General features: G+C 60.1%; 48 protein-coding genes and 2 pseudogenes (1 of these 50 cut by a window edge). 26 read left to right on the forward strand and 24 right to left on the reverse strand.

Features of this window, described 5'->3' with window-relative positions:
* Positions 1 to 346, forward strand: a pseudogene (locus ATI02_RS15655) (glutathione S-transferase family protein); it begins 281 nt to the left of the window's first position.
* Positions 347 to 391: 45 nt separating this feature from the next.
* Positions 392 to 2,422, forward strand: a complete 2,031-nt coding sequence (locus ATI02_RS15660) for a pyridoxamine 5'-phosphate oxidase family protein (protein WP_100846729.1) — start codon at positions 392 to 394, stop codon at positions 2,420 to 2,422.
* Positions 2,423 to 2,559: 137 nt separating this feature from the next.
* On the opposite strand, the gene ATI02_RS15670 is transcribed toward ATI02_RS15660, so the two are convergent.
* The 8 genes from ATI02_RS15670 to ATI02_RS15705 are packed head-to-tail and all read right to left on the reverse strand — an operon-like array spanning position 2,560 to position 11,548.
* Positions 2,560 to 3,690, reverse strand: coding sequence for a glycosyltransferase family 4 protein (locus tag ATI02_RS15670; RefSeq protein WP_100846730.1), 1,131 nt, complete (start codon positions 3,688 to 3,690; stop codon positions 2,560 to 2,562).
* On the reverse strand, positions 3,691 to 4,821 hold the full coding sequence (locus ATI02_RS15675; RefSeq protein WP_100846731.1) for a glycosyltransferase family 4 protein: 1,131 nt from the start codon (positions 4,819 to 4,821) through the stop codon (positions 3,691 to 3,693). It lies immediately after the preceding gene.
* The gene (locus tag ATI02_RS15680) at positions 4,805 to 6,172 is read right to left on the reverse strand and encodes a glycosyltransferase family 4 protein (RefSeq protein WP_100846732.1); all 1,368 of its coding nucleotides are present in this window, start codon (positions 6,170 to 6,172) and stop codon (positions 4,805 to 4,807) included. Before ATI02_RS15680 ends, ATI02_RS15675 begins: the two co-directional genes overlap by 17 nt.
* Complete coding sequence (locus ATI02_RS15685; RefSeq protein WP_100846733.1) at positions 6,169 to 7,422, reverse strand: ABC transporter ATP-binding protein; 1,254 nt, start codon at positions 7,420 to 7,422, stop codon at positions 6,169 to 6,171. The genes ATI02_RS15680 and ATI02_RS15685 overlap by 4 nt, the downstream gene beginning before the upstream one ends.
* Entirely contained in the window at positions 7,422 to 8,219 is a 798-nt protein-coding gene (locus ATI02_RS15690; protein ID WP_100846734.1) for an ABC transporter permease, read from the reverse strand. Before ATI02_RS15690 ends, ATI02_RS15685 begins: the two co-directional genes overlap by 1 nt.
* On the reverse strand, positions 8,220 to 9,662 hold the full coding sequence (locus ATI02_RS15695) for a mannose-1-phosphate guanylyltransferase/mannose-6-phosphate isomerase (RefSeq protein ID WP_100846735.1): 1,443 nt from the start codon (positions 9,660 to 9,662) through the stop codon (positions 8,220 to 8,222). It abuts the gene before it with no gap.
* Between the two features lie 3 nt (positions 9,663 to 9,665).
* Complete coding sequence (locus ATI02_RS15700) at positions 9,666 to 10,637, reverse strand: GDP-mannose 4,6-dehydratase (protein ID WP_100846736.1); 972 nt, start codon at positions 10,635 to 10,637, stop codon at positions 9,666 to 9,668.
* Positions 10,634 to 11,548 carry a GDP-mannose 4,6-dehydratase gene (locus ATI02_RS15705; protein ID WP_100846737.1) on the reverse strand — a complete coding sequence of 305 codons (915 nt, stop codon included), beginning with the start codon at positions 11,546 to 11,548 and terminating at the stop codon, positions 10,634 to 10,636. The genes ATI02_RS15700 and ATI02_RS15705 overlap by 4 nt, the downstream gene beginning before the upstream one ends.
* A gap of 414 nt (positions 11,549 to 11,962) precedes the next feature.
* Here ATI02_RS15705 and ATI02_RS15710 point away from each other — a divergent pair, with 414 nt between their 5' ends.
* The 6 genes from ATI02_RS15710 to ATI02_RS15735 all read left to right on the forward strand — a co-directional run bounded on the left by ATI02_RS15710 (position 11,963) and on the right by ATI02_RS15735 (position 20,332).
* Positions 11,963 to 13,543 carry a glycosyltransferase family 4 protein gene (locus ATI02_RS15710; RefSeq protein ID WP_238156318.1) on the forward strand — a complete coding sequence of 527 codons (1,581 nt, stop codon included), beginning with the start codon at positions 11,963 to 11,965 and terminating at the stop codon, positions 13,541 to 13,543.
* Positions 13,537 to 14,841, forward strand: a complete 1,305-nt coding sequence (locus ATI02_RS15715; protein WP_100846739.1) for a glycosyltransferase — start codon at positions 13,537 to 13,539, stop codon at positions 14,839 to 14,841. The genes ATI02_RS15710 and ATI02_RS15715 overlap by 7 nt, the downstream gene beginning before the upstream one ends.
* Entirely contained in the window at positions 14,838 to 15,767 is a 930-nt protein-coding gene (locus tag ATI02_RS15720) for a class I SAM-dependent methyltransferase (RefSeq protein WP_100846740.1), read from the forward strand. Before ATI02_RS15715 ends, ATI02_RS15720 begins: the two co-directional genes overlap by 4 nt.
* Positions 15,757 to 16,911, forward strand: coding sequence for an acyltransferase family protein (locus ATI02_RS15725; protein WP_100846741.1), 1,155 nt, complete (start codon positions 15,757 to 15,759; stop codon positions 16,909 to 16,911). Before ATI02_RS15720 ends, ATI02_RS15725 begins: the two co-directional genes overlap by 11 nt.
* Before the next feature lie 111 nt (positions 16,912 to 17,022).
* The gene (locus tag ATI02_RS15730; RefSeq protein ID WP_100846742.1) at positions 17,023 to 18,207 is read left to right on the forward strand and encodes a DUF3142 domain-containing protein; all 1,185 of its coding nucleotides are present in this window, start codon (positions 17,023 to 17,025) and stop codon (positions 18,205 to 18,207) included.
* On the forward strand, positions 18,194 to 20,332 hold the full coding sequence (locus ATI02_RS15735) for a hypothetical protein (RefSeq protein ID WP_100846743.1): 2,139 nt from the start codon (positions 18,194 to 18,196) through the stop codon (positions 20,330 to 20,332). The genes ATI02_RS15730 and ATI02_RS15735 overlap by 14 nt, the downstream gene beginning before the upstream one ends.
* Here ATI02_RS15735 and ATI02_RS15740 read toward each other — a convergent pair.
* On the reverse strand, positions 20,329 to 20,958 hold the full coding sequence (locus ATI02_RS15740) for a LysE family translocator (RefSeq protein WP_095188696.1): 630 nt from the start codon (positions 20,956 to 20,958) through the stop codon (positions 20,329 to 20,331). The genes ATI02_RS15735 and ATI02_RS15740 overlap by 4 nt on opposite strands.
* A gap of 144 nt (positions 20,959 to 21,102) precedes the next feature.
* Between ATI02_RS15740 and ATI02_RS15745 the strand changes: the two genes are divergently transcribed.
* A complete protein-coding gene (locus ATI02_RS15745) occupies positions 21,103 to 21,576 on the forward strand; it encodes an Lrp/AsnC family transcriptional regulator (RefSeq protein WP_100846744.1) in 474 nt (157 codons plus the stop codon).
* A gap of 94 nt (positions 21,577 to 21,670) precedes the next feature.
* Here ATI02_RS15745 and lpdA read toward each other — a convergent pair.
* A pseudogene (gene lpdA / locus ATI02_RS15750) lies at positions 21,671 to 23,063 on the reverse strand (dihydrolipoyl dehydrogenase).
* A gap of 211 nt (positions 23,064 to 23,274) precedes the next feature.
* On the opposite strand from lpdA, the gene ATI02_RS15755 reads away from it, so the two are divergent.
* The 8 genes from ATI02_RS15755 (at position 23,275) to cfaB (ending at position 32,554) form a co-directional block, all read left to right on the forward strand.
* Entirely contained in the window at positions 23,275 to 25,236 is a 1,962-nt protein-coding gene (locus tag ATI02_RS15755; protein ID WP_100846745.1) for a protease modulator HflK, read from the forward strand.
* On the forward strand, positions 25,233 to 26,270 hold the full coding sequence (hflC, locus tag ATI02_RS15760; RefSeq protein WP_100846746.1) for a protease modulator HflC: 1,038 nt from the start codon (positions 25,233 to 25,235) through the stop codon (positions 26,268 to 26,270). Before ATI02_RS15755 ends, hflC begins: the two co-directional genes overlap by 4 nt.
* A complete protein-coding gene (gene hflK / locus ATI02_RS15765) occupies positions 26,267 to 27,325 on the forward strand; it encodes a protease modulator HflK (protein ID WP_100846747.1) in 1,059 nt (352 codons plus the stop codon). The genes hflC and hflK overlap by 4 nt, the downstream gene beginning before the upstream one ends.
* Entirely contained in the window at positions 27,322 to 29,229 is a 1,908-nt protein-coding gene (locus tag ATI02_RS15770) for a heavy metal translocating P-type ATPase (protein ID WP_100846748.1), read from the forward strand. Before hflK ends, ATI02_RS15770 begins: the two co-directional genes overlap by 4 nt.
* Positions 29,230 to 29,340: 111 nt before the next feature.
* Positions 29,341 to 29,592 carry a BufA2 family periplasmic bufferin-type metallophore gene (bufA2, locus tag ATI02_RS15775; RefSeq protein WP_095188690.1) on the forward strand — a complete coding sequence of 84 codons (252 nt, stop codon included), beginning with the start codon at positions 29,341 to 29,343 and terminating at the stop codon, positions 29,590 to 29,592.
* Positions 29,593 to 29,657: 65 nt separating this feature from the next.
* On the forward strand, positions 29,658 to 30,503 hold the full coding sequence (gene bufB, locus ATI02_RS15780; RefSeq protein WP_095188689.1) for an MNIO family bufferin maturase: 846 nt from the start codon (positions 29,658 to 29,660) through the stop codon (positions 30,501 to 30,503).
* Positions 30,494 to 31,282 carry an HvfC/BufC N-terminal domain-containing protein gene (locus tag ATI02_RS15785; RefSeq protein ID WP_095188688.1) on the forward strand — a complete coding sequence of 263 codons (789 nt, stop codon included), beginning with the start codon at positions 30,494 to 30,496 and terminating at the stop codon, positions 31,280 to 31,282. Before bufB ends, ATI02_RS15785 begins: the two co-directional genes overlap by 10 nt.
* Positions 31,283 to 31,366: 84 nt before the next feature.
* On the forward strand, positions 31,367 to 32,554 hold the full coding sequence (gene cfaB, locus ATI02_RS15790; protein ID WP_100846749.1) for a C17 cyclopropane fatty acid synthase CfaB: 1,188 nt from the start codon (positions 31,367 to 31,369) through the stop codon (positions 32,552 to 32,554).
* 31 nt (positions 32,555 to 32,585) lie between these two features.
* Here the strand turns inward: cfaB and cls are convergent, their stop codons facing one another.
* Positions 32,586 to 34,025 carry a cardiolipin synthase gene (gene cls / locus ATI02_RS15795; RefSeq protein WP_100846750.1) on the reverse strand — a complete coding sequence of 480 codons (1,440 nt, stop codon included), beginning with the start codon at positions 34,023 to 34,025 and terminating at the stop codon, positions 32,586 to 32,588.
* 132 nt (positions 34,026 to 34,157) lie between these two features.
* On the opposite strand from cls, the gene ATI02_RS15800 reads away from it, so the two are divergent.
* Positions 34,158 to 34,676 carry a DUF3617 domain-containing protein gene (locus tag ATI02_RS15800; protein WP_100846751.1) on the forward strand — a complete coding sequence of 173 codons (519 nt, stop codon included), beginning with the start codon at positions 34,158 to 34,160 and terminating at the stop codon, positions 34,674 to 34,676.
* Positions 34,677 to 34,794: 118 nt separating this feature from the next.
* Here ATI02_RS15800 and ATI02_RS15805 read toward each other — a convergent pair whose 3' ends face one another.
* The 6 genes from ATI02_RS15805 to folE2 are packed head-to-tail and all read right to left on the reverse strand — an operon-like array spanning position 34,795 to position 40,001.
* Positions 34,795 to 36,126, reverse strand: a complete 1,332-nt coding sequence (locus ATI02_RS15805; protein ID WP_100846752.1) for a dihydroorotase — start codon at positions 36,124 to 36,126, stop codon at positions 34,795 to 34,797.
* Between the two features lie 3 nt (positions 36,127 to 36,129).
* Positions 36,130 to 36,690 carry a gamma carbonic anhydrase family protein gene (locus ATI02_RS15810; protein ID WP_025112617.1) on the reverse strand — a complete coding sequence of 187 codons (561 nt, stop codon included), beginning with the start codon at positions 36,688 to 36,690 and terminating at the stop codon, positions 36,130 to 36,132.
* On the reverse strand, positions 36,687 to 37,562 hold the full coding sequence (locus ATI02_RS15815; RefSeq protein WP_100846753.1) for a metal ABC transporter substrate-binding protein: 876 nt from the start codon (positions 37,560 to 37,562) through the stop codon (positions 36,687 to 36,689). The genes ATI02_RS15810 and ATI02_RS15815 overlap by 4 nt, the downstream gene beginning before the upstream one ends.
* 11 nt (positions 37,563 to 37,573) lie before the next feature.
* The gene (locus tag ATI02_RS15820; protein WP_095188682.1) at positions 37,574 to 38,440 is read right to left on the reverse strand and encodes a metal ABC transporter permease; all 867 of its coding nucleotides are present in this window, start codon (positions 38,438 to 38,440) and stop codon (positions 37,574 to 37,576) included.
* A complete protein-coding gene (locus ATI02_RS15825; RefSeq protein ID WP_095188681.1) occupies positions 38,440 to 39,108 on the reverse strand; it encodes a metal ABC transporter ATP-binding protein in 669 nt (222 codons plus the stop codon). The genes ATI02_RS15820 and ATI02_RS15825 overlap by 1 nt, the downstream gene beginning before the upstream one ends.
* Positions 39,105 to 40,001 carry a GTP cyclohydrolase FolE2 gene (gene folE2, locus ATI02_RS15830; RefSeq protein WP_100846754.1) on the reverse strand — a complete coding sequence of 299 codons (897 nt, stop codon included), beginning with the start codon at positions 39,999 to 40,001 and terminating at the stop codon, positions 39,105 to 39,107. Before folE2 ends, ATI02_RS15825 begins: the two co-directional genes overlap by 4 nt.
* An 84-nt stretch (positions 40,002 to 40,085) precedes the next feature.
* Between folE2 and ATI02_RS15835 the strand changes: the two genes are divergently transcribed.
* Positions 40,086 to 41,288, forward strand: coding sequence for an N-acetylmuramoyl-L-alanine amidase (locus ATI02_RS15835; protein ID WP_100846755.1), 1,203 nt, complete (start codon positions 40,086 to 40,088; stop codon positions 41,286 to 41,288).
* Here ATI02_RS15835 and ATI02_RS15840 read toward each other — a convergent pair.
* Positions 41,285 to 41,662: a glutamine synthetase gene (locus tag ATI02_RS15840; RefSeq protein WP_095188679.1), complete on the reverse strand. Its 378-nt coding sequence runs from the start codon at positions 41,660 to 41,662 to the stop codon at positions 41,285 to 41,287. The two genes, ATI02_RS15835 and ATI02_RS15840, sit on opposite strands and share 4 nt — an antisense overlap.
* 222 nt (positions 41,663 to 41,884) lie before the next feature.
* Here ATI02_RS15840 and zigA point away from each other — a divergent pair, with 222 nt between their 5' ends.
* Positions 41,885 to 43,090, forward strand: coding sequence for a zinc metallochaperone GTPase ZigA (gene zigA, locus ATI02_RS15845; RefSeq protein WP_100846756.1), 1,206 nt, complete (start codon positions 41,885 to 41,887; stop codon positions 43,088 to 43,090).
* Positions 43,090 to 43,740, forward strand: a complete 651-nt coding sequence (locus tag ATI02_RS15850) for a DUF1826 domain-containing protein (RefSeq protein WP_095188677.1) — start codon at positions 43,090 to 43,092, stop codon at positions 43,738 to 43,740. The genes zigA and ATI02_RS15850 overlap by 1 nt, the downstream gene beginning before the upstream one ends.
* A gap of 4 nt (positions 43,741 to 43,744) precedes the next feature.
* On the opposite strand, the gene ATI02_RS15855 is transcribed toward ATI02_RS15850, so the two are convergent.
* On the reverse strand, positions 43,745 to 44,101 hold the full coding sequence (locus tag ATI02_RS15855) for an NADH:ubiquinone oxidoreductase (RefSeq protein ID WP_100846757.1): 357 nt from the start codon (positions 44,099 to 44,101) through the stop codon (positions 43,745 to 43,747).
* Positions 44,102 to 44,128: 27 nt separating this feature from the next.
* Between ATI02_RS15855 and ATI02_RS15860 the strand changes: the two genes are divergently transcribed.
* A complete protein-coding gene (locus ATI02_RS15860) occupies positions 44,129 to 45,094 on the forward strand; it encodes a CobW family GTP-binding protein (RefSeq protein ID WP_100846758.1) in 966 nt (321 codons plus the stop codon).
* 68 nt (positions 45,095 to 45,162) lie between these two features.
* Here ATI02_RS15860 and ATI02_RS15865 read toward each other — a convergent pair whose 3' ends face one another.
* A complete protein-coding gene (locus ATI02_RS15865) occupies positions 45,163 to 45,576 on the reverse strand; it encodes a DUF3301 domain-containing protein (RefSeq protein ID WP_095188674.1) in 414 nt (137 codons plus the stop codon).
* A 117-nt stretch (positions 45,577 to 45,693) separates the two neighbouring features.
* Between ATI02_RS15865 and pdxY the strand changes: the two genes are divergently transcribed.
* The gene (gene pdxY, locus ATI02_RS15870) at positions 45,694 to 46,566 is read left to right on the forward strand and encodes a pyridoxal kinase PdxY (RefSeq protein WP_095188673.1); all 873 of its coding nucleotides are present in this window, start codon (positions 45,694 to 45,696) and stop codon (positions 46,564 to 46,566) included.
* Between the two features lie 134 nt (positions 46,567 to 46,700).
* Here the strand turns inward: pdxY and ATI02_RS15875 are convergent, their stop codons facing one another.
* Positions 46,701 to 47,183, reverse strand: coding sequence for an acyl-CoA thioesterase (locus ATI02_RS15875; protein ID WP_003229693.1), 483 nt, complete (start codon positions 47,181 to 47,183; stop codon positions 46,701 to 46,703).
* Positions 47,184 to 47,465: 282 nt separating this feature from the next.
* On the opposite strand from ATI02_RS15875, the gene ATI02_RS15880 reads away from it, so the two are divergent.
* Positions 47,466 to 49,229: a cation:proton antiporter gene (locus ATI02_RS15880; RefSeq protein ID WP_100846759.1), complete on the forward strand. Its 1,764-nt coding sequence runs from the start codon at positions 47,466 to 47,468 to the stop codon at positions 49,227 to 49,229.
* Positions 49,230 to 49,250: 21 nt separating this feature from the next.
* Here the strand turns inward: ATI02_RS15880 and ATI02_RS15885 are convergent, their stop codons facing one another.
* The 3 genes from ATI02_RS15885 to uvrD form a co-directional block, all read right to left on the reverse strand.
* The gene (locus tag ATI02_RS15885; protein ID WP_095188671.1) at positions 49,251 to 49,658 is read right to left on the reverse strand and encodes an SMI1/KNR4 family protein; all 408 of its coding nucleotides are present in this window, start codon (positions 49,656 to 49,658) and stop codon (positions 49,251 to 49,253) included.
* A gap of 138 nt (positions 49,659 to 49,796) precedes the next feature.
* Positions 49,797 to 50,672 carry a Tim44 domain-containing protein gene (locus ATI02_RS15890; RefSeq protein ID WP_095188670.1) on the reverse strand — a complete coding sequence of 292 codons (876 nt, stop codon included), beginning with the start codon at positions 50,670 to 50,672 and terminating at the stop codon, positions 49,797 to 49,799.
* Between the two features lie 297 nt (positions 50,673 to 50,969).
* Positions 50,970 to 53,153, reverse strand: coding sequence for a DNA helicase II (gene uvrD, locus ATI02_RS15895; RefSeq protein ID WP_095188669.1), 2,184 nt, complete (start codon positions 53,151 to 53,153; stop codon positions 50,970 to 50,972).
* 256 nt (positions 53,154 to 53,409) lie between these two features.
* Between uvrD and ATI02_RS15905 the strand changes: the two genes are divergently transcribed.
* Complete coding sequence (locus ATI02_RS15905) at positions 53,410 to 56,283, forward strand: putative bifunctional diguanylate cyclase/phosphodiesterase (RefSeq protein ID WP_100846761.1); 2,874 nt, start codon at positions 53,410 to 53,412, stop codon at positions 56,281 to 56,283.
* Between the two features lie 127 nt (positions 56,284 to 56,410).
* Positions 56,411 to 57,277 carry a transcriptional regulator HexR gene (hexR, locus tag ATI02_RS15910; protein WP_007962240.1) on the forward strand — a complete coding sequence of 289 codons (867 nt, stop codon included), beginning with the start codon at positions 56,411 to 56,413 and terminating at the stop codon, positions 57,275 to 57,277.
* Positions 57,278 to 57,471 lie beyond the last annotated feature (194 nt).

Below are 57,471 nucleotides of genomic sequence, written 5' to 3' on the forward strand. Positions count from 1 at the left end.
GGTACAGCGCTGATTGTCGGCAGCGGCCGGGCCGATTGCCTTTGGCCCGGCGGCGGCGCGGTTGATCACGGTGTTCGGGGCGAAACTCAATGCTGAAGAAGTGATTGCCCGTGCGCACAACCTGCTCAAGGTGATGGAAGTCGAGCTGGGTAACACGCCGTATCTGGCGGGCAGCGAGCCGACCATCGCCGACGTGTCGGCCTACAGCTACATCGCCCACGCGCCGGAAGGCAACGTGTCGCTGGATGACTACCGCAACGTGCGCGCCTGGCTGGCTCGGGTTGAAGCACTGCCCGGTTTTGTCGGCATGCCGCGCACCGTCGCCGGTCTGCAAACTTCAGTCTGATGCTCGCAATCCACACTGCGCCGTAGGGGCAGAGGAGAGGTCGTGATGGAACGTTCACCGTGGCACGCTGGCGAGCAACAGTTGCAGGCGCACGTGGGTGTGGCCGAACGCATGGAGGCCTTCGGGCGTAAGGTGATTCGCACCTGGATGCCAGACCAGCACCGTGAGTTCTATCAGCAATTGCCTTTCCTGCTGTATGGCGCAGTCGATGCGGACGGGCGACCTTGGGCCAGTGTGCTCGAAGGCGCACCGGGGTTTGCTCATTCGCCCGATCCCGAACATCTGCACTTCGCCAGTCAGGTCGCAGCGGACGACCCGGCGCAACTGCGCAATGGCGAGCCGATCGGTTTGCTCGGCATCGAGTTGCACACACGCCGGCGCAATCGGCTTAACGGCCATGTCGGCAATCTCAGCGCTCAGGGCTTCGACGTGAGTGTGGATCAGGCCTTCGGCAACTGCCCGCAATACATCCAACTGCGCCAGTTTCAAAGAGTGCCGCTGACGGATCCGCAGACGCGCCCGGCTGAACATCTGAATGCGCTCGACGAGGCGGCCACCGCACTGATAACTGGGGCCGATACTTTCTTCGTCGCCAGCTATGTCGATACCGACGGCGAGCGTGCGGTGGATGTTTCCCATCGCGGTGGTCAGGCCGGTTTCGTACGGGTGGAAGGCAATCGTCTGACCATCCCCGATTTCGCCGGCAATCTGCATTTCAACACCCTCGGCAATCTGCTGCTCAACCCCAAGGCCGGATTGCTGTTCATCGACTTTTCCACAGGCGATGTGCTGCAACTCAGCGGGCGCACCGAGATCCTTCTCGACGACCCACAGATCGAAGCGTTTCAAGGGGCTGAGCGCTTGTGGACTTTCGAGGTGGAGCAACTGGTGCGGCGCCCGGCAGCGTTGGCGTTGCGCTGGCGCTTCGACGGCATGTCGCCGACCAGTCTGTTGACCGGCAACTGGGCCGAGGCGAGCGCACGCTTGCAGGCGCAGGCACTGGGCAACCAATGGCGGCCGCTGCGGGTGGCGAAGATTGAGGAAGAGAGCCGCAGCATCCGTTCCATCTATCTCGAGCCCGCCGATGGCGCCGGTTTGCCGGTGTTTCTCGCCGGTCAGCATTTACCGCTGCGCTTCACGATCGATGGCGAGGTGCATATCCGCACTTACAGCCTGTCGAGCGCGCCATCGGATGGTTTTTACCGGATCAGTGTGAAGCGCGATGGACGCGTGTCAAACCATCTGCACGAGCAGATCCAGGTGGGTGACGTGCTGGAGGCGCGGGCGCCGCAAGGGCATTTCACCGTAGCGCCGCTGGAGCGCCGGCCGCTGGTGCTGTTGGCGGCCGGGGTCGGTATCACGCCGATCCTGTCGATGCTGCGTGAGGTGGTTTATCAGGGCCTGCGCACGCGCAGGATTCGTCCGACGTGGTTGCTGCAAAGTTCGCGCAGCCTGGCCGATCAGCCTTTTCGCAAGGAGCTGGATCGTCTGTTGGAAAGCGCTGGTGATGCCGTGCGGGTCTTGCGTTTGTTAAGTCAGCCGGAAGCGGATGCACATGAAGGCGAGGACTTCGACCTTCAGGGGCGTATCGATGACGCGGTGCTGAGGAATCTGCTGGAGGTCGAGGATTACGATCAGATCGACTTTGTGCTTTGTGGCCCCGGCGCTTTCACCCAAGGCCTGTACGACAGCCTGCGTGAACTAGATGTGCGCGATGCACAGATTCACGCCGAGACCTTCGGCCCTTCGACCCTGAAGCGGCGTGCCGATGCGGACGCGATCGTCATCGAGCAACCACCGGCCGCCACCCAATCGGTGCCGGTGGTGTTCGAACGTTCAGCCAAGGAAGCACGCTGGCAACCGGACGGCGGCAGTTTGCTTGAGCTGGCGGAAAGTCGCGGATTGCGTCCGGAGTTCAGTTGCCGCGGTGGTTCGTGCGGCACTTGCAAGACGCGGCTGGTCAGTGGCGCGGTGAATTATCCACAGGTACCTGCCGAAATACCTGAGGCGGGCCATGTGCTGATTTGCTGTGCGGTGCCGGCGCAGAGCAGCCAACCTTTGGTGCTCGACCTGTAATCCCGAACCCACCAAAAAAAACCTGTGGGAGCGGGCTTGCTCGTGAAAGCGGCGGGTCAGCAACGATGATGTCGACTGATCCGACGCTTTCGCGAGCAAGCCCGCTCCCACAATGGGGAATGTGTTTCAGGCTGAAATCAGGCGTAGGACAGGGATTTTTCTTCGAGCAATTCCTGATACAGCTCTGTCCACTTGCGGCCCATTTCGTCGGCTGTGAATAACTGCCGATACCGCGCTTCCGCTTTCACCCCCATCGCCGCCGCACGCATCGGATCATCCCACAGCGTGCGCATCGCCTCGCGAAATGCCTGTGGATGACTCGGCGGCACCACGAGGCCCGTCTCGTTGTGGATATTGATGTAGCTGGTGCCGGTGCCGATTTCGCTGGAGATCATCGGTTTGCCATACATCGCACCTTCCAGCAGAGAGATACCGAAGGCTTCGGAGCGCAGGTGCGACGGGAAGACTATCGCGTAGCTCAATTGCAGCAGCGCGACCTTGTCCTCATCACCCAGACGTCCGAGGAAATGAATGTTGCGCAGGCCCAGCGCTGCCGCTTGGGCGTGCAGTTCCTGCTCCAGCGGGCCGGCGCCGACGATCACCACCGGGTAGTCCACGTCTTTCATGGCGTCGAGCAGAATGTGCAGGCCTTTGTAATAGCGCATGACCCCGACAAAGAGGAAAAACTTATCCCCAAGCTTTTGCCGCCAATGGTTCATCCGCTCACTGTCCGCCTGTGGATAACCGGCCTTGTTCAAGCCATACGGAATCACCCGGGTCTTGTCCTGAAATTGCTGCAACACATCGCTGGTGTGCAGGTAGTTCGGCGAGGCCGCGACAATGCGGTCAGCGCTGGCGAGGAAGCGGTTCATCAGTGGCCGGTAGAGTTTCAGCAGGTGTTTCTGGCGGATGATGTCGGAGTGATAGGTGACCACGCTCGGCTTCTTCATCGCACTGGCGAAATGCACCAGATCCATGAACGGCCACGGGAAGTGGTAATTGACCACGTCGGCCTCGGCAGCCATCTCGCGAAACTGTTTGAACACGCTCCAGGAGAATCCGGTGGAGGCGAACTGGATATCGAGTCTGGCCCGATGCACTTCGTGTTGACCCAAGTGCACGACGGGCGGATTCGGGTCGGCGCTGAGGGTCAGCACCTGGCCGTCGATGCCGTGCTGGGCGCCGCTTTCGCACAGTTGGAAGATCACTTGTTCGATGCCGCCGACGGAGTCAGGCAGGTACGTCTTGAAAAAATGAAGAACTCGCATTCAACCTCCCATGGCCTGGCGGTAGGCTCCGGCCGTGGCCCGTGCGCAACGCTGCCAGGAAAAAAGCTGTGCCTGCTGCAACCCGGCTTCTCGGCATACCTGCCAATGTGCTTGATCGTCGATCAAACGGCTCATCATCTCGCGCAAGCCGTCTGCATCGTCAGCTTCAATATAGTTGCCAGCGGCGCCCGCGACTTCCGGCATGGCCGAAGAGCGGGTGAGCACTACCGGCGTGCCGCAGGCCATCGCCTCCAGCACGGGTAGGCCGAAGCCCTCGTACAGCGAAGGAAAAATCAGCGCGCGGGCGCCGGCCAGCAATTGCGCCACTTGTTCGTCGGGCAGATAACCGAGCAGGCACACATGCCCGCTGGCCAGTGCCTGACGCAGTTCGTCGCTGAACTGCTCACGCTGCCAGCCGGCCATGCCAACAATCAGCAGGGGGAAGCGCTCGCGCACGCCCTCCGGCAGCAGGGCGTGGGCGCGCAAGGCCAGACTGAGGTTCTTGCGCGGCTCCAGCGTGCCAACACACAGGAAATATTCGCGCGCCGTGACGGCATGCGCCTTGAGCACCGCGCTGATCACATTGGCTTCGCGTGGATGGAAACGCGCGGCGACACCCAGCGGCGCCACGACAAAGCGCTCTGCGGGTAAGCCGAAATATGCTTGGGCTTCGTCGGCAATCGCCTGCGAGTCCGTCAGGATCAGCCGCGCCTGCTGTACGCCGATCGCCAGCCGACGCTCGATTTCCTTCAGTCGTGCCAACGGCTGTGTCTCGGGGAAATGCAGGTGGGTCAGGTCGTGCAGGGTGATCACGGTCGGGCCGTCGAAGGCCAGCGGCCACAGGCTCGGCTCGTGGTACAGATCGATGCCTTGTGCGCGGCCCTGATCGAAACGCTTCTGCTCCAGCCAGCGCCGTGCCTGATAAGCCCCGGGAATCTGCCGCAACAACGGCGTCAATCGCGAGTAACCGGGCATGGCCGCTTCCGGCAAGGCCGAACTCCAGCCCCAGCCGTGAAACAGCGTGACCTCGACATCGGTCTCGTTGCGCAGGGCATTGACCAGTTCGGCGACGTAGTGGCCGATGCCGGTGCGTGGCGCCTGCAGAATCCGTGCGTTAAGGGCAATGCGCATGCTGCCTCGCTGGCGCCACCGGCGCTTCCAGGACATTGCGTACACTGCGTTCGGCCAGTTGCAGACTGGCTTGCCGCCAGCCGATCCACTGCCAGTCGGCGACATCGCGGGTGGCGGGGAACTGGCCGCTACGCTCAAAGTTGGTGACCAGATCGGCCAGGCTTTGCGGATCCTGCAGATCGAAGTACGCCATGAATTGGCCGCCGATTTCGCGGAACACCGCGATATCGCTGCCCATCGCTGGCAAGCCACGCTGCATGGCTTCGACCAGCGGCAGGCCAAAACCTTCGACAAACGATGGGAAGACCAACGCACTGGCGTGGGAATAGGCGTGTTCCAGGCTGGTGTCGTTGAGGTCGTTGAACATGAACAGGCGCTGATTCAGTTCTGCATGACTGCGCACACGGGCGAGCAGGCTGTCGCATTTCCAGCCGACCCGTCCGGCGATGCATAGCCGTGCGTTTGAACCGGCGGCCCAGGCGCGCTCGAAGGCGTCGAGCAGGTACGCGTGGTTCTTGCGCGGCTCGATGGTGCTGACCATCAGGAACACCGGTTCAGGAGTGCTGAACAAAGCCTTGAGGCGCGGTTCGACTGTCGCGTCGGTGCAGTGCAGATCGAGTTCACTGCCCAGGTGAAAAAAGTCGAACCAACGCTTGTCGGCCTGCTCAATGCCGAGGCGTTGCTGCAGTTCTTCACGCACCTGATCACGCACCGTGGCGGAAATCGCCATGTAGCCATCGGCCGTCCGTGTGATCCAGTCGAACCACTCGCTGAAAACCTCGACCAGACGCGTGTCGTAAAACTGGGGGTGAGTCAGCGGGATCAGGTCGTAAATCACTGCAATCAGGCCAACGCCGTCGAGTTTGAGCCGTTCGACGTGGGCGAAAAGGTCTGAGTGCCAGGATGAATCCAGCAGTACAAGTTGATCCCCCGGCTGGTGTTGCAGCGGTGAACAACGTTTAAGCACTTGCGTGCGGTTGATCTGATTGAGCAGGCGCAGTGGCAGGCCGAACGCCGCGAATGACGTCAGACGATAGCCAGCATACAAGAGCCGTCGTGCCGGTTTCGAGGTGCGGTCGGCGTCGATTCGTTGATGCCATTGCCAGAACCGATGGGCGAGGCGCTGCAGCCTTTCGCCTAAGGTCGCCAGTGCGTTGAAAAACGGGGTGTCCAGCGGTGCCAGACGTGTCACCCGGTAGAGTTGGCCGTTGAGCAAAATGACCGGCAAACATTCAACGCCGTCGACACTCGGCGGCAGTTGGTTGATGACGTTGCGCACCACGCGCTGAATACCCGAGTTAACCGCCGGGTGCTTGAACACATGGGTGCATTCCACCAGCAAGCGCGTCATGGCGTGGACTCGATAAGCCTGCCTTCGGTGTCACGACTGATGGTGGTCTGAGCGTTGAGCCATGAGCAACCGACGAAATCCTCGCGTCGATTGTTGATGACATGAAACACCAGGCCGAAATCACGCCACTCGAAATTTCGATCCAGGTGCGAGTCCAGTCTCGACAGGCTCAAGGCCACGGAGTAGTTGCCTTTACCCAAGCCCATGACAAACGCGAAGCGATAAGTAATGCGCTCGCCGGACCGCAGGTTTTCCAGTGCCTGGTTCTGGCGATGAGTGTTGATGCCGTACATGGGCTGACCAAGGCGGTCCTTGATCATGAAGCCCAGTACCAGCCGTTCGATGTGTTGACGAACCTCGACCTCCACTTCCAGTACCACGGGCTGGCCGACTTCGGCGGCTTCGATGGAGCGTTCGTGTTCGTCCAGCAGACGTACGCGCAGGATGCCGGCTTCACCGGTACCCGAAACGGTTTGTACCTGGCCGCCACTGAGCGTTTCCTGGCGCACGGTCTGGCCTTCGCGTTCGGCAAGCAAGGCGTTGTAGTAATCCATCACCGCTTCGGGCTTGTCGTGCATGGCCATGTGGCCGCCATCGAGCAGGATCGCCGAATCGCAGATCGATTGAATCGCCGAGCGGTCGTGAGACACGATCAGCAGGGTGGTGCCGGCCTTGCGGAAGCTACGGATGCGCTCGAAGCTCTTATGCTGGAAGTAGGCGTCACCCACTGAGAGTGCTTCGTCGACAATTAGAATATCGGGGCGGCGTGCGGTGGCGACGCTGAAGGCGAGACGCATCTGCATGCCGCTGGAGTAGGTGCGCACCGGATGATCAATGGCCTCACCGATTTCTGCGAAGCTCTCGATCTGGGGCATCAATGCGTTGATTTCCTCAAGTTGCATACCGAGGAGTTGCCCCGCCATCACGGCGTTTTGCCGACCGGTGAAGTCCGGGTGAAATCCCATGCCCAGTTCCAGCAGCGCGGCGACCCGACCCGAAAGCTCAATGGTGCCGCAAGTCTGCCGGCTGGTGCCGGTAATCATTTTCAGCAGAGTACTTTTGCCCGCGCCATTGACCCCGACGATGCCCACGGCTTCGCCGGCAGGGATCTCGAACGTGAGGTCCTGCAACACCCAATGTTGGTGATGGCGCAGCGGTGAAAAGGGAATCAGCCATTCGGCCAGGCGACTCCAGCGGCTGGGGTATTGTTTATAGGCTTTGCCTAGCCCTGTAACGCGGATATGTCCCATCAGAGTTCATCCACCATTTCACCGACCCGTTGGCGGAACAGGCGCAGGCCGATGGTGCAGAGCACTGCGCCAATCACGAAAGTCGGCAGCAGCGAACTCCAGAGCGGCCATTGACCGTACAGGAACAGATTCTGGTAACTACCGATCAGGTTGGTCAGTGGGTTGTATTGCAGCAACCGCTGCAGCCACTCCGGCAATATGGTGATGGGGTAAACGATCGGTGTCAGCCAGAACCAGAATTGCAGACAGATAGCGAAGAGTTGCCCGACATCACGGAAAAATACATTGAGTACCCCGAGGACCATGCCGAGTCCCGCGCAGAGCATCATTTGCAGGGCAACCAGTGGCACCAGCGCCAGCAAAGCCATGCCCGGCCAGCGTCCGGTGATGAGTAGAAAACCGAGAAACAAGGCGATGATGATGGCGAAATTTATCCCGGCATTGAGTAGCACGATCACCGGCAAGCAGAACCTCGGGAAACTGATTTTCTTCAGCAGGTTGGCGTTGTCCAGGAACATGGTCTGACTGCGCAGGGTGATCTCCGAAAACAGCCCCCACGCCAGCAGACCGGCGCACAGGTAAATGCTGTAGGCCATGCCGTCATCCACACCCGGTAAGCGGGCACGCATGATGTGCGAGAAGATCACCGTGTAAACGATGATCATCGACAGCGGATTGAAGATTGGCCACAGCGCGCCGAACAGCGAATTGCGGTAACGCGATTGAAACTCTCGTTGCACACTGCCGAGGATGAAGCCTCGGTAGGTGTGCAGCGAGCGGTACAGGGAAAGCAGCATTCAAACCGTCCTGCCGTACTGGTCTTCGAAGCGGACGATGTCGTCCTCTCCCAGGTATTCGCCGCTTTGCACTTCGATGATCACCAGATCGATCACACCGGGGTTTTCCAGGCGATGCCTGTGGCCGGCGGCAATGAAGGTCGATTCGTTCTTGGCCACCAGCGTCGTACCGGAGCCATTGTTGGTGACCTTGGCCATGCCTTCGACCACCACCCAGTGTTCGTTGCGGTGATGGTGCATTTGCAGGGACAGCTTGCCGCCGGGTTTGACCACGATGCGCTTGATCTTGAAGCGCGGGCCTTCTTCAAGAACGGTGTAGGTGCCCCAGGGCCGGCTGACGGTGCGGTGCAGGCGATAGGCTTCGTGGGATTTGTCCTTGAGCTGCTTGGCGACGCGCCGCACATCCTGAGCGCGGTCGGCATGGGCCACGAGCACGGCGTCGGCGGTGTCGACGATGATCAGGTTATCCACACCCACGGTGGCCACCAGCCGGCCTTCGCTCTGGACAAAGTTATTGTGGCTGTCGATGAAAATCGCTTCGCCGCTGGCGCGGTTGTTGTCGGCATCGGCCGGTACCAGTGCGGCCACCGCGCCCCACGAACCGATGTCGCTCCAGTCGAAACCGGCGGGCACCACCACAACTTTTTCCGAGCGCTCCATCAACGCGTAGTCGATGGAAATGTCGGTGATTTCAGCGAACAGCGCAGGCGACAGTTCCTGTTGCAGGCAGCCGACGGTCTCCACCGGGGCGCTGGCGGCCATGCAGGCGCGGGTCTGCTCCAGCAGTTCTGGCGCGTGCAATTGCAGTTCGGCAATGACGGTCGCAGTGGTAAAGCAGAACATGCCCGAGTTCCACAGGAAGTTGCCGCTCTCCAGGTAATGCGTGGCGGTCTGCAGGTCGGGTTTTTCCACGAAGCGCTGCACTTTGGCCGCGCCTCTGGCGTCCAGTGGCGCACCGGTTTCGATGTAACCAAAGCCGGTTTCCGGCGCGGTCGGCAATACGCCGAAGGTCACCAGATAACCGTCCTTCGCCAGATTCACCGCGTGCTCGACGGCCGTCTTGAGTGCGTCCTGATTGACGATCAAATGGTCGGCCGGCATCACCACCATGATCGCCTCGTCTCCGTGCAGCGCTTGCAGCGACAGGGCTGCAGCGGCAATCGCCGGGGCGGTATTGCGCCCGGTCGGCTCCAGGAGGAAGTGCCCGCGATGGCGTGACACGTGGGCGGCGCAATAGTGATCCTTGCTCTGGAAGTAGTACTCGCGGTTGGTCACCGTGACAATGTCACCCCAGCCGTCGAGCAATGCCGCCGCGCGCTGGTAGGTCTTGCCCAGCAGCGACTGGCCGTCGGGCAGGGTCATGAACGGCTTGGGATGGCCCTCGCGGGACACCGGCCACAAACGGGTGCCGGCACCGCCGGACAGAATCACGGGGATCAGCATGGCCTACTCCTTGGCGACGCGTTTCATGTCCGCATCCATCATCATGCGGATCAAGGTATCCAGGTCGGTTTTCGGCTTCCAGCCCAGCACACGCTGCGCCTTGGCCGGATTGCCGAGCAACACTTCGACTTCGGCCGGGCGGAAAAACGCCGGGTCGATCTTCACGTAGTCGCGGTAGTTCAGGCCGACGTGATCGAAGGCGATGCGGCACATTTCACGCACCGTGGTGGTAACGCCAGTGGCGACCACAAAATCGTCAGGCGTGCCCTGTTGCAGCATCAGCCACATGGCTTCGACGTAGTCGCCGGCAAAACCCCAGTCGCGTTTGGCGTCGATGTTGCCCAAGGCCAGTTCCTGCTGCTTGCCCTGCTTGATGCGGGCGGCGGCGTCAGTGACCTTGCGGGTAACGAATTCGATGCCGCGCAGCGGTGATTCATGGTTGAACAGAATGCCGCTGCTGGCGTGCAGGTTGAAGCTTTCGCGGTAGTTGACGGTGATCCAGTGGCCGTACAGCTTGGCCACGCCGTAAGGACTGCGTGGATAGAACGGGGTGTTCTCGTCCTGCTGCTCGGCCTGGATCAGACCGAACATTTCGCTGGTCGAGGCCTGATAGAAGCGGGTGTGCGGGCTGAACTGGCGGATCGCTTCCAGCAAGTGGGTAACGCCCAGGCCATCGACGATGCCGGTGGTTACCGGTTGATTCCACGAGGCGGCGACGAAGCTTTGCGCGGCGAGGTTATAGATTTCGTCCGGAGCCGATTGAATGACCGCGCGCTGCACCGAGCAAGCATCGGCCATGTCACCGTCCAGATAGACGATGTCGGCCTCGACGCCCATTTCGCGCAGGCGCCAGCGCGAATCGCTGCTGCGCCGGGCGACGAAGCCATAAACCTTGTAACCCTTGTCGAGCAGCAGTCTGGCCAGATACGCGCCGTCCTGGCCAGTGATCCCTGTGATCAGTGCACTTTTTGTCATTCTTGTCGTACTCGAATCTCCCAGTCGGACAGGATCGTCCGCAGGGATTGTTGTGTAGTGATGGCTGGCGACCATCCTGTGGTGTTGGCCAGTCTTGCGTGGCTGCCGCAGACGCGGCGCTGATCGGCGCGACGCATGCGCGCCGGATCCTGAACCAGTTGCATCTGGACTTCGGCCAGATCCGCCAGCTGTTCGATGAGGCTGCGGATGCTTTGCTCGCGCCCCGAACAGATGTTGTAGACCTGGCCCGGCTGGCCTTTTTCAAGCAGGGCGAAATAGGCCGATATGACGTCGCCGACATCGAGGAAATCACGCGTCACGTCGATGTCGCCGACTTCCAGTTGCGGCGCTTGCAGGCCTTGTCTGATGCGGTTGATCTGGCGCGCGGCGCTGGCGATGACGAAGCTGTCGCTCTGCCCGGTGCCGATGTGATTGAACGGGCGCGCCACCAGTACCGGCCAGTGTTCGCTCAGGCCCCATTGCAGACTGAGGAATTCCGCCGAGAGTTTGCTCACCGCGTAAGGGTTGCGCGGGCAGGGCGGTTGTTGTTCGGTGATCGGTAGAGCGCTTTCGCCGACCTGGCCGTAGACGTCGCCGGAGCTGACGTACAGGAATGTGCCGGTAAAGCCACGCGCCTTGAGGGCTTGCAACAGGTTGAGGGTGCCGAAAACATTGATGTCGAGGGTGCGGGCCGGATCACGGAAGGCTTCGGGGACGAAGGTTTGCCCGGCCAGATGGACTACCGCGTCGGGCATCTGCGGCCACAGGTCGCTGAGGCTGCCGGCATCCGTGAGGTCGAAGGGCGATGCGGCAGGCAACAGCTCCCACGACGAATCGGGCAAGGCCAGACGTGACTGTATATGTTGTCCCACGAAGCCACTGAGACCCGTGATGAACAGACGCTTTTTCAAACAGCGACCCCTTGGTCTTGAACTTGCGCCACTTTCCCACAGGCTTTAAGGGGAAGTCTGTCAGATCAGTAGAAAAATCCGACACGAGAACAGGCGAAGTCATTGTTGTAGTTGTTTGTATCAATCTGTGCCAATTGCGCAGTAATTTCAACAGGCCATACCGTGACCGGTCAGTTCTCGTCAGCGTAGTCCGATTTTTCTCGCTGGGCGGTTCACGAACACTCTGTCGATGTGTTTAGAATGCGCCTTGTCACGATTAGCCGGGTTTGTCGGGATCGTCGTGCAAAAAGGTGAAACTGACCACTAAAACAAGAACAAGACGAGACCGAAGACGAAGGACGGATATCCATCCGGTTCGACGCTTGGCCGTCATAGTGTGAGGCTGCCGGGATGGCAGTTTCATCGTGGAATGCCATGAATTTCATTCTTTACTCGGACATCAACGACAGTTCCATCAGTCAGAATCTGGGGCATCCCGATTCCAGTTATTACTTTGTCCTGAAAGCCTATCGCCCGCTGCTCGAAACGCTCGGGCGAGTCCACGTGGTGGATTCGGTTGCAGGCGTTGACCCGGCCTACCGACAGTTACTCGCCGCAGGCCAGGAGAGTGTCTTCCTCTCGTTCACGCGGCCGCAGAAGACCCCGATCGATCTTGAATGCCCGACAGTTTGCGTTGTCGCGTGGGAGTACGACTCGATCCCCGACGAACAGTGGGGCAACGATCCGCGTCAAGACTGGACGCGCATGTTGGCCAGGCACGGGCGAGTGATAACGCTGTCCAGCCACGCGGCCAAAGCGATTCGTCGCTCCATGGGAGAGGACTTCCCGGTATTGGTATTACCAGCGCCGTTGTGGGAACGCTTTACAGCGATTCGCGAGCAACCTGTCAGCGCGCCGGTCAATGCAGGTGCAACGTTGACGGTCAAAGGTTGCATCTTTGATTCCCGCCTGATGAACCTGCACCCGGATAACCTGCTACCGGAGCCGCTCACCCCGGAGGAGCAGGCCGAGTTCGTTGCTCAACTGGAAGCCTCGCGACCGCCGCCGCTGACCTTGAAGCGGCGCTTTGTGATTGCCCGGCATTTCCTGCGCCTGTGGGTACTGAATCTGGGCCACGAGCAGACGCCGCCGGTGCCTCGGGTCAGACTTCTGCAGAACTGGTACTGGGAAGGGGTTCGCGATCTGCTCTCGGACACCGTGCATGAATGGCTGGGTGAACGCCTGCCGAATATCGCCGGCCCTATCCCTTTACCTGTGACCGTTCAACCGCCACCACGAGATTTACCGGACACATCGTTGCAGGTCGAAACCCGCGTCGACGGTGTGGTCTACGTGTCGGTGTTCCGCCCCTCAGACGGGCGCAAGAACTGGCTACAGATCCTGAGCGCTTTTTGCGCGGCGTTTCGTGACACGCCAGACGCCACGCTGGTGATGAAATTCACCCAGAGCGATCTGGCAGCCGTCTATGCACACTTGATGACACCACTGGCGCAACTGGCACCTTTTTCCTGCCGGGTCGTGATGATTCAGGGCTATCTGGATGATGCTGAATATGCGCGGCTTTATCAGGCTGCGAGTTTTTACGTCAACGCCTCGCATTGTGAAGGGCTGTGCCTGCCACTGATGGAGTTCATGGCGTGCGGCAAACCGGTGATCGCTCCCGATCATACGGCGATGCAAGACTACATCGACGAGTCCGTGGCGTTCGTGGTCGGCTCCAGCGTAGAGGTGTGCACTTGGCCACATGACCCGCGAATGCTCTTTCGCGCACAGCGTTATCGACCAGATTGGGGGTCATTGAAACAGGCCTACGAAAACAGCTACCGGATGGCCAAGACACAGCCTCAGGATTATCAACGCATGTCGCTGGCAGCAGCCGAACGCATGCACGATTACTGCGCGATGCCGGCACTGCAAAAGCGTGTTGCGGATTTCTTCGGGCCACAGTCACAGGCGAGCAACATTGCCCCGGTTACGGATAACGCCTCATGCTGATCATCATCCATTCGGAAACCAACCAGCACACCATCAGCCGCAACCTGGGGCGTTCGGAGTACAGCTATTACTTCGTACTCAAGGAGTATCGGCCGGTGCTCGAGCGCCTCGGGCGGGTGATCGAGGTCGTGGACCCGAACACTGAAGTCGATGCGTTGTACGCAGACTGCCAATCCCGTGGCGAGCCTTGCGTGTTTCTGTCGTTCTCGCCACCGCATCGCACGCCGGTGCATCTGGCCTGCCCGACGTTGCCGGTATTTGCCTGGGAGTTCAGCACCATCCCCAACGAGCCGTTTGCCGGTGATCCGATGAATGACTGGCGCACGGTACTCAATGCCTGCGGTGCGGCGATTACCCATTCCAGCTACACGGTCAACGCCGTGCGCGAAGTGATGAATACCGATTACCCGATTGTCGCCGTACCCGCCCCGGTCTGGGATCGATTCGCGGCGCGCGGCGTTCAGTTGCAGGGTCAACCTGCGGTCGATTCAGTGCGATTGAAGATCAAGGGTCTGGTGGTCGACAGTCGCGAGATCAATCTCAATGCATTCGGCCCCGCACAACTGCGCAGTGGCCCGGGAATCAGATTCCACGCACCTGTCACCGAGCAGACGTTGTTGCTTGAAGGCGTGGTGTACACCTCGGTGTTCAATCCCCGCGACGGGCGCAAGAACTGGGAGGACATGATCAGTGCCTTCTGCGCAACGTTCCGTGAGACCGCTGACGCGACGCTGGTGCTCAAACTCACCCACCACGATGCACAAGAAGCGCTCACCGACATCCTTCATCACCTGTACAAAAATCAGCCTTATCGCTGCCGCATCGTGTTGGTCTATGGCTATCTGGCCGACGCGGATTACGAACGTCTGGTGCAGGCGACGCGCTACGTCGTCAACACGTCCTATGGCGAGGGCCAGTGCCTGCCGCTGATGGAGTTCATGTCTTGCGGTAAACCGGCGGTGGCGCCTTGCACGACAGCGATGATCGATTATCTCAACGCCGATAACGCGTTCCTGATCGAGTCAACCGAGGAGTTCACAGCCTGGCCGCACGATCCGCGGTCGGCCTACAGGACCCTGCGCTACGCGGTCAATTGGGCCTCGATTTGCGCGGCTTATCGCGCCAGCTACGAGGTGGCTAAAAACCATCCACCGCGTTATGCGCAGATGTCGGCGCAAGCCGTGAGCAGCCTGCAAGGGTTTTGCAGTCAGGCCGTGGCCGAGCAACGGTTGCAGGCATTCTTTGCGCAACTGTTCGAGACGCGCGCCGTATTTGCCATGGAGGCGACCGAAGCATGATTCGTCGATTGCTCCAGCGTTTTTTTGCCGAGCCGCAAGCGCCGTTGACGGTAGAGCCTGTCCCCGAGCCGGTCGTTGAGGCACCTCCAGAACAAGAGCCAGAACCCTTGTTCACCTGGTCGCCGCGCGATGTCGGTTTGCGTGATGCGGTACTGGATGGCTGGTTTCTCAATGACAGCGGCGAATTGCTCAAGGGCTTTGCGATAACGGCTGACGACACCCTGCTCGACGTTGGCTGTGGCGAGGGCGCCGCTACATTGTTCGCGGTACGCCAGGGCGCATCGGTGATCTTTACCGACAGTGAACACGACAAAGTGCGCGATCTGGCCTGCCAGGTCGAAGCCCGGAGCACCAAGCCGAATCTGGGGCTGGTCAGTAATACCTTGCCATTGCCGTTGGCGGATGGCTGCGCGAGCAAAGTGGTGTGCATGGAGGTGTTGGAGCACGTAGACGAGCCCGAATCATTCATGGCCGAACTGGCGCGTATGGGACGTCCCGGTGCGTTATACCTGCTCAGTGTGCCGGCGCCGGTTGGCGAGCATTTGCAGAAAGGCATCGCCCCGCCAAGTTATTACCAGACGCCCAATCATGTGCAGATTTTCTCCCCGGAGCGCTTCGCTGCCATGGTCGAGGATGCCGGACTGGTTATCGAACATCGACAAGCCACCGGATTCTTCTGGGTGATGGGCATGATTTTCTTCTGGGCCAGCGAAAAGGCTGCCGGTAAAGATCCGGGCGGTGCGGTGCGCGATCGCATTCATGCACCGTTCCCCCATCTGATGGGCGGGTGGGCCAGAACCTGGGAAGAGATGCTTGACCGGCCTGACGGGCTTGCGATCAAACAGGTACTTGACCAGTTCATGCCCAAGAGTCAGGTGATCATTGCGCGTAAACCACTGGATGCCGGGCTGCCACATGAGCAGTAATCGAATCATGGACATCGAGGTGCTGCGCGCTATCGCCGTGCTCGGCGTGCTGTTTCATCATTTGTCCGGCAACCTGTTCAGCGATCCCGTGCCGCTGCTCGAATCCATTCACGCCTGGGCGCAGCCGTGGTGGGGAGTGGATCTGTTTTTTGCCATTTCCGGATTCGTCATCGCCCGCAGTCTGATTCCCGCGTTGCGCAGTTGCAGCACCCGTCAGGCCTACTGGGCGCAAACGCGTAACTTCTGGTTGCGTCGAGCCTTTCGCCTGCTGCCATCAGCCTGGTTGTGGTTGGCGCTGGTCCTGCTGATGTGCATGTTTTTTAACCGCTCCGGAGCATTCGGCACGCTACAGGCCAACCTGCAGGCCACCCTCGCGGGGGTATTGCAGTATGCCAATTTCCGTTTTGCCGACGCTTTTCTTCATTACGAATACGGCAGCAGTTTCGTCTACTGGAGTCTGGCGCTGGAGGAGCAGTTTTACTTGCTGTTTCCGCTGCTGATTCTGGTTTGTCGCAAGCATCTGGTGTGGATGTTGCTGGCGCTGGTTGCGGTGCAACTCTTGATGGTCCGTACGCCGCTGCTGATGGTCGTCAGGACGGACGCGCTGGCCCTTGGCGTGCTGTTGGCGATGTGGAGTGTGCAACCGAGCTATCGACGGTGGCAGCCGACGTTTCTCGGGAGTCCGTGGGCCGGAATTACAACGCTGATAGCCGTCGGGTTGCTGATGAGTTACCTGGCCACCGACCGTTTTTCCCCGACCCACTATCGCATCGGCGCCATCGCAATACTCAGTGCAGGGCTGGTGTGGATCGCGTCTTACGATGGTAACTATCTCTTGCCTGCTGGCCGATTGCAGCGATTGATGGCGTGGGTTGGCAGTCGTTCTTATGGCATCTATCTGATCCACATTCCGGTATATTTCCTGGTGCGCGAAGTGATTTTCCGTTTGCAGGCCGCAGGCCTGCCGAGCCCGGCGGGACACCCGTTAATGACATTGCTGTTCGCATTCGGCCTGATCGTACTGCTCAGCGAACTGAATTATCGCTTCGTCGAAATGCCTATGCGCAATCGCGGCGTGGCACTGGTGAAACGTCTCGGCCCGTCCCGCAGGCCTGTCCCGTCCACTGAGGCCTCCTCATGTTGAGTCTTTTGCTCCCCGCCAAGCGCGGGTGATACCTCGCTCGACGCCCGCAAGCCCGCTCCTGTAGGGTTTTGTGTAACCTTGCACCTTTGTGGTGTCCGGGATCTGGAAGGTATGCGGTTTATTGTGGCGCTGTTTTTGGGGGTCTTGCTCGCGGGTTGTGAACGGCACGATTCACCGCCACTCGATCAGCAGCTGTACATCTGGCAACGTCAGTGGACGCCGGCCCATGAGGCGGCGTTGCGCGATAGCCGCAGTGATTTCTCGACCTTGCGGGTGCTGGCGTTGCAGGCGTTTCCGGGGGCGGGATGGCGCCGGGCATTTATCGATGCGACGTTGCTCAAGGGCGATGGTCGCCCGCTGATTGCGGTGATTCGTCTCGACGGCCAGCTCAAGGCGCTGGATCAGCAGCAGGTCACGGCGCAGATTCTTCAGGTCATCAATGACTGGCAGGCGCAGGGCCTGACCCTGAGTGGCGTGGAGATCGACCACGATGCCGGCAATGCGCGGCTGCCGGCCTACGCAGAATTCCTCACCCATCTACGCTCGGCACTCCCGCAATCATTGCCTCTGAGCATCACCGCGTTGCCGGCGTGGCTCGACAGTGCGCAATTGCCAAACTTGCTGGCGACGGTCGACAGCAGCGTGCTGCAAGTGCATGCCGTCAGCGACCCGCGACGCGGCTTGTTCGACGCCGAGCAGGCGCGGCGCTGGGCTGAGGGTTGGGGAAAAACCACCAGTAAACCGTTTTATCTGGCGTTGCCCGCCTACGGTGTGGCGCTGTTGCCGGATGTCGACGGCACGCCGGTCGTGGAAAGTGAAGTGCCGCTTGAGCGTGGCGGGCAGCGCCGTGAACTGCTCGCCGATCCACTGCAACTGAGCCAGCTCGGCAAAGCGCTGCGGGACGATCCGCCCGCACATCTGGCCGGGTTGATCTGGTTTCGCTTGCCGCTGGTCAATGACCGCCGCGCCTGGAGCCTGACCACGCTGCGCGCCGTTGCCCGGGGCGATGCGTTAAGCAGCCAGCTCGGTCTGACGTTGAGTGAGCAGAACGGCCTCTACGACATCACCCTGAACAACCGTGGCAACCTCGACGGCGCCTGGCCCGCACGGATCACTTTGCAGGCCCGGGGTTGTGAAGGCTCCGATGCGCTCGCCGGTTATTCGTTGCAACAAAGCCCGGATCTGCTTACCTTCACCCGCCTTCGCGACGGCCGCTTGCCGGCGGACGGACAGCGCGCCATCGGTTGGGCGCGCTGTGCATTTATTGATCAAGGAGGTTCGCATGTTGACCCGTAACTGGCTCCGCCATCTGCTCTGCCTGAGCCTCTGTCTGCCGTTGGGCTCGGCGCTGGCCTGCGGCCCGGACTTCCCGATGCGCCTGCTCGACAATCGCGGGCAGACCCTGGCCGATCTGCCCGAGGGCAACTTCAATTTTGAAGTCAGCCGCTTGGGCAAAGCGATCGCCGGGCTGAAAAACCTCACACCTGCCGCCGACAACCCGAATGGCTTTTATGGCGAGCCGACCGATCCTGCCGAGGAACGCGCAAAGGTTGAGGCCACCGGGCTGACCGAGGAACAGCAAGCACTTGTCACGCGTCTGCGCGGGCTTACCGATGCCCGCGACGCTTACGCGCAGGGCAGCAGTCTCCCGGCGGAAATCCGTCTGTATGTGGCGGGAGCGGTGGCCTTCAGTGTCGGCGAGCATCAACTGGCGGTCGATTATTTCCGCCAACTGCTGGCGCTACCGGCGGATCAGCGCCCACTGCGTAGTACGTGGGCGGCGTATTCCGAGGGGCGTGCGCTGTTCGCCATGAGTGCCGAGGCTGACGACATGCTCGATCCGCTGGAGCAGGCGATCTCGGCGTTCCGCCAGACCCGGCAACTGAGCATCGACGGTTTCAGTGATCCACTGGGGCTGGGTGTCGCCAGCCTCGGGGAAGAGGCGCGAGCGTCGCGCATGGCCGGTGGCTGGGACGATGCGATCAATCTTTATGCCGCGCAGAGCGTGCACGGCTCAATGGTCGGCTACACCTCGCTCAAACAACTGGCTAACGAATTGGCTGAAATGCCTGAGCCGGAACTGGCCAAGCTGATGCAACACGAAGGTGTGCAGAAACTGGTCACCGCCTCGTTGCTCAGCCGCCTCGGCTGGTCGTTTGGCGATGAACCGCCGAACGAGAAAAAACTGGTCAAGCTTCTGCAAAACAGTACCCGTGGCACCTTCGACAACGCCGATCGATTGGCGGCGGTGAGTTATCAACAGGGTGATTACGACAGCGCCAAAGCCTTCCTCGAACGCGCGGGTGACGGCGGCCTGGCCTGGTGGCTACGAGCGAAACTGGCAGTGCGCGACGGTGACAAGAATGCGGCGGCAGCCGCCTATGCGAAAGCCGCGCAGGCCTTCCCGCAGAAGGAAGACTGGGGTTATCGGCGCACGCCGGACTGGGCACTGGAAACGGTCCAGCCGAAATGCCGGGTCGAGGGCGAAAGCGCGATTCTGGCGTTGCAACGCGGCGAGTACCTGCAAGCGTTCGTGCAGTTGTATCGCAGCAACAACATCTATTGGTTCGATGCCGCGACGGTTGCCGAGCGCGTGCTGACCGTCGACGAGCTCAAGCAATATGTCGACGCCAACGTGCCGGCACCGCCGGCGCTGACTCAAGAGCAGCGTGACAATTACGTGCCGCTGCCGGTGGCCGCCAGCCTGCGCAATCTGCTGGGCCGGCGTTTGCTGCGCGAAGGGTATTACGCAGAGGCCGTCGGTTATTTCGACAATCCCGATCTGCAGAACAAGGCCCGACTCTACGGCGAGCAAAGACTGAAAGCCGATTCCGCCTGGTGGCCGACCAAGCGTGCCAGTGCGCTGTACAACGCGGCGTGGACGGCCCGGGAGTGGGGCATGGACATCCTCGGTTACGAGATGGCCCCGGATTACGCCACCTTCGGCGGCAATTACAGCCTGGAAACCACCGCGCTGAACGTCGGCCCGCTGGTGTCCGAAGCCGAAGTGCAACGCCAGAAGGCCAGCCAAGCGCAGCCCGATCAGCGTTATCACTACCGTTTTGTCGCCACCGCGCTGGCCAATCGCGCCGCCGACAACCTGCCGCACACCAGTCAGGCGTTCGCGGCCGTGCTGTGTTCGGCCGCCGGTTGGAACAGCAGCCTGGAAGATCAGAGCGCCCTCTATCAGCGTTACGTGAAGGAGGGCCCTTACGTGCCGTGGGCGGTGGATTTCGGCAATCAGTGCCCGTACCCGGACTTTGAAAATGCTGACAAGCGTTATGTCACCCAAGTGACCGACGCCGTCCGCGCCAGCCTGCGACCGTACAAGTGGCCGGTGCAGATCGGCGCGATTGTGCTGGCAGTCGGCGCGGCGCTGCTGCTGATCACCCGTCGCCAGCGCAAGGCTCGCAAGGGCTAAGCCTGCTGGATGAACGTCAGGCGCACCGCGAAGCCGATCAACAGGCTGCCGAACAGCCATTGTTGAACCCGTTGTGCCGTTGGACTGTGTTGCAGCCAACGGCCCAGCGCGGCGCCGGTCAGGGCGTAGGCGCTGTCGAACAGCAGGCCGACGCCAACCAGCAGCATGCCGAGCAGGGCGAATTGGCTCAGCACCGGTGCGCCGTTAGCCTCGATGAATTGTGGCAGCAGCACTGAGCAGAACAGCAGCGCTTTGGGGTTGAGCAGGTTGGTCAGCAACCCCCGGCGGATCGCTTCGCGCCATTGGCCGCGCGTCTCCGCAACGTCGCCGCTATTAAGGTTCGGCACCAGCGTGCTGCGCAGGCATTGAATGCCGATCCACAGCAGATACGCCGCCCCGGCGAGGCGCACCACTTCGAACGTCCACGGCGCAGCCTTGAACAGCGCCGCCAGCCCCAACGCCGCCAATGCCACATGACATGCGCGGGCAATCGCCAGGCCTATTACGGTGGCCAGCGCCGCTGCGCGACCTTGTCGGGCGCCGGTTTGCAGCAGCAGGATCATGTCCGGGCCGGGCAACAGAAACACCACGGCCAATGCCAGGAAAAACAGCCAGAGACTCGCCACGTCATACCCCTTTCGTTGTCGATTCGGTGACGTCAGTCTAGGGGCGAAGGGTGGGGCAGGTGCTTGCGTAGTTCGCTTCAAAATGGCTCGGGATTGGCATAACCTGCGTTCTTTTTGCGCTCTCGCCATCAGGATCTGCCAACCATGAAACTCGACGCCTTCGACCGCAAGATTCTCGCCGCCCTGCAACGGGACGGTCGCTTGAGCAACGTCGAGCTGGCGGACGAGATCGGTCTGTCGGCGTCACCGTGTTTGCGCCGGGTGCGGATGCTGGAAGAGGCCGGGGTGATTCGCGGTTATCAGGCCAATCTGGATCGCGATGAAGTGGGGCTGGGGCTGACCGTGTTTGTCGGGGTCAAGGTTGAACGGCACAACGATGAACAGGCCGAAGCGTTTTACGCGGCGGTCACTGCGTTGCCGGAGGTGATTTCAGCGTTTCTGGTATCGGGGGAATCGGACTTTCTGCTGCAGGTGGTGGTGCCGGATCTGCGCGCGTATGACCGCTTTCTCAGCGGTTGCCTGTTGAAACTGCCGGGGGTGAGTGATATCCGCAGCAACTTTGCGATTCACACGGTGAAGACGCCGGGGGCTTTGCCGTTGGGGCATCTTCCGTCCTGAAAAACGAAAAGATCGTAGCCTTCGGCAGCTCCTACCTGAAATGCGTACCCTGTAGGAGCTGCCGAAGGCTGCGATCTTTTGATCTTTTGATCTTTTACATCTGCGTCGCCATCCCCTCCACATTCATCGCCGCCTGGCGCAACGCCTCGGAGCGTGTTGGATGTGGATGACAGGTCAGGGCGATGTCCTCGGCCGAAGCGCTGAATTCCATCGCCACACAAAACTCGCCAATCATTTCGCTTACGCTCGGGCCGACCAGGTGCACGCCGAGCACTTCATCCGTGCGCTCATCAGCAAGGACTTTGGCGAAACCTTCAGTCTCGTGGTTGATCTTCGCCCGGCTGTTGGCAGTGAACGGAAACTTGCCGACCTTGTAGGCCCGGCCTTCAGCCTTGAGTTGCTCTTCAGTCTTGCCGACGCTGGCCAGCTCCGGTTTGGTGTAGATCACGTTGGGGATCAGGTCGTAATTGACCTCGCCGGCCTTGCCGTGGATCTGCTCGACGCAGGCCATGGCTTCGTCTTCGGCCTTGTGCGCGAGCATCGGGCCGGACGTTACGTCGCCGATCACCCAGATCCCCGGGGCTTCGGTGCGGTGTTGTTTGTTGGCGAGCATGCCGCGCTTGTCGGTGCTCAGGCCGACGTTCTCCAGACCCAGACCCAGGCCTTGGGTGTAGGGGCGACGACCGATGGCCACCAGCACGTAATCCGCCTCCAGTAGCTCAGCCGTACCGCCGGCGGCCGGTTCGACGCTCAGTTGTACGCCGTTGGCCGAAGTGGTGGCGCTGGTGACTTTCGAACTTAATTTGAAGGCGATGCCTTGCTTGCTCAGCGAGCGTTGCAGGGTTTTGCCGGCCTCGCCATCAACGCCGGGGCAGATGCGGTCGAGGTACTCGACCACGGTGACCTGCGCGCCGAGACGTCGCCACACCGAACCCAATTCGAGGCCGATCACGCCGGCACCGATCACCACCAGATGCTTGGGCACTTCGTTCAGGGACAACGCGCCAGTCGAATCGAGAATGCGCTGGTTGTCGATCTCGACCCCGGGCAGGGGAGTGGGTTCGGAACCGGTGGCGATGATGATGTCCTTGGCGGTCAGCTCGATCTTGCTGCCCTGATCGCCGGTCACGGTGACTTTGCCCGGGCCGTCGATATGGCCCCAACCCTTGATCCAGTCGACCTTGTTCTTGCGAAAGAGAAACTCGATGCCCTTGGTCAGGCCGGTCACGCTCTCGTCTTTCTGCTTCATCATCTGCGCGAGATTGAGCGTCGGTTTGACTTCGATCCCAAGGTTGGCGAATTCCGCACCCATGGCCGCGTCGTACAGTTCTGAGGCATGCAACAAAGCCTTGGACGGCATGCAACCGACGTTCAGGCAGGTGCCGCCGAGGGTCGCGCGCAGCCTTGAGGCCCAGCTGGCCGGCGCGGATCGCCGCGTTATAGCCCCCGGGGCCGCCGCCCAGAATCACTACGTCATAGTTGCTCATGCGCTTACTCCTGGTTGAGGGATGCGGATCGCTAAAGGTAGTTGTTGACTAAAATTACGAACGTAATATGTGCGTATCCGGACATTTCGGTCAAGGCTTCAGGCAAGCGACAGCTCGGGCGTTTTTAGATAAGCGCAATTTGTGTACGAATATTTCACGACTTTCGTTATATCGTAACGATAAGAGCAAAGAGCCGAGGCTTTGGGGTGATATGCAGGTCGATCTGGAGGTTGAGGGCACGCAAGTGACCGGACTGCCGCGCTTTCAGCAGGCGGCCACGCAGGGCCGACGCTTACGCCGGTTGGCGATTGGCTTCGGCGCGTTAGCCGGGGCGGGTTGGATACTGGCGTTTTTTGTGGCGCTGTTTACACCGCAATCGTTGTGGTTGCCATTGCTGGTCAATCAGAGCGCGGCGCTGTGGGTGCTGCTGGCCGGGCTGCAATCGGCTGGGTGGGTGGCGCAGTGGCGCGCGCGGGTGATGAGTCCGCTGGCATCGACACCGCGTGCAGTCGAAGAGCAACTCGCGCCGGATGGCTGGTATGAGCGCCTGCTGGATCGCTTGAGTCAACGTGGCCTGCATCTGGTGGGCCTGATCGGCGAGGCGACGTTGTGGCTGGCCGGCTGGGCCTTGCTGGTGGTGATCAGCATTGAGCAGGTGTGGAACCTGGCCTTGCCGCCCGCCGCCGTCGGCATGTCTGCCACGGTTGGCGCCGTTCTGGCGCTGCTGCTGGCGTTCGGTTTGTTGGTATTGGAACGGCAGCTGGCTCAGCAAACTTCGGCGCAATGGCCTGAGGCGGGTTCGCTGGCGCAGCTGACGCGCGTCGCAATCATCAGCCTTGTGCTGGGAGCGCTGTGTTTGTTGTTCGCCAGCGAAACCGCAGTGTGGCCGGTTCGCCTTGCGGTGCTGATCGGCATCTTGCCGGGTCTTGTCGCGATCGAGCTGCTATTGCGCGCCGTTCTTTCGATATTCAGCCCGCGCCGCGATCGGCTCGAACCGCGATTGCTGGCGCGCAGTTTTGTCGCCGACCTGCTGCGTTGGCCGCCACAACCGCTGCTCGTGTTACAGCACGAATTGCACAACCGCTTCGGCATCGATCTGCGCCAGATTTGGGCATTCAGCTACATGCGTCGGGCCTTTGTGCCGGTGTTGGTGCTGGTCGCGGCGGTCGGCTGGTTGCTGACCGGTCTTCACGAAATTCCCCTGCAAGGTCGCGCTATCTATGAGCGATTCGGCAAACCGGTGCAGGTCTTCGGCCCCGGTTTGCATGCAGGTTTGCCGTGGCCACTGGGTCGGGTGTTGAGCGTCGAAAACGGCGTGGTCCATGAACTGGCGACCAGCGTCGGCGAAAATCCGGCGCCGCTGCAACTCGATCCCGCCGAAGGCCCGGCACCGATCACGGCCAATCGTTTGTGGGACGCCAGCCATGTGAACGATAAATCCCAGGTCATCGCCAGCAGCCGGGGCGAGCAGCAGAGCTTTCAGATCGTCAACATGGATGTGCGCTTCGTCTATCGCATCGGTCTGAGCGATCAGGCAGCACTGGCTGCAACCTATAACAGCGCTGATGTGCCAACGCTGATCCGCAGCACTGCCAGCCGGATTCTTGTGCATGATTTCGCCTCACGTACCCTCGACGGTTTGCTCGGTGCGGACCGGGCAGGGCTGGCGGAAGAGATCGGCCGTGCGGTGCAAAGTGATCTGCAAAAACTCGACAGTGGCGTGGAAATTCTCGCCACCGTCGTCGAAGCCATTCACCCGCCGGCCGGCGCCGCCAATGCCTATCACGGTGTGCAAGCGGCGCAGATTGGCGCGCAGGCGTTGATCTCGCGTGAGCGTGGGGCAGCCGCTGAAGCCAGTAACCAAGCGCAGTTACAGGCCAGCCTTGCTCGCGATCAGGCCAGCGCCAACGCCCGCGAAATCGGTGCAGCCGCACAGGCCGCCGAGCTGAAATTCAGTGCCGAACAAAAAGCCTACGCCAGCGCCGGCCAGGCATTCGTACTGGAGCAATACCTCAGTCAGCTCAGCCAAGGCCTGAGCAAAGCCAAATTGCTGATCCTCGACCATCGGCTGGGCGGTAGCAGCAATGCGCCGACCATCGACCTGCGTACGTTCACGCTGCCGGCTGACCCGACGCCCGCGCGCACCACCGCTCAACCAGGAGTTGCCCATTGAGCCAGTCGCACACTCACGATCATCATGACCACGGCGGCCCCGATCACGGCCACGGCGGGCATCACCATCATCACGGTCACCACCACGGTGCGCCGGAGGAGGCGGGGCCATTCCCTTGGCGGCGCATGGGCTGGGCGGTTTTGCTGGTGGCGTTCGCCATCGCGGCGGCGAGTCTGGTGCAGGTGCGTTCCGGTGAGGCTACGGTCATTACTCGTTTCGGCAATCCTTCGCGGGTCTTGCTCGATCCGGGTTTGAGCTGGCGTTGGCCGGCGCCGTTCGAAGCGGCGATCCCGGTGGATCTGCGCCTGCGCACGACGTCCAGCGGCTTGCAGGATGTCGGCACCCGCGACGGGTTGCGCATCATTGTCCAGGCTTACATTGCCTGGCAGGTGCAGGGCGATCCGGACAATGTGCAGCGCTTCATGCGCGCAGTGCAGAACCAGCCAGACGAAGCGGCGCGGCAGATTCGCACGTTTGTCGGCTCTGCTCTGGAAACCACCGCCAGCAGTTTTGACTTGGCCAACCTGGTGAACACCGATGCCAGTCAGGTTCACATCGCTGATTTCGAGGCGCAGTTGCGGCAGCAGATCGATCAACAATTGCTCGCCACTTATGGCGTGCGAGTGGTGCAGGTGGGTATCGAACGTCTGACGCTGCCATCAGTGACACTCACTGCCACGGTCGATCGGATGCGCGCCGAGCGTGAAACAATCGCCACCGAACGCACGGCCATCGGCAAACGCGAAGCGGCGCAAATCCGCTCTGCCGCCGAACGCGATGCGCGAATTGTGCAGGCTGACGCCACGGTGAAGGCCGCCGATATCGAAGCGCAATCTCGCGTTGAGGCCGCGCAGATTTATGGTCGCGCCTACGCCGGTTCGCCGCAGTTGTACAACCTGCTGCGCTCACTGGATACCCTCGGCACTATCGTCACCCCAGACACCAAACTGATCCTGCGCACCGATGCCGCGCCATTCCGTGTACTGGTCGACGGCCCGCCGAGCTTCGACAACAAGTCCGGATCGCAGCCATGAATGAAGAAGTTCCACGTGGAACACATTCGCTGAACAGTCCGTGGATTCAGGCGGCACGCTTGGCATTTTTTGCCTTGTACGCGGTGACGATCCTGGCGGCATTGGCCTGGGCGTTCTCCAATGTGCGGCAGATTGATCCGCAGAATCGCGCCGTGGTTTTGCACTTCGGCGCGCTGGATCGCATCCAGAACGCCGGCCTGCTATTGGCCTGGCCGCAGCCATTCGAACAGGTCGTTCTGCTGCCAGCGGCGGATCGGGTGATGGAACGGCGAGTGGAGAATCTGTTGCGCAGCGACGAAGCGCTGCAGGCTGATCGTGTCGCCTCATTTGCTACACCGATCAGCGATGCGTTGGCCGGCTCTGGTTATTTATTGACCGGTGATGCCGGTGTTGTGCAGTTGGATGTGCGGGTGTTTTACAAAGTGATCGAGCCCTATGACTTCGTGCTTCAGGCCGATCATGTTCTGCCGGCGTTCGATCGCTTGGTCACACGCAGCGCCGTGGCGCTGACGGCCGCGCGAGATCTCGACACCATTCTGGTTGCCAGACCGGAACTGATCGGCGCGGACAATCAGGCCGCCGAACGCCGCGAAAGACTGCGTGGTGATCTGGTGCAAGGCATTAACCAACGGCTGGCTGAACTGAAGGCGAGCGGGCAGGGCATCGGCATTGAAGTGGCGCGGGTCGATGTGCAATCGAGTCTGCCGGATCCGGCGGTCAGTGCCTTCAATGCGGTTTTGACCGCCAGTCAGCAGGCCGACAAAGCCGTGGCCAACGCCCGCACCGACGCCGAGAAACTCACCCAGTCCGCCAACGAACAAGCCGACCGCACGTTGCAAGTCGCCCACGCTCAGGCGGGCGAACGGCTGGCCAAAGCTTCTGCCGACACCGCCACGGTGTTGAGCCTGGCCAAGGCGCAACAAGGCACCGAGCCGCAAATGCTGCTGCGTCTGTACCGCGAGCGCATGCCGAAGATTCTCGGTCAGGCCGGATCGGTCACCACAGTCGATCCGAAAGACGATTCCCGCCTGATCATTCAGGGAGCCAGTAAATGAATGCGACTGCCGCTGCACCGAGCCTTTTATCTTCGGCCGAACAACGCCGTGCGGCCAGGCAACTGACCTTGGCGATGCTCGCTTTGGGTTTGCTTGGCCTCGGATTGATCTGGCGCTGGGCGATGCCGGAACAAACCGGGGTCAGTCAGTTGCTACTCGGTTTTGCTTCTTTATTAGTGGCGGTGCCGGTGATGCGTTCGGCGTGGTACAGCCTGCGTTATCCAAGCCTGCACGGCATCACCGATCAACTGATCGCGCTGGCGATGCTCGGGGCGTGGGCGACGGGTGATCTGCTCACCGCCGCGTTACTGCCGATCATCATGATCTTCGGCCATGTGCTGGAGGAGCGCAGCGTCATCGGTTCACAGGAAGCGATCCACGCCCTCGGCCAATTGACCCGCAGTCATGCGCGCAAACTTCAGGCCGACGGCTCGATCATTGAAGTGGACAACGGCACGCTGAAATCCGGCGATACGGTCGAGGTCAGAGCCGGTGATCGTGTGCCAGCGGACGGTCGGATTTTGTCAGGGCAGGCGAGTCTCGACACCGCTTCGATTACCGGGGAATCCGTGCCGGTGGAAGCGAGTGCGGGTATGTCGGTGTTCGGTGGCGCGATCAATCTCGATGGTCTGTTGCGTATCGAAGTAACTCGCACCGGCGATGAATCGACTCTCGGTAAAGTCATCGCTTTGATGCAGAACGCCGAGCGCTCGAAACCGCCGATCACCCGATTGCTTGAACGCTATGCCGGCAGTTACATGGTGCTGGTGTTGCTGCTGGCGGCGGTCACCTGGTTCATCACCCACGACGCGCAAGCGATGCTCGCGGTGTTGGTGGCGGCGTGTCCTTGCGCGTTGGTGTTGTCGGCGCCGGCCACGGCGATTGCCGGTGTAGCAGTGGCAGCACGGCACGGGATTCTGATCCGCAGTTCAGCATTCCTCGAAGAACTGGCCGACCTGACATCGCTGGTCGTCGACAAGACCGGCACCCTGACTTACGGCACCTTGCGCTTGCAGGCGATCGACAGTCCGCGCGCGGATCAGTCGTCGGTCATGGCGCTCGCCGCCAGCCTCGGCGCGGCGAGCAGTCACCCGGTCAGTCGGGCATTGGCGGGGTTGGTCAGTCAGGAAAAGTGTGTGGCGCTGAGCGATATCCACGAGCGACAAGGTCTCGGTGTCGTCGCAGTGACCGCACAGGGCGAAGCAGCGCTTGGCCGGCCAGAGTTGTTCGCACAACTGAAAATCCCCACCACGCCGACTCCCGAGCACGACGGCCCGATTGCCGGCCTCGCCTTGAACGGTGAATTTCTCGCCTGGCTGTTGTTGGCCGACAGCGTCAAACCGGAAGCCCGATTGGCCCTGAGCGAATTGCGCGAACTCGGTCTTGGCCGACAACTGTTACTGACTGGCGACCGACAAAGTGTCGCGCAGACCTTGGCCAGGGATGTCGGTCTACAGGACGTTCAAGCCCAAGCCTTGCCCGAAGACAAACTCAATCGTGTGCTCCAGGAAATCGACAACGGCTTCCGGCCAATGGTTGTCGGTGACGGCATCAACGATTCGTTGGCACTCAAGGCAGGAGTCGTTGGCGTAGCAATGGGGGCGGGCGGTGCGGATATCGCCTTGGCGTCGGCTGACATCGTGCTGATCGGCAGCGACCTGCGCCGGCTCGGTACTTGTGTGCGGCTGAGTCGCCAATGCCGCCGCACCCTGCAGGTCAACGTGATCATCGGTCTGGGCTGGACGCTGGCCATCGTCGTGTTTGCCGCGTTCGGCTGGCTGGGCGCCGCCGGGGCGATGATTGCGGCGCTGCTGCATAACCTCAGCACGTTGCTGGTACTGGGCAACGCCGGGCGTCTGCTGCGTTTTCAGGAGCCGCTGCTCAAGCTCAAGGAAGATATTTGAAAATATTTCTACCGCCTCTGTAACGCCGTCGGGGTCGCGCGCTCTAGTGCTATGTCGGGACTGAACAAACCGTCCAGCCGACACCCCCTGACGATTACCGAGGATAAAAAAATGACTATCAAGACCGCCGCTGCTGGTGCCGCTCTCGCTTTGGCCGCTGCCACTATGTTTGCCGGTGTCGCCACCAACGCGATGGCCGCCGATGCCAATGTTCACTGCTACGGCGTGACTGCCTGCAAAGGTCAGAACGACTGCAAGACCAAAGACCATGCTTGCAAAGGCATGGGTGCCTGCAAAGGCCAGGGTTTCAAAGCCATGACTCAAGCGGCTTGCGAAAAAGCAGGTGGCAAGGTCGGCGAATAACTGACCGGCCAGTGCCGCCGCAGTGGCTCACGCCACTGCGGCCACTTTTTATCAGGAGTCTGCACATGTCCGCCTCTGGTCCCTTCCTCGGCTACGGCCTGGGATTGCGTAGCGCTTACTACCAGCAGATCCTCGAACAGTCGCCGGACGTGGACTGGTTTGAAGTGGTCTCCGAAAATTTCATGGTGCAGGGCGGCAAGGCCCTGTATTACCTGGACGCCATCGCCGAGCGTTATCCGCTGGTGATGCATGGCGTTTCCCTGTCCATCGGCGGGCCGCATGCCCTCGATGTGGACTATCTGAAACAACTCAAGCAACTGGCCGAACGGGTCAACCCGGCGTGGATCTCCGATCACTTGTGCTGGAGCCGCGGCAACGCTCATCAGTTGCACGATTTGCTGCCTCTGCCTTACACCGAAGAAAGTCTTGAATACATTGCCGAGCGCGTGCGCCAGGTTCAGGACGTTTTGCAGCGTCCGTTGGTGCTGGAGAACGTCTCCAGCTATGTCCGCGCCGCTTCGGATGATTTCACTGAATGGGAGTTTCTCGCGGCCCTGAGCCGCGAAAGCGGCTGCGAGTTGCTGCTGGACGTCAACAATGTCTACGTCAGCTCACGCAATCACGGTTTCGATCCGTGGACGTTCATTCAGAGCCTGCCGGTGGACAAGGTGCGCCAACTGCACCTGGCGGGACACAGCGATTACGGCGATTACGTCATCGATACCCATGACCAACCGGTGAGCGATCCGGTCTGGGTGCTGTATCAACGTACGTTGGAGCACTTCGGCCCGGTGGCTACGTTGCTGGAACGTGACGATCATTTTCCGCCTTTTGAAGCGCTGCTCGAAGAACTGCAAAAGGCTCGGGCGCTGGGTGACAGGGTTCTGGCCGGGAGACAGCAATGCGCCTGAAAGAATGGCAATTGGCATTTGAGTCGTTTTTGCTCGAGGGGGCGGCCACCGCCCAACCGCGGCTGGGTGCCAGCCTGATCGGCGGGCCGACGCTGGATGTCGGCACGGGTCTGGCGATCTATCACAACGCCTATCAGGCCCGTTTACTGGAGGTGTTGCGCAACGATTTTCCAGCCATCTGGCACTGGTTAGGCGACGAGGAGTTCGACGCGATCGCTACCGCGTACCTGCGCCGGTATCCGTCGGCGCATTACAGTCTGCGTTGGCTGGGCAAAGGCTTCGAAGGGTTTATTCGCGAGCATCTGGTGCCCGAGCAAAGTGCACCTTTGGCTGAGATGGCAGTAATCGAGTGGGCATTTACTTTGGCTTTCGATGCGCCAGCGGGTGAGCCGTTAACCATCGAAACAATGGCGACACTGTCCGCGCCAGAATGGCCAGCGCTGCGAGTCAAACTGGCGCCCTGCGTTCAGTGGCTGGAATGCCGGTTCAACAGCGTCGCGCTGTGGCGTTCGGTTAAAGAAGAAACTGATTTCCCTCCCAGCCAGCCACTCCAAGATCCCCAGATCTACCTGATCTGGCGCAACGATCTGATCTGTCATTACCGCAGCCTGGAATCTGCCGAGGCCAATGCTCTGAATGGCTTGATAAACGAAGGCTGGAGTTTCGCCGAACTGTGCGCCGAGTTAGCAGTCATCTATGAAGAGGGCGCTCCACTTCAGGCCGTGACCTGGTTAAAGCAGTGGGTGCAAGAAGGCCTGTTAGAGCGTCTGCAACGATAGTTAAGGCTGATTAAATCGATAGCCTGCTAATTTTTCAGGATGGTCTACCCTCAGATTTGACGTCTGAAACAAGGGGGATTTTCCATGCTCGCGCAACTTCCACCGGCCTTACAGAATCTGCAGCTTCCGCTTCGCCTGCGACTCTGGGATGGCCATGAGTTCAATCTGGGCCCGGTGCCCAGTGTCACCATCGTGGTCAAGGATCCGCAGATGGTCAGCCAGCTCAGCCATCCAAGCCTGGACGCGCTGGGGGCGGCATTCGTTGAAGGCAAACTTGAACTGGAAGGCTCGATCAGCGAGGTCATCCGGGTCTGCGACGAATGGAGCAGCGCGTTGCTCAATGAAGATCAAGACAGTCAGCCAATGCGGACCTTGCATGACAAGGAAACCGACGCCAAAGCCATCTCCTATCACTACGATCTGTCCAACGCGTTCTACCAGCTCTGGCTGGACAGCGACATGGCGTATTCCTGCGCGTATTTCGAAACCGGCAGCGAGTCGCTCGAGCAGGCGCAGCAAGCCAAATTCCGTCATCTGTGCCGCAAGCTCCGTTTGCAGCCTGGCGATTATCTGCTGGACGTCGGTTGCGGCTGGGGCGGCCTGGCGCGTTACGCCGCACGGGAATTCGGTGCCAAGGTGTCCGGCATCACCCTGAGCAAGGAACAACTGGAACTGGCGCGCGAGCGCGTCAAGGACGAGGGCCTGGAAGATCAGATCGAACTGCAATTGCTCGACTACCGCGATCTGCCGCAGGACGGTCGTTTCGATAAAGTCGTCAGCGTCGGCATGTTCGAGCACGTCGGCCACGCCAACCTCGCCGAGTACTGCAAAACCCTGTTCGGTGCGGTGAAGGAGGGTGGTCTGGTGATGAACCACGGCATCACTGCCAAGCACACCGATGGCCGTCCGGTCGGACGTGGTGCCGGGGATTTCATCGAGAAATACGTATTCCCCAATGGCGAGTTGCCGCATCTGTCGATGATTTCGGCCGAGATCAGCGAAGCCGGGCTTGAGATCGTCGATGTCGAAAGTTTGCGCCTGCATTACGCTCGCACGTTGGATCACTGGAGCGAGCGGCTGGAGGACAACCTCGAAGCGGCTGGCAAACTGGTGCCTGATCAAGCGCTACGGATCTGGCGCCTGTACCTGGCCGGTTGTGCTTACGCGTTCGCCCACGGCTGGATCAATCTGCACCAGATCCTTGCGGTGAAAGCGCACGCCGATGGCAGCCATGAACTGCCATGGACTCGTGACGACATCTATCATCCTTGAAGCTTCTTTCCCTTGCGGGAGAGGGGGCTTTTCAGAGAATCGGTGAAATGAGCCGGGCGATCCGCATGCCGACCTGTTGCAGGCGGTGGAGCTCCCGGCTTTCTTCTTTGGCAACTTCATAGGCCAGCTCGAAGTCCGCGTTCAGCATCTGTTCGACTTTGCCAGCAAAGGCGCTATCGACGGTCAGCAACATCACTTCGAAATTCAGCCGGAACGAGCGGTTGTCCAGATTGGCGCTGCCGATGGCGCTGATTTCGCTGTCGATCAACACCACTTTCTGATGCAGAAATCCCGGTTCATAACGGAATACCCGCACCCCTGCGCGAACGGCTTCAAACGCGTACAGGCTGGAGGCGGCGTAGACGATGCGGTGGTCCGGGCGCGAAGGCAGTAGCAAACGCACATCGACACCGCGCAACACTGCCAGACGCAATGCGGCAAACACGGCTTCATCGGGAATGAAATAAGGGCTGGTGATCCACACCCGTTCCGTCGCCGCGTGAATGGCCTCGACAAAGAACAGCGAACAGGTTTCGTAGGCATCGGCCGGGCCACTGGCGAGCAATTGGCAGAGCACGCCGTCGTCCGGGTATTCGTCCGGAAGGATCAGCGGTGGCAGCGTGCGCGCCGCCCAGAACCAGTCTTCGGCAAAGGATTCCTGCATGCACGCCACCACTGGGCCGCGCACTTTTACATGGGTGTCGCGCCACGGTGCGAGCGGCGGCTTTTCGCCCATGTATTCATCGCCGACGTTGTGCCCGCCGACAAACCCGACCACGCCATCGACCACGACGATTTTGCGATGATTGCGGAAGTTGACCTGGAAGCGGTTTAGCCAGCCGCTGCGTGTGGCGAACGCTTTGACCTCGACACCGCCATCGCGCAGCGTCTGCACATAGCGGTGGGGCAGGGCATGGCTGCCGATACCGTCGTAGAGCAAATGAATGGCAACGCCTTCGGCAGCTTTCTTCAGCAACAAGTCACGCAAGCGTTGGCCAAGGCGATCGTCATGGATGATGAAAAACTGGATCAGCACCGCTTCCTTCGCTTGATCGATGGCCTGGAAAATCGCGTTGAACGTCTCGGTCCCGTTCACCAGTAACTGGACTTCGTTGTTGGCCAGACACGGCATGCGTCCCAGTTTCGGCATCGCCCGTAAGGAAGCGTAAGCATTCGAGGCGCGCGCGGTCAGCGCCTCTTCCACCCATGGGCGCCAGTTCAGTTCAGAGATGGCCTGGCGCATTTGTTCGTTGGCCTGGCGGCGCGCCTTGATGTAACCATCAAAGGTGCTGCGACCGAACACCAGATACGGAATAAGCGTCAGGTAGGGAATGAAGATCAGCGACAATGCCCAGGCGATCGACCCTTGAGCCGTGCGCACGGTCAGCACCGCGTGAATGGCAGCGATCATGCCGAGGGTGTGTATCAGGGCGATCAGATAACCGAAAATGTGCGGTCCAAAATAATCCATGGGGCAGCCTTGCTCCGCAAGATTCAATGCCTTAACAGACCATGTTCCGCCGCGATTGTCGCTATTTAATTGGGGCATGAACCGAAGCAATCGGCCGACGTCTAACGGCCACTACTGATCAGGAGTTTCTCGATGAACGTTCGTCTGCTGGGTTTGGCGCTGGGCCTGGGTTTGGCATTGCCGGTGATTGCGCAGGCGCAAATGCTGCAGCCGGGGTTGTGGGAAATGACCTCGAGCAATGTGAAAGTCGATGACCAGCCAATGGATGTGCAATCGATCCTCGGTCAGCTCCAGGGCCAGATGACGCCGCATCAGCGCGCGGCGCTGGAGAAAAATGGCATCAATATCGGCGGCAAGGGTATCCGTGCCTGCCTGACGCCTGAGCAAGTGGCGACCAATGATATTCCGCTGGCCGATCCGCAATCGGGCTGCAAGCAGCAGATCACCGAGCGCAGCGGCAACCAGTGGAAATTTCGTTTCAGCTGCCCGAAAGCGCAGGGCACCGGAGTCGCCACTTTCCAGAGTGATCGGGAATTCACTACGGTTGCCAACGGCACGTTCAACGCCATCGGGATCAACCAGAAGGGTAGCCTGGAAACCCGTGCAGTGTGGCTGGGTCAGGATTGCGGCGCGGTGAAACCAAGAGCTTAAAAGCTTCGCGGGCAAGCCCGCTTTCACGGTTCACGGGTGTACACGAAATCCATGTTCACCAAAGAACTCTGTGGGAGCGGGCTTGCCCGCGAAGGCACCTTGTCAGGCGCCGAATCACTCAGCGCATAAACCGCAGCGGTAAGCCCCGGCATCCCTCATTCACCTGGCCCTCGTGCCAGGCAATCTGCCCCGACACCACCGTCGTACTCACCCGATGCCGAAACCGTCTACCGGCAAACGGCGTCCATCCACACTGCGACAAAATCGGTTGCCGCGACACCTCCAGCGTATCCGGTTTTACCAACACCAGATCCGCCCAATAGCCTTCACGCAAATAACCCCGATCCGGAATCGCAAACAGATCCGCCACTCGATGGCTGGTCTTCGCCACCAGCGTGGTGAGCGGCAACACACCCTCCGCCACCAACTCCAGCAGAGCCGGCAACGCATGCTGTACCAGCGGCAAACCGGAAGGCGCTTCGGCATACGGTCGCTGCTTTTCTGCCCAGGTATGTGGTGCGTGGTCGCTGCCGATTACATCCAGTCGATTGCTCAGTAACGCCGCACGCAATGCATCGCGGTCGGCCATAGTCTTGATCGCCGGATTGCATTTGATCAGGTTGCCGAGGCTTGGATAGTCGCGATCATCGAACAACAAATGGTGCAGGCAGACTTCCGCAGTGATGCGTTTTTGCGCCAGTGGTTTGTCCTCGAACAATTCCAGTTCACGAGCAGTAGTCAGGTGCAAAACGTGCAGGCGCGTACCGTGACGTTTCGCCAGGTCCACGGCCAGCGAGGACGAGCGATAGCACGTGTCGGCATTGCGAATCAGCGCATGAGCTGCCGGCGGCAGATGGTCGCCAAACAGTTCGCTCAGGTTGGCCGCGTTGGCGTCGATACTCGGCGTGTGCTCGCAGTGGGCCAATAGAATCGTTGGCACCTCGGCGAACAGCCTTTCAAGAATCCTCGGGTCATCCACCAGCATGTTGCCGGTGGACGCGCCCATGAACACTTTGACCCCGGCCACTTCACAGGGATTGAGCGCGGCAACGGTGTCGAGATTGTCCTGGCTCACACCGAAGTGAAAGCCGTAATTGGCCACTGAGTTGATTGCCGCCCGGCGCTTCTTGTCAGCCAGTGCTTCGAGGGTGAGGGTGGCGGGATGGGTGTTGGGCATGTCCATGAAACTGGTAATGCCACCGGCCACCGCCGCGCGGGATTCGGTATGAATGCTGCCCTTGGCCGGCGCGCCGGGTTCGCGAAAATGCACTTGGTCATCGATCATGCCCGGCAGCAGCCATTGGCCGCTGGCGTCGATTTCCACGTGCGCGGTTTCACCTTCGATGCTGCGAGCAATCTTGACGATACGTCCATTGCTGACGAGCAGATCGCCGTCAAACTCACGCCCTTCGTTGACCAGTCTGGCATTGCGAATCAACACACTGCTCATGATTCAGAACTCGTTCTGCAAAGCTTTGTAGCCGCGCACCAGATCGACGTTGGTGCGTGCCACGTCTTCGGAAAACTCCGAGGCGCTCACACTCACCGGCGGGAATTGGGAAAGGTCGGTGTTCGGCCCGATCCGGGTAGTGGAGGGCACGTAGAACGCGTCCGGCAAATCACGGCCATCGACCACCGAGTTGTGCCGCACCACACAGCCGTCGCCGACCACGCAATTGAACAGCACGCTGTTGAAGCCAATGAAAACGCGGTCGCCGACCACGCAGGGGCCGTGCACGATCGAGCGGTGGGCAATGGATGTGAATTCGCCGATGGTCACCGCCGCGCCGGATTTGGAGTGGATCACCACGCCGTCCTGAATGTTCGAATTGGCGCCGATGGTGATCGGTTCCATCGCACCCGAAGCATCCACTTCGTCTGCACGGATGACTGCATAGGGACCCACGAATACGTTCTCGCCGATCACCACTTTGCCGCAGATGATCGCGGTTTTATCGACGTAGGCTGACTCGGCAATTTGCGGCAGATCGCCTGAAGGATTTTTACGAATCATTGTTGGCTCAGTGCGTCGTAAAGGGTATTGAGGTTGTATTCGAACAGACCGGTGAACGTGCTGGCCGGGCCGCTCGCCGCGAGCGCGTCCGAGTAAAGCGTGCCGCCGATGTGGGCGCCGCTTTCGTCGGCGATCTGTTTAAGCAGTCGTGCGTCTTTGATATTTTCCATGAACACCGCTTTGACTTTGGTCTGGCGGATCTGGGTGATCAGCGCGGCGACTTCAGCAGCGGAAGGTTCGCGCTCGGTGGAAAGACCCTGCGGGGCCATGAAGTCGATGCCGTAAGCCTGGCCGAGATAACCGAACGCATCGTGGCTGGTGACGATCTTGCGGTTGCCAGGTGGCAGCGAACCGAGCTTGGCCTTGGCTTCGGCGAGCAGGGCGTAGATCTGCTTCAGGTAGGTTTTGCTGTTGCGCTCGTAGTCGGCCTTGTTCGCGGGGTCGGCGGCGATCAATGCCTTGGTGATGTTGGCAACGTACAACTCGGCGTTGGCCAGATTGTGCCAGGCGTGCGGATCGGCAATCGTCTCACCGTCTTCATCCAGCGAGCGCGGAATTACCCCGTGACTGGCACTGATGACTGTGGCTTTGGTGTCAGTGCTGGTGACCAGCCGATCCAGCCACGGTTCAAAACCCAAGCCGTTTTTGATGATCACTTTGGCGCTGAGCAGGGCCCTGGCGTCGTCCGGCGTCGGCTCGTAGGTGTGGGCGTCTGCGTCCGGGCCGACCATATTGGTGATCTGAATATGCTCGCCGCCGACCTGATGAACCATGTCGGCGAGGATGCTGAAGCTGGTGACCACCGGCAATTTCTCCGCCGCCGACAAAGACATCGACAGCATCAGACTGAACAGCACGAGTAGAACGCGCATCGGGAAACACCTCATTGGGATGTGAGCAAAGGTGGGCGGCGCAGCAAACCGTGTACCGGCCCAAACACCACGGACAGCAGATAACCCGTACCAGCGACCAACACGATGGCTGGCCCGCTGGGCAGCGAGTAATAAAAAGAGAGGAGCAAGCCGAACCACACTGAGAGGCAACCTATGACTGCCGCGATGGCAATCAGGATCGGCAATCGACGACTCCAGAATCGAGATGCTGCGGCGGGCAGCATCATCAATCCGACCACCATCAACGCGCCGATCGCCTGAAATCCGATCACCAGATTCAACACAACCAAGGTCAGAAATAAACCGTGAGCGAGTGGGCCGAGGCGGCTGACCGTTCTTAAGAACAGCGGGTCGAGGGTGTCGAGCAGCAGCGGTTTGTAGATCAGCAGCATGGCGATCAGGCTGAACGCCGAGACCCACAACATGCCATTGAGGGTAGGACCGTCGACGGCCAATGCCGAGCCGAACAGCAGGTGTAACAAGTCGAGGCGTTTGCCGGCGATGCCGAGAATCAGCACGCCGCTGGCCAGCGATATGGGATAGATCGCGGCGAGGCTGGCGTCTTCGCGCAAACCTGTGCGGCGGGTGATCCACGCGGCGAGGCCGGCCATGCTCAGGCCTGCACCGAGGCCGCCGAGTGTCAGTGCGGGCAGACTCAGGCCGGCAAACCAGAAGCCCAATGCGGCGCCGGGGAGGATGCCGTGGGCGACGGCGTCACCGATCAGGCTCATGCGCCGCAGGATCAGAAACACCCCAAGTGGTGCCGTGCTGCACGCCAACACCAGGCCGCCGAGCAGCGCGCGACGCATGAAGACGAACTCGTTGAATGGTTGCCAGAGGTGAGCGACGTCAAGCATCAGGCCACCTGCGTGTGAGGTGATTGCACGATGAGATCTGCGCTTGCGCCGAATACACAGTCTCTGTTTTTGATCAGCAGCGTTTCAGGGATGTGTTGGCGGACGGCGCCGAGGTCATGGCAAACCACAACCAGTGTTCGACCTTCGGCATGCCAGGCGTGGATGTGTTGCCAGAGCAACTGTTGGCCAAGTTCATCAAGTGCGGCGTGGGGTTCGTCGAGCAACAGAACAGGTGAGTCAGTCAGACTCAATCGAGCGAGCAGGGCGCGTTGCAGTTCACCGCCGGACAACGCCATTAATGGGCGGTGGCCGAGTCCGCTCAGATGCCAGTTTTCCAGTGCGGCTGCGAGGCGCTGGGAGCGCAATTGCGTCGACAGTCTTCGTCCCCAGAAACCGGCAGCCACCAACTCTTCCAGGTTGATTGGGAACTGGCGATCAAGGTGTTGCTGTTGGGGGAGGAAGGACAAGCCGCTTTGCCGTGGAACGCTTAGCGTCACCTTTCCTGCCAAAGGCTTTTGCAGCCCGGCGATGACTTTCAACAGGCTGCTTTTACCGCAACCATTGGCGCCGATAATTGCCGTCAGGCTGCCGCTGTCGAGTTCCAGGTGCAGGGGCGAGGTCAGCGGTTGACCCGGTGCGCCCCAGATCAGGGATTGGCAGCGGATCATTCTTGCTCCCGCTGCCATTGGCTTTCGGCAACCGCGTCATGGGCGTGCAGGCTTTCGGCGTGAATCACCCGCAGATGGAAAGCGCTGACGCCGGGAGAGCGACGCAGGGCGAGATTCAGTCGACGCGCGGCGTCTTCGCAGAACATCAGGTTCTGCCCGTTGGCGAGGGCGAAGGCTTGTTCGTCGGCGCGTTTGACTGCGGTTTGTACCGCGGTACCGAGGGCTGCTTCGGCATCATCGATGATCGCACCGAGTGGCAGCTCATCAATAAATTCGTCTAGATGAACGTGCAGTTGCGCGGTACTGCGTTGGCTATGGGGTGTCGCAACGATCCCTTGGGTTGAACCGAGCCAGGCCAAAACATCGGCGTGTTGCAGGGGTTGATTGGCGAAATCGTCGATGAATTGTTGCTGGATCAGCTGCCTAGCGAGTGCCGCGGAGCATGGGCAAGTCGAGGAATAGGGCACATCGATTTTGAGTTCCACGTGGAACACTTCGTTTTTCAGGCTGGCTGAGATTGTCGCTGGATACGATTTCCAACCGGCCAAAGGGCTGATCAGCGCAGGCCTTTTCAGTAGCAACTCGGTATTGATATTGAGGTATGCGCTCTTGGATAAACCTTCATGGCTATCAACGAAACGTTGCAATACATAACGCAGCAGAGCGGGGCAAAGGTTGTCCTGCTCAAGGGCTTCCAGTGCCAAATACAGTCGCGACATATGAATGCCGCGTGCCTCGCTGTCATCAAGGCTGACACCGGCATCGACCTTGGCATTCAGTCGTTGGCCCTCTAACAGGATTGGTAACGCGATGCCGCGCATACCCACCCACTCGAGTGGCAAAGCCTGGCGGGAAGCCTGCGCAGCGATATCCGGAAGTGTCAGCGAATTCATGTTCGGGACCATCGTGTTGATTGAATTGAATGTTACATTATAACAATTTAAATCACGATGCCTTTTTCATGAACAGGCTTTCATATGCACAGACGCCAATTGCTTAATCTGATCCTCGCCAGCGCAGCGCTGGCTCTCCCTTTTAATGCCTCAGCCGCACAGATCCGCAATGCGCGACTCTGGCGCTCGGATGAAAAACTGCGATTGGTGTTCGATTTAAGCGGCCCGGTTCGCTACAAAACCTTCAGTCTCAGTGCCCCCGAACGGTTGATCATAGATGTGAGCGGAGCCAGTCTGGAGGGGGACTTCAACCAATTGGCACTCGGCAACACGGTGATTCGCTCGATTCGATCTGGACGTTTTGCTCAGGGCGATACGCGCATTGTTCTCGATCTGAGTGCTCCGGTGCGGCTAAACAGTTTCCTTTTGCCGCCACAGGATGGGCAGGGGAATCGCTTGGTGCTGGATCTGGTTAGTGCAAGTCAGGCCACCCCGACACCAAAGGTTCCACGTGAAACACCTCAGAATAGAGCTCACCCGCAGCGCGACATCATCGTTGTCGTTGATCCTGGCCATGGTGGAAAAGATCCCGGCGCGGTCGGCGCGAAAGGTGAGCGGGAGAAAGATGTCGTGCTGTCCATCGCCCGGGTGCTCGCCAAACGCCTGAAAAAAGAGAAAGGTTTCGACGTGAAACTGGTGCGAAATGACGACTTCTTTGTGCCGTTGCGCAAGCGCGTAGAGATCGCCCGTTGGCACAAGGCTGACATGTTTATCTCGGTGCATGCCGATGCGGCTCCACGACTGACGGCTTCGGGTGCCTCGGTGTACTGCCTTTCTGAAGGCGGCGCGACCTCGGCGACTGCGCGCTTCATGGCGCAGCGCGAGAACGGCGCAGATCTGTTCGGTGCGACCAGCCTGTTAAATCTGAAGGACAAGGATCCGATGCTCGCGGGTGTAATCCTCGACATGTCGATGAACGCCACCATCGCTGCGAGTTTACAGCTGGGAAGTACGATTCTCGGCAGTCTGGCCGGCATCACCACACTGCATCAGAAGCGCGTGGAACAGGCGGGGTTTGCCGTGCTCAAGTCACCGGATGTGCCATCGATCCTGGTGGAAACCGGCTTCATTTCCAATGCCCGCGACAGCCAGCGATTGGTCACGGCTAGGCATCAGCAAGCCGTCGCCGATGGTTTGTTTGAGGGTTTGCAGCGCTACTTTCAAAAGAATCCGCCGGTTGACAGCTACATGGCCTGGCAGCGGGAGCAACAAAAAGCCCAGGTCTAACAGCCGGTCAATCGGCTGCAAGTGAATTTCGCGCTGTTGCCTCCCGAGCTGGAGAAGCGGTTGATGGTTGTCCAACCCACTCGGCGGGTGTAGCCCACCCATGCCTCACCGTCGGAAGCGATACCGGTGAAGAACGTCAGTTGACCGAATCGACTGTTGGTTTGCGCCCAGTAGCGTTGACCAACCTTTTCGAAACCGCGCAGGTAAAGCGTGTTGCCGATCGTGTTGACGCTGTATGCATTGCCTTCAGCATCCACACAGGCCAGTAGATTGGCGCTGTGCGTACAGGTAGCGAGCGCGGGGACCTGTGCCCAAGCGCCAGTAGCGGCCACCAGTGCAAGGCTAAAAACCAAGCGTTTCAGCGGATGTTTCATGACCTTTTCCACGCGGCGGACTGATGGCAGCTTCCAACTCTTCATCTGTAAGAGCAAGAGCAAGGCTGGCTAATTCACATTGTTATACTATAACATAAATTAGAACTTAGCCTGATCCAGCCGATTTCAAGCGTTTACCTTCTGCGAACCGTCGTATGAAGCCCAGAACGCCACGCGCTACGCAAAAGCGCAGATTGGTTGCTACCTGAAGAGGATTATCCAATGTCAGCCGTACTGCCAGTGACCGTTCTTTCCGGATTTCTCGGCGCCGGAAAAAGTACACTTTTGAATTACGTACTACGTAATCGCGACGGCTTGCGCGTCGCGGTAATCGTCAATGATATGAGCGAGATCAACATCGATGGCAGCGAAGTCCAGCGTGATGTCAGCCTGAACCGCGCGGAAGAAAAACTTGTCGAAATGAGCAACGGCTGTATCTGCTGTACGTTACGTGAAGACTTGCTCGAAGAAGTCAGCAAACTGGCCCGAGAAGGGCGTTTCGATTACTTGCTCATCGAATCCACCGGCATTTCCGAGCCGCTGCCAGTGGCAGAGACCTTCACCTTTCGCGATGAACAGGGGCAAAGCCTCGCCGACGTAGCTCGTCTCGACACCATGGTCACTGTAGTCGACGGCGTGAATTTCCTGCTCGACTACCAGGCTGCCGAAAGCCTCGCCTCTCGCGGTGAGACCCTCGGCGAAGAGGACGAACGCTCCATTACCGACTTGCTGATCGAGCAAATCGAGTTTGCTGACGTGCTGCTCATCAGCAAGATCGATCTGATCAGCCAGCGTGAGCGTGAGGAGCTGATCGCCATCCTCCAGCGCCTTAACGCCCAAGCTGAAATTATCCCGATGGTGATGGGCGAAGTGCCGCTGGAGAAGATCCTCAACACTGGCCGTTTCGACTTCGAAAAAGCCGCGCAAGCACCCGGCTGGCTGCAGGAGTTGCGCGGTGAGCACGTCGCGGAAACCGAGGAGTACGGCATTGCTTCCACCGCCTACCGCGCGCGTCGGCCTTTTCACCCGCAGCGTTTCTTCAGCTTCATCGACCGCCCATGGCTGAACGGCAAACTGCTGCGCTCCAAAGGTTTCTTCTGGTTGGCGAGCAAGCCCACGGACGCAGGCAGTTGGTCGCAGGCCGGCGGTTTGATGCGCCATGGTTTTGCCGGGCGCTGGTGGCGGTTTGTGGAGAAAAACCAATGGCCGCAGGATCAGGAAAGCACCGCCGCCATCATGGGAAACTGGACGCCGAGTGTCGGAGATTGTCGTCAGGAGTTGGTGTTCATCGGACAGAACATCGATTTCGTACAGCTTTCTGCCGAACTCGATGGCTGCCTGCTAACCGATGATGAAATGGCGATCGGCGTTGAAGGCTGGCGATTGCTGCCGGATCCGTTCGGCCCTTGGCACGAAGAGGTGGCGTGATGCTCGCACTGAGTCTCCAGCAAAATCGCACGCGTTATCAGCATCAGGGAGCGACACCCAAAGTGCTGACGGGAATCCTTGAGGACGACGTCAACCTGAGCATCTGGCAGCGACAACTGCCATTGCATATCGCTGATTTCGCCAGTCTCCTGCTTTCGCTCAACGAGTCCCTGGCCGAGTCGCTGTGCCTGGAGTTACCCGACGAAGAGGCCGAACCGGATCTCACCGGGCTAGCCTTGGGATTTCGCGATCTACAAGGCTATGAAGGGTTTATCGCTGATATTGGATGGCTCGTCAGCGCCTTCGCCTGTCTGCTCGGCGCCCGGCGTATCGGCCTGCGCCTGCGGGTGCTGGATAAAGCGATGTGCCCACGTTTTCACGTCGATCATGTGCCCGTGCGCCTGATCACCACCTATGCCGGAGTCGGCAGCCAGTGGCTCAGGGAAGGTGCAATGGATCGTCAGCAACTGGGCCAGGCAAACGCCGAGCCGCAGGAAGCAGGGCAGGTCCAACAACTCAAAAGCGCTGATGTGGCGTTATTGAAAGGTGAAAAATGGCACGGCAATGAAGGCTTCGGCCTCATCCATCGCTCCCCGCAACTGGCGTCCGGCGAGCGTCGGCTGATCTTGACCCTCGACTGGCTCGGCTAACGCCTCAAGGCTTGAGCCATGCGCCTTGGCTTTGGCCTTCGCAGTACGGCTGCAAATAGGCAGCATCAGTGGCCACGCCGTAATAGTGGATGTCCTGGCGATAGGGCATATTGGCGACTTGCGCGTTGCTGCAAACGCCGAAGGCACCGGTCGGGCATTGATCGACGTACTGCACGTCGACTTTCTGCCCGGCCAGCGTTGGCTGGCAGAAGCCGTCGTTGAACAGTTTTTCCGGGATGTTGCGGTTCTGCTGGCAGACTTTGACGTCGACCCGCTCGCCCTGACTGTGCACCACACAGGCTTGGGCCAACACTTTGCTCGACACCACCATCAACAGCAACGACCATCCCATCCAACGCATCTTCGACCTCCTCAGAAAATACCCACCATGTTGCAGAACATTCCTACTCATGTCATCGCAGGTCCGTTAGGCGCCGGCAAGACCAGCCTGATCCGCCATCTCATGGCGCAACGCCCGGAAGGCGAACGCTGGGCGGTGCTGATTAATGAGTTCGGCCAGATCGGCCTCGACGCCGCGCTGCTGAGCCGCGACGGCGATGGTATCGCACTGGGTGAAGTGGCCGGGGGCTGCTTGTGTTGCGTCAATGGTGCGCCGTTTCAGATCGGCCTCGGCCGTTTACTGCGCAAGGCGAAGCCGGATCGGTTGTTTATCGAGCCGTCCGGATTGGGTCATCCGGCGCAACTCATCAAGCAGTTGAGCGAGGCGCCTTGGCGGGGTGTGCTGGCCGTTCAGCCGTGTGTTCTGGTGCTGGACGCCCAAGCGCTCCAAGCGGGGAAACCGTTGCCGGCCGCACAACAGGAAGCGTTGACCAGTGCCGGTTTATTGCTGCTGAACAAGTCTGAAAACCTTGATGAATCGGTGCGCAATGAAATCACCCGACAATTACCTAAAGTCAGGCTGATCTGGACGCAGCAAGCGCAATTGCCCGTGAGCGAATTGCCGGGGGTAAGGGCGAAAGCGGTGACGGCTGTGGATAACTTGATTGTGCCGAAGGGATTGGCACAGATCCCGGCAGTCTGGAGCGATCCGTCGGTGCCGATTTGCCTGAGTCAGGCGCAAGACGGCGGTTGGAGCGTCGGTTGGCGTTGGCATCCGAGTCAGATATTCGACCGCCAAAGCGTTGCAGCCTGGCTGGAGAGCCTTGTCTGGAAGAGGGCGAAGCTGGTTATCCACAGCGTTGATGAATGGGTCTCGGCGAACGCGCTGGATAATGCCGAGCTGGATTGGCAGTCGAGTGAATGGCGGCGGGATTCACGGATTGAGCTGATTTTCGGTGAGGCGCAGGAGGTTGGTGTTTTGCAGAGGGCGATATCGGGTTGTCGAGTGGGTTGAGGATCAAAAGATCGCAGCCTGCGGCAGCTCCTACAGGGGGAACCAGACGCTGCCGATCTTTTAATCTTTCAGGGTTTCCACTTGGTATGTTCCTGCCGCCATTGACTGAGCTCGATGACTTCGGCGCGTGGCTTGTGAACCTCGACCACCGGCGGCGTATCGTCGAACGGTGCCGGGTAGGGCGCCAGTTCGATCTGCGCACTGTGGGCACCGAACTGAGTAATGGTGCCGTTGTGCCGGGTTTCGCCGGTCACGGTGAACTCGAAGGTATAGATCCGCGCCAGGCGTCGTCGACCGCTGGCATCCTTGATCAAGCCGATCTTCTTCAATGCGACGTTACCGTCCAGCAGCTCCACGCCGACGTTGATGCAATGCTGTTTGACCCGCTCCAGCGCCCGCTCGCGCAAGCCGTGGTTGTGCCAAAGCCACGCGCCGGCAGCGGCGAACAGCATCAGCACGAAGATGTTTTCGAGGGTCAGCATCAACAAGGAACTCCAAAAGATGGCGTCAGCTTAACTGCGTCGCCGGTCTGTCGTACAGGCTGCGTTTCGTCGCATACTGCGCGGCTTGAATTTCAATCGTTTTACGGAAAAACCCGAATGAAACGTACGCCTCATCTGCTCGCCATTCAGTCCCATGTGGTGTTCGGCCACGCCGGCAACAGCGCCGCAGTATTTCCGATGCAGCGGGTCGGGGTGAATGTCTGGCCGCTTAACACGGTGCAGTTCTCCAACCATACCCAGTACGGCCAGTGGGCCGGCGAAGTGTTGGCGCCGCAACAGATTCCCGAGTTGGTTGAAGGCATTGCGGCCATTGGCGAGCTGGGCAACTGCGATGCAGTGTTGTCCGGTTATCTCGGCAGCGCGGCGCAGGGCCGGGCGATTCTCAGCGGCGTGGCGCGGATCAAATCGGTCAATCCGAAAGCTTTGTATTTGTGCGACCCGGTGATGGGCCACCCGGAGAAGGGTTGCAGCGTGCCGGCGGAAGTCAGCGATTTCCTGCTGGACGAGGCGGCGGCCGTGGCCGACTTCATGTGCCCGAACCAGTTGGAGCTGGACAGCTTCTCCGGGCGCAAGCCGCAATCGCTGTTCGATTGCCTGGCGATGGCGCGGGCTCTTCTGGCGCGCGGGCCGAAAGCGGTATTGGTCAAGCATCTGGACTACCCGGGCAAACCGGCCGATGGTTTCGAGATGTTGTTGGTAACGGCTGACCAGAGCTGGCATCTGCGTCGTCCGTTGTTGGCGTTTCCGCGTCAGCCGGTGGGCGTGGGCGATCTGACGTCTGGCCTGTTTCTGGCGCGGGTGCTGCTCGGGGACAGTCTGGTGGCGGCGTTCGAGTTCACAGCAGCCGCGGTGCATGAAGTGCTGCTGGAGACCCAGGCATGCGCCAGTTATGAGCTGCAACTGGTGCGGGCGCAGGATCGGATTGCGCATCCGCGGGTGAAGTTCGAGGCCACCGCGATCAGTCTGTAAGATCGCGTCGCCCCCCATTCGCGAGCAAGCCCGCTCCCACATTCAACCGCGTTCTCATGGGAGGACTGCGATTAATGTGGGAGCGGGCTTGCTCGCGAAGGCTATCGATAAAGCGACATCCTTCCAAAGGCTGATCAGGCGTCGCCTTTTATTTCCTGATAACGCTTTTCCAGCTCCTGACGAATCTGCCGGCGTTGCTGGGCCTGCATATATCGGCGCTTGTCTTCGCTGTTCTGCGGTTGTAGCGGCGGCACGGCGGCCGGTTTTCGCTGATCGTCGACCGCGACCATGGTGAAGAAGCAGCTATTGGTGTGACGTACCGACCGCTCGCGGATGTTTTCGGTCACCACTTTGATACCGACTTCCATCGAGGTGTTGCCGGTGTAGTTGACCGAAGCGAGGAACGTCACCAGTTCGCCGACGTGAATCGGCTCGCGGAAAATCACCTGATCCACCGAAAGCGTCACCACGTAGCGGCCGGCATAGCGGCTCGCGCAGGCGTAGGCCACTTCATCGAGGTATTTGAGAAGGGTGCCGCCGTGGACATTGCCAGAAAAATTGGCCATGTCGGGGGTCATCAGTACCGTCATCGACAGCTGGGCGTTTCCGGGTTCCATAACGTTCTCACGGATCAAGGCTGGTTTGCTGGAAGCACCTCTGCGGGGTGCCTGGTCGCTTTTCAAAAGCACCGTTATCGGGACGCCGGGCGAGTGGCTGCCGTCACGCCGGTATCGATCTGTTTCCTTATATTGCACTGCCTTCCAGCCGGAAGTCGCGGTGTTACCCTGCAAAAGCCCGCCTCAAGGGCAATTTCCCACACGAAAAGCGGATTTTTACCCGGCTCGCTCAGATTTTTCTGATGTCTGACCGCGAGCCTCGTCATTCAAGGAGCCCACGCCATGCATGCCATCAGCTTTATTCAGGACCTGGCAGTCATCATGTTGGTCGCGGGTGTGGTGACCGTTCTGTTTCACCGTTTCAAGCAGCCGGTAGTGCTCGGCTACATCGTCGCCGGCTTCATCATCGGCCCGCACACCCCGCCTTTCGGCCTGATCCACGACGAAGAAACCATCAAGACCCTTGCCGAGCTGGGGGTGATCTTCCTGATGTTCTGCCTCGGGCTCGAATTCAGCCTGCGCAAGTTGTTCAAGGTCGGCGCCACGGCGTTTATCGCGGCGTTCCTCGAAATCGTGCTGATGATCTGGATTGGCTACGAAATCGGCCGCTGGTTCGACTGGAACACCATGGATTCGCTGTTCCTCGGCGCGATTCTGGCGATTTCCTCGACCACCATCATCGTCAAGGCACTCAACGATCTGAAGATGAAGAACGAGCGCTTCGCGCAGTTGATCTTCGGCGTCTTGATCGTCGAGGACATCCTCGGCATCGGCATCATTGCCTTGCTGTCGAGTATTGCGGTCAGCGGCACCGTCAGCTCCGGCGAAGTGTTTTCCACGGTCGGCAAGCTGTCGCTGTTCATGATTGTCGCGCTGGTGATCGGCATTCTGCTGGTGCCGCGACTGTTGGCTTATGTGGCCAAATTCGACAGCAACGAGATGCTGCTGATCACCGTGCTGGGCCTGTGTTTCGGCTTCTGCCTGCTGGTAGTCAAGCTCGAATACAGCATGGTACTGGGGGCATTCCTGATCGGCGCAATCATGGCCGAGTCGCGGCAACTACTGAAAATCGAACGGCTGATCGAGCCGGTTCGTGATCTGTTCAGCGCCATCTTCTTCGTCGCCATCGGCCTGATGCTTGATCCGATGATCCTGCTGCAATACGCGTGGCCGATTGCGGTGATCACCGTCGCCGTGGTGCTCGGCAAGATGTTGTCTTGCGGGCTCGGAGCCTTTATCGCCGGCAATGACGGACGCACCTCACTGCGGGTCGGGATGGGGCTGTCACAGATCGGCGAATTTTCCTTCATCATCGCTGCGCTGGGCATGACGCTGCAGGTCACCAGCAACTTCCTGTATCCGGTCGCCGTGGCGGTGTCGGTGATCACCACGTTGCTGACGCCTTACCTGATTCGCGCGGCGGATCCGCTGTCGATCAAGCTGTCTGCCGCCATGCCCAAGCCTCTGGCAAGGGTGCTCGGAATGTACGGCGAATGGTTGCGCAGCATCCAGCCGCAAGGCGAGAGCGCCATGCTGGCGTCGATGATCCGACGAATTCTGTTGCAGGTGGGGGTCAATCTGGCACTGGTGATTGCGATCTTCTTCAGCGGGGCTTACTTCGCCGAGCGTATCTCGCTGTCGCTGCAAGACTGGATCAGTGACCCGAGCTGGCAGAAGGCGTTGATCTGGGGCGGGGCGCTGCTGGTGTCGTTGCCGTTCTTGATCCCGGCGTATCGCAAGCTCAAGGCGCTGTCGATGTTGCTGGCGGAGATGGGCGTGAAGCCGGAGATGGCCGGGCGGCACACGCAGCGAGTGCGCCGGGTGATCTCCGAAGTGATCCCGATTCTCTCGCTGCTGGTGATTTTCCTGCTGTTGGCAGCCTTGTCGGCCAGTATCTTGCCGACTAACAAGTTGCTGGTGCTGATTGCCGTGGTGGCGGCCGCCGTGGCGGCGTTGCTCTGGCGCTGGTTCATCCGCGTGCATACGCGGATGCAGGTGGCCTTGCTGGAAACCCTCGACAACCATAAGGAGTCATCGGGGCATTGACCATCTGGGGCGTTTGGCTGATCAGCTTTCCAGCCAGACGTCCCGCGCCCAATGCCACACCGACTCCCACGTTTCTTCGGCAATCAGTTCTTCTTCAGCCTGCCACAGCACCACCGTGCCATCTTCTTCGACGCAGTAGTAATCATCGCCGTCCTGGCAGATTGGAATCAGGCTGCGATCCACGCCGGCATCCCAAGCGTTGGCGGCGACATCCGGCAAGTAGGTGTGCGATTGCGGGTCGGTGACAGTTACCGGCTCCAGGCTACCGTAAACCACGTCGCTGACTGTCAGCAAAAACTCTCTGAAGACAAACGGAATATCGATGAACAGTTGTTCTTCGATTTCGACCAGCAGATCTTCGTCAGGCAACTCCAGGGGAACCGGTACCGGTTCGTTGGCGTCGCGCAGTTGTTCGATGATTTCTTCCACGTCCGGGATCCTCTTGCTTGAATGGCGCGGTTTATATGGGCCGGTTTATACAGTAGCTTGCTATAGATGCAACCGCGAAATAGAAAAACCCCGGACAAGTCCGGGGTTTTTGTTACCGCATGCTTAACGCAGAGGGGATCAGCCGTTCTGGCGGATACCAGCCACCAGCCAAGGCTGGTTGTCGCCCTGCGGACGTTCCATGTTCCAGCTTTCGCTGAACACTTCGCCCTGGTCGAAACGCGAGGTCTTCGACACACCGCTGAAGGTCAGGGTGGCAATGGTCTTGTCCGCACGGTCATCCACGCCGTCCAGTTGTACCTGGAGGTTGTCGATGTAGGTCGACTGGAAAGCATCGCCCAGATCCGCACGCTCACGCTTGAGGAACTCAAGCATTTGCGGGGTTACGAACTCGGCGATTTTGTCCATCTCGTTGGCGTCCCAGTGCTGCTGCAGCGACTGGAAGTGGCTGCGCGCAGCTTCAAGGAAGTTCTGTTCGTTGAACCAGGCCGGTGCGTTGATTACCGGACGGGCGGCAGCAGGTGCAGCCGAACCACCGAAGATCGAACCCATGCCGGCAGGCTTTTGCTCGAACACTTCACGCTGCATCGGCGCGCCGGCCGGAGCCAGATGCTCCTGCTGCTTGCGGCGACGGGCGGCGATGAAGCGGAAGATGACGAACGCGATCACGGCCATGATCAGGATGTCGAAGATCTGCATGCCCTGGAAGCCGCCGCCCATGAACATGGAAGCGAGCAGGCCGCCGGCGGCGATGCCGGCCAGAGGGCCAAGCCACTTGGAAGCACCGCCGGCCTTGGCAGCAGCGCCAGCGGCACCGGCAGCACCAGCGGTCGCCGCAGCGCCGCCAACGCCTGGAGAAGAAGGAGCCATCTGGCTGGTCTGGTGCGTCGGCGCAGCGCCGGCGCTTTTGCCACCACCAAAGCGCTTGGCGTTGGCGTCGAGGCTCATCGTCAGGCCGATGCACAACGCCATGGCGATGCTAAGAAAACGTTTCATAAAGGGAATTCCCGTTTGTGGAGACACGCGCGCCATGTTGCACAGCTGAACTGTTGCTGGCTAGCGAGAGAGTGTTTCGGGCTTTTGCCTGACAGGTTACGTTCAGCTCGGTCGAGGCAATAAGGCCATGTACTTTTGGCTGTAGGAAAAGTCGATAGGTTCAGCGGGATTGTTGGTCAGAACACCGAACCCTGTGGGAGCGAGCCTGCTCGCGAAAGCTGCACCGCGGTCTATCAGATCAACCGCAGCGATTTCATTCGCGAGCAGGCTCGCTCCCACAGAAAAGCGAAACCGGCTTCAGATCGCTTCCAGCTTCGCGTAACCCAGCATCAGCCACTTACTGCCTTCGCTGAAGTTCACCTGCACCCGGGCCTGGGCCCCGGCGCCCTCGAAGTTGAGGATCACGCCGTCGCCGAAGATCGAGTGACGCACCGCCTGACCCAGACTGAAGCCGGTTTCCGGGATCTCGCTGCCGCTGAACAGGTTGCTGCCGCTCATCGACTGGTTGCCGCCGAACGGTCGGCTGACGCTGTTCGACAGGCGTACTTCCTGAATCAGACCCTTCGGCACCTCGCGGACGAAACGCGAGACCTTGTTGTAGGTCTCGCTGCCGTAAAGGCGTCGGGTTTCAGCATAGGTCATCACCAGATTCTGCATCGCCCGGGTAATGCCGACGTAGGCCAAGCGCCGCTCTTCCTCAAGACGCCCGGGTTCTTCCAGGCTCATCTTGTGCGGGAACAGGCCTTCTTCCATGCCCACGAGGAACACGTAAGGGAATTCCAGGCCTTTGGCGCTGTGCAGGGTCATCAGCTGAATGCTGTCTTCGTGTTCGTCGGCCTGAGTGTCGCCGGCTTCCAGCGAAGCGTGGCCGAGGAACGCCGCCAGAGGCGTCAGCTCTTCGTCTTCTTCGGTGTTTTCGAAGTTGCGCGCGGCGCTGACCAGTTCCTCAAGGTTTTCCACCCGGGCCTGGCCTTTCTCGCCTTTTTCCGCTTCGTGGTAAGCGATGAGGCCGGATTGCTCGATGACGGTCTGAGTCATCAGATGCAGCGGCATCTCCATGCACTTGGCCGCGAGGTTCTCGATCAGTTCGATAAACGCCCCCAGCGCACCGGCCGCGCGACCGGTCAGGCCTTTATTGGCGACCAGTTGGCGCATGGCTTCCCACATCGATACGTCGCTGTGGCGTGCGTGCTCGCGAATCGCTTCGACGGTTTTCTCACCGATGCCACGGGCCGGCACGTTGATCACCCGCTCCAGTGCCGCGTCGTTGCCGCGACCTTCGAGCAAACGCAGGTAGGCCATGGCGTTCTTGATTTCCGCCCGTTCGAAGAAGCGTTGGCCGCCATAGATGCGGTACGGGATGCGTTCGCGCAGCAGTGCTTCTTCCAAAACGCGGGATTGGGCGTTGGAGCGGTACAGGATCGCGATATCGCTGCGAGCCAAGCCGGTTTTCAGCGCGCTTTCGATGGTTTCGACAACGTAGCGTGCTTCGTCGTGTTCGTTGAACGCGGCATACAGATTGATCGCTTCGCCGTCGCCGCCGTCGGTCCACAGCTCTTTGCCCAGACGCCCGGTGTTGTTGGCGATGAGGGCGTTTGCCGCTTTGAGGATGCCGGCAGTGGAGCGGTAGTTTTGCTCCAGACGAATGGTCACGGCGTCCGGGAAGTCGGCGGAGTACTGATGGATGTTTTCGATCTTCGCCCCGCGCCAGCCGTAAATCGACTGGTCGTCGTCGCCGACCACCATCAGGCTGTCGCCGCCCTTGCCGAGCAGGCGCAACCAGGCGTACTGCACGGCGTTGGTGTCCTGGAATTCGTCCACCAGAATGTGCCGGAAGCGCTTCTGATAGTGCGCCAGCAGGCCCGGGTGATCGCGCCACAGGTCGAGGGCGCGCAGCAGCAGTTCGGAGAAGTCGATGACGCCGGCGCGCAGGCATGCGGCCTCGTAGGCCTCGTAAATGCCGCGCATGGTCGCCAGGTACAAGTCGCCGCTGGCCTGAATGTGTTGCGGACGCAGACCTTCGTCTTTCTGTCCGTTGATGAACCATTGGGCCTGACGGGCCGGCCAGCGTTGCTCGTCCAGACCCAGCTCGCGGATCACCCGCTTGACCAGCCTTTGCTGGTCATCGCTGTCGAGAATCTGGAAAGTCTGGCTCAAGCCCGCTTCCTGCCAGTGCGCCCGCAACAAGCGGTGCGCCAGGCCGTGGAAGGTGCCGACCCACATGCCGGCCGGGTTAAGGCCCAGCAACTGCTCGATGCGGTGACGCATCTCGGCAGCGGCCTTGTTGGTGAAGGTCACCGACAAAATGGAGTGGGGCGAGGCGTTTTCGACCTGGATCAACCAGGCGATACGGTGCACCAGCACTCGGGTTTTACCGGAGCCAGCACCGGCCAGGACCAACTGACGGCCAACGGGGGCCGCTACGGCCTGGCGTTGGGCATCGTTGAGGGAGTTCAGCAGAAGGGAGAGATCATCGCGCATCGGGGCATTCTAGGGTGCGCCGCAGGCCCGGGCAAACCGAGCTTTGCATTAGCCGATGAAACTGCTGCCGATGACGACCGGTCGGTCACTGGCTACAGGCTTCAGCCCGTCTCGCTTTGCGGGGTTTGCAGGCGCTACGGCGGCGAGAAGTTTCGGCCAGATTCTGATCCGGGGCAGTTTGGCAAAGGGGTTGGCTTGTGTATGCTCCGTCCACGTTTCGGGCGCACGCCCTCCTATAAGAACAAGAACGTTGCCCATGACCCTCAGCGCCGAACTGTCGGGCCCCTCTGTGGAACCCCGGGTTATCCGCAAGCACTATGCCGTCGAAATGGCGGTCGAGCGCACGCGCCTGTTGTATCAGGGTTCCTTGTTACCCACGCTGTTCATGTTGATCAATGGTCTGGTCTGCGCCGGTTTGCTCTGGAGCCCGCAGCGCTACTTCGTGGTCAGCGTCTGGCTGGTGTGGTTGTTGTCGCTGGTGGCGTTGCGGGTGATTCAGGTCGCGGCGTTCGACTCGGCGATTCCCAACCGGCAGGCCCAGCCGATCTGGTTCCGCATGTTCCTGATCGGTTCGACCATGACCGGGCTGACCCTGGCCGGAGCCGGCATCGCCCTTGTACCCGCCGACAACTTCATGCAGCAGGCCTGGGTGTTCGGCCTGATCGGTGCGGCGACGCTGTCGGCCAGCGTCGCCTATGCGGTCAGCCTGCCGGCGTTTCTGTCCTTTACCTTGCCGTGTCTGCTGCCGGCAATTGGATTTCTGTTCTGGGGCGGCGATGACATGGCGCGGGGCTGGGGCTGGCTTGGGCTGATTCTGCTCGGATCGCTTAGCGTGGTGGCGTGGCAGGTCAATCGATTGATTGATCGCGGCTTGCTGCGGCGTTTTCAGAATCAGCACTTGATTGAACATCTCCAGCAAACGCAGGCGCGCAGCGAGCAGCTCAATCAGGAGCTGGCCAAGGAAATCGAACACCGGCGCTGTGCCGAGGGCAAGTTGCTCCAAGCCCAGGTCGAGCTGGAAGACCGCGTTGCTCAACGCAGTCGCGAACGGGATGTCGCCAATCAGGCCTTGAGCAAAAGCGAAGCGCGCCTGGCCCTGGCGTTGAAGGCCAGTGAGCTGGGGCTGTGGGACTGGAACCTGCAAACCGACGAAGTCCATCACACGCAAATTCAAGAGCTGTTCGGCCTCGCCCCGGAATACGTCACGGCGATCCTGCGCGACCTCAAACCGCGGCTGCACCCGGAAGACGTGCCTTCGCTGAAAAGCGCATTGATCGACCACTTGAAGGGCCGCACCGAGGACTATCAGATCGAATACCGCGTGCGCCATGGCGATGGCCATTGGGTGTGGATCGAAGACCGTGGTCGCGCCGTGGAGCGCAGCGAGAGCGGGCGGGTGATCCGTATGCTTGGCACTCGGCGTGACATCAGCGCCAGCAAGCATCTGGAAGAGCAGCAGCGGCTGGCGGCGACGGTATTTGAAGCCGCCAGCGAGGGCATCGTGATCCTCGACCCGAACTATTCGTTGATTGCAATCAACCAGGCTTTCAGCCGCGTGACGGGTTATGACATCGACGACATGCTCGGGCGCAACGTCGTCGAGCTGCCGTGCAGTCGCGATGCCCGCCGCCATTACGTCGCGATCCGCCAGGCGCTGGAGCAGCACGGCAGTTGGCAGGGTGAACTGGTAGAAACCCGCAAGAACGGCGAGTTGTATCCGCAGTGGCTGCAATTGACCGCTGTTCGCGATAATCGGGAAAATGTCAGTCATATCGTTGGCTTCTTCGCCGATCTTTCCGCTCGACGCGAATCCGAAGAGCGCATGCGCTATCTGACTCACTACGACGAATTGACCGGGCTGGCCAATCGCTCACTGTTCCGCGAGCGCCTGCACGAAGCGCATCAGCGGTTCCGCCAAGGCGGGCGGCGCAGTCTGGCCTTGCTGCACATCAACCTCGATCGCTTCAAATTGCTCAACGACAGCCTTGGGCATGAAGTCGCGGACCAGTTGCTGCAGAAAATGGCGCGACGGCTGGTGAATGCCTTGCCGGAGGCGGACACCATCGCCCGGCTGTCCGGCGACGAATTCGCGGTGTTGTTCGACGCCTACGGCAACCTGTCGAGTCTGGCGCGGGTTGCCACTCGACTGGCGAACAAGCTGCGGCTGCCGCTGACGGTCGAAGGGCATGAGTTGGTGGTCAGTGCTTCGATAGGCATCAGTATGCTACCGGACAATGCTCGAGAGATTTCCGCGTTGGTCAGTCAGTCGAACATGGCCATGCAACATGCCAAACACTTGGGCGGCAACAACTTCCAGTTCTACACCGAGAGCTTGCAGGCCAGCACGCTGGAGCGTTTGCAGCTGGAAAACCAGCTGCGTAAAGCCATCGATGAGAAGCAGTTGAAGGTGTTCTATCAGCCGAAGCTGTGCCTGCAAACCGGGCGCCTGAATGCGGCGGAGGCGCTGGTGCGCTGGGATCATCCGAGCATGGGCCAGGTGCCGCCGGGAGACTTCATCGGGTTGGCCGAGGAAACCGGTCTGATCGGCCCGATCGGCGAATTCGTCCTGCGTCAGGCCTGCTGGCAGGCATGCGAATGGCAGCATCAGGGGCTGGCGCCGATCCGTGTTTCGGTGAACCTGTCTGTGCATCAGTTGCGCCAAGGCAAACTGGTCAGTCTGGTGCGGCAGGTGCTGGAGGAAACCGGCCTGGCGCCGCACTACCTTGAGCTGGAACTGACCGAAAGCCAGTTGCTCGACAGCGTCGAACACATCATCGCGACCTTCCAGCAGTTGCGTGATCTGGGGGTGAAACTGGCCATCGATGATTTTGGCACCGGGTATTCGTCGCTGAGTTACCTCAAGCGCATTCCGGTGGATTACGTGAAGATCGACCAGGCCTTCATTCGCGGTCTGGGCGAGGGCAGTGAAGACGCGGCGATCACTCGCGCGATCATCGCCATGGCCCATGGCTTGTCGCTGAAGGTGGTGGCTGAGGGGGTCGAACGCCAGGAGCAGCTGGATTTTTTATGCGCCGAACGCTGTGATGAAGTGCAGGGCTATCTGATCAGTCGGCCGGTTGAAGCTGACTGTCTGGCCGGGCTTTTGCGTGAACAGGAAAAACCGCTTTAAGGGCTACATGCACCCCATCGCGCCTGATATGGGGACATGGAGTTACGCATTGAGCAGGCAAAAAGCCGATTCATGTAGTATAACTACAAGCTTGCTACATCCCCGACCATAACAAGAGTCCAGCCCCTTGAATCTGCTGCAACACATCGCCCAGTCACGTCACCTGTTACGCAAGTCGGAGCTCAAGGTCGCCGACCACGTGCTGCTTGACCCTGCGGCGGTGATGCACAGTTCCATGGCCGACCTGGCGCACAGCGTCGGCATCAGTGAGCCGACCATCGTGCGCTTCTGTCGCGCCATCGGTTGTTCCGGTTTTCAGGATCTGAAATTGAAACTGGCGCAGAGCCTGGCCGCCGGTGCCAGCTTCGGCCAGTTCGCGATCCACGAAGACGACTCGGTCGCCGATTACAGCCTGAAGATTTTCGACACCACGCTGCACACGTTGATGGAGGTTCGCGAGAAGCTCGATCCGGTGGAGTTGCAGCGTGCGGTGACGTTGATGTCCCAGGCGCAGCGTGTCGAGTTCTACGGCTTTGGCGCGTCGGGCGCGGTGGCGGCGGACGCGCAGCACAAGTTCTTCCGTTTGCTGCTGACCGCGGCGGCGTATTCCGACCCGCACATGCAGGCGATGTCGGCGGTGACGTTGAAGCCGACCGACGTGGCGATCTGTATTTCCCAGTCCGGGCGTTCGAAGGATCTGCTGATTACTGCCAATCTGGTGCGTGAGAGCGGTGCGTCGCTGATCACGTTGTGCCCGAGCCAGACGCCGTTGGCGGAACTGTCGACGGTCAATCTGGCGATCGATGTGCATGAAGACACTGAAATCTATACGCCGCTGACTTCGCGCATTGCTCACCTGGTGGTGATCGACGTGCTGGCGATGGGTGTGGCCATGGCGCGTGGGCCGAGCCTGGTCAACCATCTCAAGAGCGTGAAGCGCAGTTTGCGTAGCCTTCGACTGTCCCCGAAAGCCGTAAAGGCCCTGGACGACTAAAGCAAGGTCGTTCCGACCTTATTCGCGAGCAGGCTCGCTCCCACATTGGATCCCCGTACAACACAGAATTTGTGTTCACCGCAAATCCCCTGTGGGAGCGAGCCTGCTCGCGATGGCGTTCTCAAGAACACCACAATCCTGAGCAAGTTTCATCGCACTGTCATCCCCGCGCAGCCAAACCGTCATCCCCCACG

Source organism: Pseudomonas baetica (assembly GCF_002813455.1).
In the GTDB taxonomy this organism is placed as follows: domain Bacteria; phylum Pseudomonadota; class Gammaproteobacteria; order Pseudomonadales; family Pseudomonadaceae; genus Aquipseudomonas; species Aquipseudomonas baetica.

Bases quoted from the DNA above. Each gene is read 5' to 3' on its own strand.
- ATI02_RS15730 (WP_100846742.1), top strand. From the start codon at position 17,023: ATGCGGTTTATTGTGGCGCTGTTTTTGGGGGTCTTGCTCGCGGGTTGT.
- zigA (WP_100846756.1), top strand. From the start codon at position 41,885: ATGTCAGCCGTACTGCCAGTGACCGTTCTTTCCGGATTTCTCGGCGCC.
- ATI02_RS15815 (WP_100846753.1), bottom strand. From the start codon at position 37,562: ATGCGCGTTCTACTCGTGCTGTTCAGTCTGATGCTGTCGATGTCTTTG.
- ATI02_RS15880 (WP_100846759.1), top strand. From the start codon at position 47,466: ATGCATGCCATCAGCTTTATTCAGGACCTGGCAGTCATCATGTTGGTC.
- ATI02_RS15670 (WP_100846730.1), bottom strand. From the start codon at position 3,690: ATGCGAGTTCTTCATTTTTTCAAGACGTACCTGCCTGACTCCGTCGGC.
- ATI02_RS15690 (WP_100846734.1), bottom strand. From the start codon at position 8,219: ATGCTGCTTTCCCTGTACCGCTCGCTGCACACCTACCGAGGCTTCATC.
- ATI02_RS15685 (WP_100846733.1), bottom strand. From the start codon at position 7,422: ATGGGACATATCCGCGTTACAGGGCTAGGCAAAGCCTATAAACAATAC.
- hflK (WP_100846747.1), top strand. From the start codon at position 26,267: ATGAATGAAGAAGTTCCACGTGGAACACATTCGCTGAACAGTCCGTGG.
- ATI02_RS15875 (WP_003229693.1), bottom strand. From the start codon at position 47,183: ATGGAACCCGGAAACGCCCAGCTGTCGATGACGGTACTGATGACCCCC.
- uvrD (WP_095188669.1), bottom strand. From the start codon at position 53,153: ATGCGCGATGATCTCTCCCTTCTGCTGAACTCCCTCAACGATGCCCAA.
- ATI02_RS15805 (WP_100846752.1), bottom strand. From the start codon at position 36,126: ATGAGCAGTGTGTTGATTCGCAATGCCAGACTGGTCAACGAAGGGCGT.
- ATI02_RS15825 (WP_095188681.1), bottom strand. From the start codon at position 39,108: ATGATCCGCTGCCAATCCCTGATCTGGGGCGCACCGGGTCAACCGCTG.
- ATI02_RS15860 (WP_100846758.1), top strand. From the start codon at position 44,129: ATGTTGCAGAACATTCCTACTCATGTCATCGCAGGTCCGTTAGGCGCC.
- ATI02_RS15835 (WP_100846755.1), top strand. From the start codon at position 40,086: ATGCACAGACGCCAATTGCTTAATCTGATCCTCGCCAGCGCAGCGCTG.
- ATI02_RS15865 (WP_095188674.1), bottom strand. From the start codon at position 45,576: ATGCTGACCCTCGAAAACATCTTCGTGCTGATGCTGTTCGCCGCTGCC.
- cfaB (WP_100846749.1), top strand. From the start codon at position 31,367: ATGCTCGCGCAACTTCCACCGGCCTTACAGAATCTGCAGCTTCCGCTT.
- ATI02_RS15660 (WP_100846729.1), top strand. From the start codon at position 392: ATGGAACGTTCACCGTGGCACGCTGGCGAGCAACAGTTGCAGGCGCAC.
- ATI02_RS15715 (WP_100846739.1), top strand. From the start codon at position 13,537: ATGCTGATCATCATCCATTCGGAAACCAACCAGCACACCATCAGCCGC.
- ATI02_RS15770 (WP_100846748.1), top strand. From the start codon at position 27,322: ATGAATGCGACTGCCGCTGCACCGAGCCTTTTATCTTCGGCCGAACAA.
- ATI02_RS15855 (WP_100846757.1), bottom strand. From the start codon at position 44,101: ATGCGTTGGATGGGATGGTCGTTGCTGTTGATGGTGGTGTCGAGCAAA.
- ATI02_RS15890 (WP_095188670.1), bottom strand. From the start codon at position 50,672: ATGAAACGTTTTCTTAGCATCGCCATGGCGTTGTGCATCGGCCTGACG.
- bufB (WP_095188689.1), top strand. From the start codon at position 29,658: ATGTCCGCCTCTGGTCCCTTCCTCGGCTACGGCCTGGGATTGCGTAGC.
- ATI02_RS15905 (WP_100846761.1), top strand. From the start codon at position 53,410: ATGACCCTCAGCGCCGAACTGTCGGGCCCCTCTGTGGAACCCCGGGTT.
- ATI02_RS15745 (WP_100846744.1), top strand. From the start codon at position 21,103: ATGAAACTCGACGCCTTCGACCGCAAGATTCTCGCCGCCCTGCAACGG.
- pdxY (WP_095188673.1), top strand. From the start codon at position 45,694: ATGAAACGTACGCCTCATCTGCTCGCCATTCAGTCCCATGTGGTGTTC.
- ATI02_RS15735 (WP_100846743.1), top strand. From the start codon at position 18,194: ATGTTGACCCGTAACTGGCTCCGCCATCTGCTCTGCCTGAGCCTCTGT.
- ATI02_RS15725 (WP_100846741.1), top strand. From the start codon at position 15,757: ATGAGCAGTAATCGAATCATGGACATCGAGGTGCTGCGCGCTATCGCC.
- folE2 (WP_100846754.1), bottom strand. From the start codon at position 40,001: ATGAATTCGCTGACACTTCCGGATATCGCTGCGCAGGCTTCCCGCCAG.
- ATI02_RS15840 (WP_095188679.1), bottom strand. From the start codon at position 41,662: ATGAAACATCCGCTGAAACGCTTGGTTTTTAGCCTTGCACTGGTGGCC.
- ATI02_RS15680 (WP_100846732.1), bottom strand. From the start codon at position 6,172: ATGACGCGCTTGCTGGTGGAATGCACCCATGTGTTCAAGCACCCGGCG.
- ATI02_RS15755 (WP_100846745.1), top strand. From the start codon at position 23,275: ATGCAGGTCGATCTGGAGGTTGAGGGCACGCAAGTGACCGGACTGCCG.
- ATI02_RS15675 (WP_100846731.1), bottom strand. From the start codon at position 4,821: ATGCGCATTGCCCTTAACGCACGGATTCTGCAGGCGCCACGCACCGGC.
- ATI02_RS15710 (WP_238156318.1), top strand. From the start codon at position 11,963: ATGAATTTCATTCTTTACTCGGACATCAACGACAGTTCCATCAGTCAG.
- cls (WP_100846750.1), bottom strand. From the start codon at position 34,025: ATGGATTATTTTGGACCGCACATTTTCGGTTATCTGATCGCCCTGATA.
- ATI02_RS15850 (WP_095188677.1), top strand. From the start codon at position 43,090: ATGCTCGCACTGAGTCTCCAGCAAAATCGCACGCGTTATCAGCATCAG.
- ATI02_RS15800 (WP_100846751.1), top strand. From the start codon at position 34,158: ATGAACGTTCGTCTGCTGGGTTTGGCGCTGGGCCTGGGTTTGGCATTG.
- ATI02_RS15700 (WP_100846736.1), bottom strand. From the start codon at position 10,637: ATGACAAAAAGTGCACTGATCACAGGGATCACTGGCCAGGACGGCGCG.
- ATI02_RS15820 (WP_095188682.1), bottom strand. From the start codon at position 38,440: ATGCTTGACGTCGCTCACCTCTGGCAACCATTCAACGAGTTCGTCTTC.
- ATI02_RS15810 (WP_025112617.1), bottom strand. From the start codon at position 36,690: ATGATTCGTAAAAATCCTTCAGGCGATCTGCCGCAAATTGCCGAGTCA.
- ATI02_RS15785 (WP_095188688.1), top strand. From the start codon at position 30,494: ATGCGCCTGAAAGAATGGCAATTGGCATTTGAGTCGTTTTTGCTCGAG.
- ATI02_RS15695 (WP_100846735.1), bottom strand. From the start codon at position 9,662: ATGCTGATCCCCGTGATTCTGTCCGGCGGTGCCGGCACCCGTTTGTGG.
- ATI02_RS15720 (WP_100846740.1), top strand. From the start codon at position 14,838: ATGATTCGTCGATTGCTCCAGCGTTTTTTTGCCGAGCCGCAAGCGCCG.
- bufA2 (WP_095188690.1), top strand. From the start codon at position 29,341: ATGACTATCAAGACCGCCGCTGCTGGTGCCGCTCTCGCTTTGGCCGCT.